Below are 57,671 nucleotides of genomic sequence, written 5' to 3'. Positions count from 1 at the left end.
GCCGACCTCGTGCGCCCGATGCTCCCCGCGCTTCGACGAGCGGTTCCTGTTCTCGTGGACCCGGCGGGAGATCAGTGCCGCCACGCGCCGCGCCGCCCTGACCCCTCGCTGAGCCCGCGGCCCGGCCGGCACCGAGACTACAGCGCGCAGAAGGCGCCGTCTCGCAGCACCGGCACCGTCGGCGACCCATCGATCTCGGCCGCCCGCCGCACCTCTTCCGCCGCTCCGCGCTCGAGGAGCTCCTGTCCCGATCCGCTCGCGCTGAGGAGATGACGCACCGCGCTACGCAGACCCCGGAAGGCCTCTCCCGCCGCCGCAGCCTCGGGCGAGGTGTGATCGATGGCGCGGATCCCGAGCGCGTCGATCACGGCGCCCGCACCGAGGTGGTCCTCCACGGCGAATCGCACCGGGGCGTCGGCGGCGCCGGGCACGCGTTCCCCGGCGCAGATGACAGCGATGCTCGTGCGTCGGCCGCGGCGGCGCTGCTCGGCGGCGACGGCTTCCGCCACGGCGGATGCGTTGCGCAGGCACCCGAGGAGCACCAGGGCGCCACCACGGCCCGCCTCCTCGGCCACGGCCGCGCCGTTGCGGGACACCGCGTGCGCGCGCTCATCGAGGGCGACGGGTCCGTCGGCCACGGCCTCCGTGACGCTCGACGAGAACCGCAGCACGTCGACGACCACGACGACGTCGGCCGGCGCCAGTCGCCGCAACCCCTCCTGCCCCCATTCGCACCGCACCTGGTAGCGGGACTGGTCGAAGGGGGACACGGGCGCGGCGGAGGAGCTCACGGTTCCAGGCTAGAGGGCCCCGCGAACCGCTCAGCCCGCTCGCTCGTGATGGCGGGCGTCGATCACGGGACGCAGGGCGCGGACGAGTCCCAGCACGTTGCGGGCTCCCCGCTGCAGCTCCCCCACCGTCAGGCCGCCGGGCGCGGTGACCGACCGGACGATCGTGTCATCGGCGTACGCCTGGGGGCCGTCCTCCGTCTTGACCCCTCCGGGCATCAGCACGTCGACTTGGGCGCGCACTCGGTAGGCGTTGTTCGCCAGGGCCGGGAAGTCGGGATCGACGGCGTCCTCCATCCACCAGTCGGTGACCACGCAGCCCTCGTATCCCCACTCTCCGCGCAGGATGACGGTGACGAGATCGTGATGGTAGTGCGCCCACACCCCGTTGACCTGGTTGTAGGAGGTCATGAGCGCGAGCGGCCGAGCCTCGCGCACACAGATCTCGAACCCCCGCAGGTAGATCTCGCGCAGAGCACGTTCGGAGACGCGGGAGTCGTTGCGGGTGCGGTTGGTCTCCTGATTGTTGGCCGCGAAATGCTTCGGGCACGCGGCGACACCCTGCGACTGCACCCCGCGCACGACGGCAGCCGCCGTACGCCCGGTGACGAGGGGGTCTTCGGAGAAGTACTCGAAGTTTCGCCCACAGAGCGGATCGCGGTGGATGTTCATGCCGGGGCTGAGCAGCACATCGGATCCCTTGCGGATCATCTCCTGGCCGTGGAGCGCAGTCAGCTCGGTCACGAGCGGGAGATTCCACGTGGAGGCCAGAGCGATGCCGGAAGGAAGGAGCGACGCGTACGCCGAGAGCCGGATGCCGCTCGGTCCGTCGGTCGTGGTCACCGGCCGGATGCCCTTCTCGCGGAGCGAGGCGGTCACCCCACCCAGCACGCCGGCGTTGCCGGCGGCACCGAGCGGTGAGTGCATCGTGACGTCGCCTCGGGCGAGGTCGGCGAGCTCCGTCACGTCGAGTTGTGCCACGAACGCGTCGAGGGTCGCGGTGCCGTCATCGACGTCGTCGAGGCGGATCCCCACGTCGCCCGTGACGGTCGCGGCCGCCGGCAACTCGGACTCGATCCGTCGCTTCCGGTCCACCGTCGCGCGCGGCGCCGGCTCCCAGCCCACGCGGGCCCGACCCTGGTCATCCCGATCCACCCGCATGCGCGAGAAGTCCTGCACGGGGGCGGCAGCTTCGCTCACCTGCCGGACGACCCGCAGCGCATCGCGGGTCACCGTCGCGACGGTCGCGGCCGATCGCACGTCGGTGCCGACGTGGAAGAGGTAGTCCCCCGCCTCCAGCACCCAGGCGTGACGATGGCCGGTCGTTCCCGCGTCGTCGTAGGAGGCCAACTCGTCAAAGGTGACACGGAGGACGACCCGCTCGCTCTCGCCCGGCGCGAGCATCTGCGTCTTGTGGAAGGCGGCGAGCACGCGTGCGGGCTGAGAGAGGGCGACCCCTGGCGCGGTCGCGTAGACCTGGAGGGTCTCCTTTCCGGGGGCGGCACCGACGTTGCGCACACCGATGGAGAACTCGATCGCCACGTCGTCGGCCTGCACCACGCGGGGATCGATCTCGAAGTCGGTGTAGCCCAGCCCGAAGCCGAACGGGAACTGCACCCGATCCGGGGCGAAGGTCTCGAAGTAGCGGTAGCCGACGAAGACGTCCTCGGCGTAGACGTTGACGTCGCGTCCCCCGAAGTTCGCCGAGCTCGGGTAGTCGTCGTACGACCACGCGATCGTGTCGGTGAGCTTCCCACTGGCCGGGACCTCGCCCGCCAGGACCGCGGCGACCGCGCGGGCTCCCTCCATGCCGCCCTGCCAGGCATACAGGACACCGGCGATGCGATCGCCGTAGTCGGCGATCCAGGAGAGGTCCATGACGTTGCCCGCGTCGAGGACGACGACCGTGCGCAAGAAGGCGGCGGTCACGGTGTCGAGCATCGTCCGCTCGGCGCCGGTGAGCTCGAAGCTCCCGGGCTCCCGCAGGCTGTCACGCGCTTCGCCGGCGGCCCGGCCGATCACGACGACCGCCACGTCGGCGCGGCTCGCTGCGGCACCGGCCACCTCAGCCGACAGAGGCATCTCCGGGAAGTGGTGCGGCCACTGGCCCCACGTGCCCGTCAGCTCGGGGGGATGCTCAGTGCACCACCGCCGATAGAGCTCCGCGAGCTCGTCGTCGACGATCACACCCGCGTCGCGCAGCCCGGCGACGAGGTTCCAGACGTACGGGACCTTCACATCGCCGCCAGACCCGTAACCGACCGCGAACCAGTCGAGCTGGACGCGCCCGAACACAGCGACGGTGGCGCCCGTGAGCGGGAGGATTCGCCCTTCGTTCCGGAGGAGGACGACTCCCTCGGCAGCGGCCTGACGCGCGACGCGGCCGAGGGCGGGGTCGAGCGTCGGGTCGGTGTCCTCCAGGACGGTGGACAGCTGCGCGACCGACTCGACGGCCGTGACGCCGTGCGAGCGGTCACCGGATTCGGTGACGGGAGTGGTGGGCATGGTCGATCCTCGCTCGCCGCGGTGTGCGGCGCAAGTGTGTGGGAGCGCTCCCACGTTACCGGATGCGGGCGTATCCGAGAGACACTGGAGCATGCGGATCCTGCTCAAGCTCCGACTCGACTGCGATGCCGACGCGGCATGGCGCGCCCTCCACTCCCCGCGCGCCGTCGGCGAGCTCTATGGTCCCTTCGTCACGCTGACCCCGATGGCCGCCGAGGGGTTGCCCACGCGCTTCGAGCCCGGGATGGATGCGCCCGTGCGCATGGGAGTGGAGACCCGCGTCGCCGGGACGATCCACTTGGGGGCGCAGCTCATCCATGTGAGCGACCGATACGCGGAGGATCGGCACGGGCCCGTCCGCATCTTCCGCGACAGCGGCATCCCCCTCACCGGTCCGTTGGCCTCACTCGATGTCTGGGACCACCAGATGGCCGTCTCCCCCCTTCCCGGAGATCCGAGCCGCACCCTGTGGCGGGACCGCCTCGTGATCGGGGGGCCGACGGCAGCGGCCCTCTGGCCCGCGCTGTGGGCGACATGGCAGTGGCGCGGTGCGCGTCTGCGACGGCTGGCCCCGACCTGGGCGCACGAGCCGGAGTCCTCCGACGCCGACGACTGACTCCGGCGGCGGGTCGGCCGGCGCGGGAGTCAGTCGTGCGCGGGCCCGGATCTCCGGGCTCGCTGTCACTCGGCGAGCGCCTCCACGGGGGTGGCACGGGTGGCAAGCCGCGTGGGTACGACGGCCGCGATGAGGGTGAGGACCGCGGTCGCGACGGCCACGATCAGCGTCGGGACGACCGGAACCGCCGGCAGCACCAGGGTCGGAGACATCCACTGCGGCGGCATCGGCACCGAGCCCAGCACCGACTGCGCGGCGATCCACCCGTAGGCCGTTCCCAGCAGCAGTCCGAAGACGAGCGCCGTGAGCGTCACATGGGTCGCCTCCAGCAACACCATCCGCCGAACCTGCCCGGACGTGAGCCCGAGTGCACGGAGGAGCCCCAGCTCCCGGCGTCGCTGCACCACGCCGATCGTGAGCAGGTTGACCAGCCCCACGCCCGCGATGACGGCGCTGACGGCCACGAGGGCCATCATCACGGCGGCGAACGAGTCCACCATCTGGTTGAAGTACATGTCCGGCTCACCGCCGCTGGAGGCCGTGATGAGCGACTTGGCAGACTCGGCCGCCACCGCGAACATCGTCACGAGCGCGACGCCCATGACGACGCCGATCGCCATCCGGCTGGAGCGCTCGGGGTAGCGCAGGGCGTTCTCCGCCGCGAGCCGTGCGGTGGCCGACCGGCCGAAAAGACGCCCGGTGAGGCGCAGCAACGGCGGCATGACCACGACGGCGGCAAGGCTCAACGCCGTGAACGAGAAGAGACCACCGAGGAAGGCGACGATCACCCCGAGCGGAGTGATGAGGCCCAGCAGCAGACCGCCGACGAGGAAGAGCACCCCCACCGCTCCGAGGACGATCGTCGCGGCGTTGCGACCGCGCTGGCGCGTCGCGGCCTCGTGCGCCTGCTCGACAGACCCGCCGAGCGCCTGCAGCGGCGTCACCGTCAGGACGCGCCTCGACCCGGCCCACGCCGCCGCCCACGTGGTGAGAGTCACCACCACGACGGGAAGGAAGCTCGCGGGCTGCACTCCGGGGTATCCGACCGACACACCGATGAAGCGGTCGAGCATCGGGAGCCCGATCATCGCGATGGCGGTCCCGGCTCCCCAGCCGAGGACCGCTCCGATCGCGCCGACGATGAAGCCCTGCCGCGCGATCTCCGCCCGCTGCGACCGCGCCGAGGCACCGATAAGGCGCAGCAGCGCGATCCGTCGCGTGCGGCCGGCCACGATCGTCGCGAACGTGTTGGCGGTGACGATCGCGGCGACGTACACCGCGACCGCCAGGAGCAGCGCGCTGAGGAGGGCGGCGATCGCCGCGAGGGTGTCCGACGTGCCGTAAGTGGGGGTCGCGAGGAACACCCCGGACAGATACGCCGTCGCGCTGATCAGGAGGACGCCGAAGGCGACGGAGATCGCCGAGACGAGGATCGTCGCCCCCATCCCGCGCTCGCGCAGCCACGACCAGCGACCCCCGGGCGCCTGTGCGGCGGTGGCGGCGGGAACGGGAGCCGCGGCGACGGCGGTCATGCCGTCACCTCGGCGGCGAGCATGTGGGCGGAGATCTCCTGGGCGCTCTGGCGGGGCTTGTCGGAGACGATGCGGCCGTCGCCCAGGAAGACGACCCGGTCGGCGTGCGACGCGGCGATCGGGTCGTGGGTGACCATCGCGATCGACTGGCCGTGCTCACGGCTCGTCGCCGCGAGCAGCGCCAGCACCTCGCGACTGGTCTTGGAGTCGAGGTTGCCGGTGGGCTCGTCGGCGAACAGCAGGTCGGGTGCCGTGGCCAAGGCACGCGCGATGGCGACGCGCTGCTGCTGCCCCCCGGAGAGCTGGTGCGGGCGGTGTCGCAGGCGCTGAGTCAGGCCGAGGGTCTCCACGAGGCCGTCGATGCGCGCCTTCTCGAGCGCCGTCGGGCGCCGGCCGTCGAGGTCGAACGGCAGCAGGATGTTGCCGAGAGTGTCGAGGGTGGGCACGAGGTTGAAGGCCTGGAAGACGAATCCCACGCGGCGACGGCGGAGGATCGTCAGCTCGGTGTCGGACAGGCCTGAGATCTCGGTGTCGCCGATCCAGGCGCGGCCGGAGGTGGGGGCATCCAGCCCCGCCATGATGTGCATGAGCGTGGACTTCCCGGATCCGGACGGTCCCATGATGGCGGTGAACTCGCCGCGGCGGATGCCGATGCTGACGTCGTCGAGGGCGCGCACACCGCTCTCGCCCGAGCCGAAGGTCTTGGTCAGGTGCTGGACCCGGGCGGCGAGGCCCAGGTCGGTCGATGTGATCTCCACGCCTTCGACGCTAGGTGGGCCGCCTCGCCCGCGGCGTCGGTCGCCAGTCGCGAGCGCCTACATCTCAAGGATGATCCGGCGCCCGCTCAGGCCAGGCCGTGCTCGAAGGCGAACACGACCAGCTGCACCCGGTCGCGGAGGCCGAGCTTGGTGAGCACGCGACTGATGTGCGTCTTGACGGTCGCCTCGGAGAGGAACTCGCGCGCGGCGATCTCCGCATTGGAGAGGCCCCGCGCAGCGAGCGCGAAGATCTCCCGTTCACGCTCGGTCAGCGCGGCGAACGCGGGCGGCGGGGCCTGCGGGGCATCGACGAAATGAGCGAACAGGTCGCGCGTCGCGGCGGCCGCGATCACGGATGAGCCGGCGTGGACCGTGCGGATCGCCGCGAGGAGGAACTCCGGGTCGGCATCCTTGAGGAGGAATCCGCTCGCCCCTTGCCGGATCGCCCGGGCCGCCGCCTCGTCGAGGTCGAAGGTGGTGAGCATCACCACGCGCGGCGGATCGTCGTCGCGGAGCAACTGCTCGGTGGCGGTGAGCCCGTCCATCACCGGCATGCGGATGTCCATGAGCACGACGTCGGGACGCGTCTGACGCACGACCCGGAGTGCCTCCTGCCCGTCGCCCGCCTCACCCACCACTTCGAGGTCGGGCTGGGAGTCGACCACCATGCGGATACCGGCCCGGAAGAGGGCCTGATCATCCACGAGGACGACTCGCACCGTCTCACTCACGTCGTTCCTCCGATCGGCAGGCGGGCCGAGACCACGAACCAGTCCGGCCTTCCATTCTCGTCCGCCTGGGGTCCCGCACTGACCCGGCCGCCCACGAGAGCGGCGCGCTCGTTCATCCCCATGAGTCCGTGGCCGCCGCGGGGCGACTCGGCGACGCCCCGCCGGTTGCGCACCTCCAGCTCGACGGCATCGGGGTGCCAGGCCAGACGTACGTCGACGCGACCGCCGTCGCCGTGTCGCAGAGCATTGGTCAGGGCCTCCTGCAGGATCCGGTACACCGCCAACTGCACCGCCCCCGGGGGCTCGCTCCGCGGCACGGGATCGACGTCCACGCGCAGGTCGACGCCAGCGGCCCGCACCTGCGCATACAGCTGCTCGAGATCGGCGATCGTCGGCTGCGGACCATCGGCCTGACTGTGCCGCAGCTGCGTGAGCAGCATGCGGACGTCGGCCAGGGCGGACCGGGCGGTGCTGCCGATCGCCTCGAGCGACGCGGTGGCCGCCACCGGGTCGGCACTGGCGGCGTATCGCGCGCCGTCGGCCTGGGCGATCACGACGGCGAGGGAGTGCGCCACGACGTCGTGCATATCGCGGGCGATGCGGTTGCGCTCGGCCTCGACGGCGGTCTCGGCTTCGGCACGCTCCTGCGCCAGCCGATTGTCGCGCGCCCGAAAGGCCGTGCGCACGAGGGCGCCGATCGTCCACGACAGGAGGAGAGCGAGGGCAGCGCTGAAGAAGACCGTGATGCCGATGAGCAGATTCGTCTGGATGGCCCCTTCGAGGCTCCAGCCGCCGCGCACGAGGGGCGGCACGATCAGGTACACCGTGATCGCTGCGGCACCGAGCAGGCTCGAACCGAATCCGAGCCAGAAGAGCAGGCGTGAACCGTACGCCGCCGTCACGTAGAGGATGCCGAAGATCGCGACGTTCGCCGGCAACGGGGGCAGCCCGAACAGCATCTGCGCGATCGCCATCACCCATGCCAGGGCCAGCGCGAGAGGCGGCGACCAGCGGCGGATCCCCAGGGCGACCGAGAACCCGGCGCTGAGGATCGTGGCGATCAGCAGCGAACGGGTCGTGTCCACGCTCGTCCAATAGCCCAACGGCACCGCCGTGAAGAGCATCGAGACGAGGAAGAACATCGCCGCGCCGACCACGTCGACGACCTGCTGGTACGTCATCAGGGGCCGGAACACACAACGACGCTACGCGAGCGAGGGGCGCGGCGTCATCCACCGGAGGATGTATCCGGTACGGGCGAACCGTCCCGCCCGGTCAGTCGACGGCAGGCATCAGGGGGCGGTTCTCGAAGAAGGTCTGGAGGACCACGGTCGTGCGCGTGCGCACCGAGGCCGCCGCGCGGATCTCGCGGATGAGGGCCTCGAGGGCCCGAGGGGTGGCGACGCGCACGAAGAGCATGTACGCCGCGTCGCCGGCGATGGAGTGGCAGGCCTCGATCTCCTCGAGGTGCGCGAGCAGGTCGGGGGCGTCGTCGGGCTGCGCGGGATCCAGCGGTGTGATCTCGATGAACGCGGCGAGCGGCTTGCCGACCTCCTCCGGATCGATCGTCGCGCGATACCCCGTGATCGCACCCTCGGCCTCGAGACGCTTGAGCCGGCTCTGCACGGCCGAGACCGAGAGCCCCACGGCGGTCGAGAGCTGCGCGAGGGTCGCCCGACCGTCACGCGCCAAGACACGGACGATGCCGGCGTCCACCTCCGAGAGAGCCATGAGAAACAAGATACAGGAAAATTTCCTGCACCCACGGCCATGAGCCGGAAGCAATCCCGTAGAATCGCCGAGATCCGTTCACGCGACCCCGACAGGAGGTTCATCATGTCCCTGACCGCCGGCAGCAACCAAACCGTCATCGGCGAGCCCGAGGTCGTCGAGGACGGCCGCGCGCTCGCGCAGCAGCCCGCCTGGCTCGCGTTGAAGGATGCGGTGATCGGCCTGCAGGAGTTGCAGACGCAGGACGGCTCCCTCTCCGACGGCGCCGACCCCGCCGAGGCGCGGTCGTACGTCGCCGTCATCGTGGAGGCCATCCGCGCCTTGAGCCCCTTGTTCCCGCACGATGCCGAGTACCTCGCCGCGAGCGTCCACGACTTCCAGCGGTGGGCGGACGGCGGTTTCGGCGTGCCTGACTTCCTGGACTCGCTCACCGCGTTCCAGCCGCAGCAGCACCGTGTGGATGGGCTCACCCACCTCGTCGTCTTCCCGATGTACACGCAGAACGGGTCGCGCAACCGCTTCGTCGAAGCCGTGCTGGTCGAGGTGATCTGGCCGGAGTTCATCGCCGAACTGGAGACGACGTACACCAACGCCCTGTTCGTCTCGCTGCGCCTGCTCGATTTCACCCCCGGCTACGAGACCAACTCCGCCGTCCTCTTCCCGGAGACGGTGGCGATGCGCGAGATCCCCACGTTCACGTGGGGAGCGATCTTCCAGGATCGGGAGGCGGCGCGGTATCGCCGCGTCGTGCGCGCCGCCGCGTCCATCACGAAGCTCGATCTTCCCGAGGCCGCTGCGCGCATGCTCGATGACCAGGCGCTCACCGAGAAGACGTTCGTGATGTGGGATCTCATCCACGACCGCACCCACATGCGCGGAGACCTCCCGTTCGACCCGTTCATGATCAAGCAGCGGATGCCCTACTTCCTCTACTCGCTCGAGGAACTGCGGTGCGACCTCACCGCCTTCCGCGAGTGCGTGTCGATCGAGAAGACGCTGTCGGAACGCACCGACGCGCTGACCTCGGCCGAGGCGGAGATGCTCGAGCACGCACGACTCGTGCAGTATGCGGTGATCTTCGACCGCATCTTCCGATTCGCCATCACCGGCACCCGCGTCCGCAACTACGACGGGCTGGGCGGTCAGCTGTTGTTCGCGTGGCTGCACCAGCGCGGCGTCCTGCACTGGACGGACACGGCGCTCGCGTTCGATTGGGACGCGGTGCCGGCGGCCGTCGTCGCCCTCGGCGACGCGATCGACGAACTCTACTGGCGCTCGATCGACCGCCCCAAGGTCTCTCACTGGCTCGCCGCTTACGACCTCGTCCGGGCGACGCTGGAGCCGCACCCGGCGTCGCAGTGGGCACGGGGACTGACCGACGAAATCCTGGCCGGTCCGCCGAAGGGCTACACCGACGCCGTCCTGGATGACGAGTTCCCGCTCTCGATGTTCTTCGAGGCGCTGGAGAAGAAGATGCGTGACGTGATCGCCTCGACCGAGGGGATCCGCGGCACGGATGACTGAGACCGCGATCGCGAAGCGGACAGTGCTGGTCGCGGGGGCGACCGGTGCGAGCGGTCTCGCGGCGACGCGTGCGCTGGTGGGGGCCGGCGCACGCGTGGTCGCCGTCGGACGAGACGCGCGGCGGCTGACGCCGCTCGTCTCGCTCGGCGCGCGTGCCGAGGTCTGCGACCTCACCTCCGAACAGGCAGTGGGCACCCTCGCCGGCAGGCTCCACGACGACGGCATCCGCGTCGACGGGCTCCTCCACCTCGTGGGCGGGTGGCGCGGGGGCGGCGGGATACCGGGGCAGAGCGACGAGGACTATCGCTTCCTCGAGCAGTCGCTCACGGCATTGCGACACGTCACGCGGACGTTCTGGGAGGACCTCGTCACAGCCCCCGCCGGCCGAACCGCCATCGTCTCCTCGACCGCCGTCGCCCGGCCCCTTGCCGGAGGGGCGAACTACGCGGCGGTCAAGGCCGCGTCCGAGGCCTGGATCCACGCGCTGGCGCACGGCTTCGCCCGAGCGGCGCGCGACGCCGGCAGCCCTATGACCGCGGCGGCGGTCATCTACCGCGTGCGTGCCTTGGCGGAACGGGAAGATGATCTCGCCCGCGCCTACGTCTCGCTGTGGGACCGCCCGGCCGACACCGTCAACGACTCCGTCGTGGAGCTCGACGAGGCCTGAGCCGCCCTCGCGTCGGGCCCAGCGCCGGGGTCAGGGCTGATCGGCGACTCCGCCACGGGCCTGGGCGGCGGAGGCGGGCGGGACGACGGGCGGCTCCCCCGCACCCTCCACGATCCCCTCGACCGCCCCCGCGGGATCCGCCGCTTCCGGCGTCTCGGGAGCCGTCTCGTACTCCGCGGAGAGAATGCGGTAGGAGCGCGTCGCGAACGCGAGGAGTGCGAAGACGACCATCACGAGCCCCGACACCAGGAACACCAGTGCGATGCCGCGCGCCTCGCCCTCGCCGAGCAGCCAGCCCCACCTCTGACGCCCGGCATCGGAGTCCATGTAGGGGATGATGACGAACTCCGCGAGCGGTGCGACGAGGAACGAGGTGATCGGAGCGGCCGACACCTCGATCGCCGTCGCCGCACCGAACACCCGACCTTGGCTCTCGAAGGGCACGACCCGCTGCACGACGGTCTGCTCCGCGGCCTCGATCGCCGGAATCAGCATCATGTACAGCCAGATGCCGACGACGTAGAGCCACCACCACTCACGAATCGTGAACGCCGCACCGAGGACGCCCATCACCATCACGAGCAGGAGCATCGTGCGGATGGGGTTGCGTCCGAGTCCGCGGGCGGCCACCACGCCGCCTCCGATGAGGAAACCGGTGGCCGTGAAGCCCAGCACGACGCCCCACCATTCCACGCGGAAGAGCGTGAGGCCGTACGGGTCCATGAGGGCCATGTAGACGCCGCCGATGAGGTTGTTGAACGTCGAGAACAGAATGAGGGCGAACAGGCCGGGCACGGCCCGGATCGCGACGGCGGCTCCACGGACGTCGAGGATCTTCGCGCCGGGCGTGCGTTCGGGCTCGTCTTCGGGCACGCGCAGTGTGAACAGGTGCACGAGCGCGACGAGGGTGAGCACGATCGCGATCACGAGCGTCCAGCCCATGCCGAGCCGGCCGATCGCGAATCCCGAGAAGACGCTCGTCACGAGGAACGCGAGCCCCTGGACCGTGCCGACGAGCCCGTTCGCGTTGGCATGGCGCTCGGTGGGTACGAGGAGCGTGACGGTCGTCGACAGGGCGATGTTGCGCAGGTTCTCGATCACCGCCCCGGCGAGGATGATCCCGGAGAAGAGCCAGAACCACGGTCCGCCCAGATCGAGGAGCTCCGCCTCGGGGTGGGCCAGATACAGGAGACCCGCGACGACGAACGCGATCAAAGTGACGATGCCCGACAGGATCATGACCCGGTGCTTGCGGTGCCGGTCGACGAACGTGCCGAACACCATCCCGAAGACCGCCAGGAGCAGCATGTAGGCGCCGCCGATGATGCCGGTGGCCAGGACCGACCGCGTCTCGAGGTAGACCCAGAAGGTGAGCGCGAACCAGAGGAAGCTCGTCGTGATGTTGGCGAGGGCCGTGTTCACGAGCACATGGAGAAAGGTGCGCAAGCCTCCCGCGGGCACGTCCCGGGTGGGAGCGGCATCGGACAGGGTGGGCGGCATAGGGGGAGGGTAGCGGCCGGGTCGGACACGCGATAGACCCCCGCCCGGCTGCACACGCGGCGGTTGGCCGGGCGTTCGCCGCCGCGGCCGAACTAGGCTGGATCTCCGTGACCACCCTGCACGACACCCGCGTCCGCGGCTTCGCCAGCGACAACTATTCCGGCATCCACCCCGAGGTGCTCGCGGCGATCGCTGCGGCCAACGACGGACACCAGATCGCCTACGGCGAGGACGTCTATACCGCGCGTCTGCAGGAGGTGTTCACCGAGCACTTCGGCGACGGCGCGCAGGCCTTCCCGGTGTTCAACGGCACCGGAGCCAACGTCGTGGGGCTCCAGTCGATGCTGCCGCGCTGGGGAGCGGTCATCGCAGCCTCCACGGCGCACATCAACGTCGACGAGGGCGGCGCGCCCGAGCGCGTCGCGGGCATCAAGATCCTCACGGTTCCCACCGACGACGGCAAGCTGACGCCCGACCTCATCGACCGCGAGGCCTGGGGCTGGGGCGACGAGCACCGGGCCCAGCCGCTCGTGGTGTCACTGACCCAGTCCACGGAGCTCGGAACGCTCTATACGCCGGAGGAGATCGGCGTGCTCGCCGACCACGTGCATGCTCGCGGGATGAAGCTGCACGTCGACGGTGCGCGACTGTCCAACGCCGCCGCCGCCCTCGACCTGCCGCTGCGCGCCTTCACCCGCGACGTGGGCGTCGACGTGCTGAGCTTCGGGGGAACGAAGAACGGCGCGATGCTGGGCGAGGCGGTCGTCGTGCTCGACCCGAGCGCCTCCGAGGGGCTCCTCTATCTCCGCAAGCTCAACATGCAGCTCTCGAGCAAGATGCGCTTCGTCTCGGCCCAGCTGATCGCCCTTCTCGATGGTGACCTGTACCTGCGCAACGCACGGCACGCCAACGAGATGGCGGCACGGCTGCGCGCCGGGGTCGAGGCGGGGATCGCCGCCGGGACCATCCGCGGCGTGTCGTTCACGCAGCCCACCCAGGCCAACGGAGTCTTCGCGACGCTCCCCGACGGAGTGGCCGACGCCCTGCGCGAGCGGTTCCGGTTCTACGACTGGGACGCCGCCCGCCGCGAGGTGCGGTGGATGTGCTCGTTCGACACGACGGAGGACGACGTCGATGCCTTCGTCTCCGAACTGGCCCGGCTGACGTCCTGAATCCGGGTGTCGCCTGCCGCATTTCGCGCAGCACCCCGCGCAACACGCGCAGAGCACCGCTGAATCCGGTGAATCGCGTGATGAATCGGCCCATCGTTCGTCTCCTGTAGGAGCAGCCGTCTGGGGACGGTCCGCTCACGCCTCGGCGCCTCGCGCGCCTTCGTCAACGGCGCAGCGATGCGTCTTCATCTGGGGGATGAATTGGGTACTGCACTCTCGCGCGCTCTCTCGCGCGCTTTTCCGGCGGCGACACCGCCGGGCGACGGAGCGGAACGGGCATCGATCGCCCGGGTCCGCACCACCCGCGGCGTCGTCGCGGTGACGGTGGCCGCCCTGGCGGCGACGCTGGCCGTCGCGGGGCCGGTGAGCCCTGCTTCCGCCGCTGCCGGACCGGACACGGCTCCGCCGGAGCAGCGCAACTCCGCCACCGTCACCGCCGATCCGCTGCCCACCGTGCAGATCGACTCCGGGATCGTGTGGACGCAGGCGATCGCGGGCAACACGGTCTTCGCCGGCGGCTCGTTCAGCGCCGCACGGCCGGCCGGTGCTGCCCCCGGCGTGAACACGTTCGCGCGCAGCAACATCCTCGCCTACGACATCCGCACCGGCGAAGCGACGTCCTTCGCGCCCAAGATCAACGGAACGGTGAAGTCGCTCGCCGTCTCACCCGACGGCAAGACCCTCTACGTGGGCGGGTCGTTCGACAAGGTCGACGGCGAGACCCGCTTCAACCTCGCGGCGTTCGACGTGGCGACCGGCGCGCTCACGAACTTCAAGGCGGCGATCGGCGGGAGCTACGTCAACGCCATCGTCGCGACCGACAGCACCGTCTATGTAGGCGGCCTCATCGGCGCCGCCAAGGGCGTCACCCGCCAGAACCTGGCGGCCGTCACGACCAAGGGTGAGCTTCTCTCCTGGGCGCCCACCACCGACCTGCAGGTCGATGCCCTGACGCTGACCCCGGCCAAGGACAAGCTCATCGTCGGAGGACGCTTCCGGCTGGTCAACGGCGCGGTGCAGCCGGGCCTCGCGGCGCTGGACCCCACGTCGGGGACCAAGGTCGCCTGGACCGCCCAGACCCTCATCAGCAACGGCAAATCGACCACCTACCCGGGCAAGGGCGGGATCTGGGGTCTCACCACCGACGGGTCGGCCGTGTACGGCACGGGCTGGACGTTGTACGGCAAGACCGTCGGCAACCTCGAGGGGGCGTTCTCCGCCGACCCCGGCTCCGGAGCGATCAACTGGGTCGCCGACTGTCACGGCGACCATTACGGCGTCTACTCCGACGGCACGAACGTGTACACCGCCAACCACGCGCACGACTGCTCCACGCTCGGGGGCTTCCCCGAGGGAGGAAAGAACAACCAACGTCACGCGACGGTCTACACCGCCGCCACGAAGGGCAAGCTCGGCCCCGCGCTCAAGTCGGACTACTACCAGACCTGGGAGGGCACGAACGCCCCGGCATTCGTCGACTGGTCGCCCGAGTGGGTCACGGGAACGGCGTCCGGCATGGGCCAGGCCACCTGGTCAGTCACGGGCAACGGTGAGTACGTCGTCTACGGCGGGGAGTTCCCGTTCGTCAACAAGAAGCGCAGTCAGGGCATCGCACGATTCGCGGTGAACCCGCCCGGCGGGGCGAAGGAAGGCCCGCAGAAGTCGGGCACCGACTGGACTCCCACCGCGTCGTCCGCGGGCGGCTCCGGCATGGTGCGCGTCACGGTTCCCTTCAACTGGGATCGCGATGACCTCTCGCTCGCCTACGACCTCTACGTCGACGGCATCGACACCCCGATCGGCTCGGCGACGGTCGACTCCCCGTTCTGGGAGCGCAGCAAGACGGTGACCGTGATCGGCTCGGGACTCACTCCGGGTCAGAGCTACACGGCACGCGTGGTCGCCCGCGACGGTGACGGCAACAGCGCGACGAGCGCCACCATCGCCGTCACCGCGGGTGTGAAATCCGCCTCGGCGTACGCCGACCAGGTGCGCGCCGACGGGGCCAACCTGCTGTGGCGCCTGGGGACCACCGGCACAGCGGCCAACGGGGGCAACGGCGGCACCGACTGGGTGGGCAGCAACGACGCGGTCTTCGGCTCGGGCGTCGGGAGCAAGGCGACCGACGGTGCGATCGCGAACGACGACAAGACCTCGGCCACGGTGAATGGCACCGCGTCGGCGTGGGCCCGCGCGAAGACCGCCACTCCGCTGGGCGCGGGGTTCGCGACGGAGATCTGGGTCAAGACCAACACCACCAAGGGCGGCTGGCTCAGCGGGTACCGCACGCCGGCGTCGGGAACGGTCGAACTCAGTGACCGCATGGTCTACATGCGCAACGACGGCAAACTGACGTTCGGTCTGCGAACCGGCGTCTACACGACCATCAGCACGGCCAAGGCGTACAACGACAACAAGTGGCATCACGTCGTCGCCCAGCTCAGCACGCAAGGCGGGATGGAGCTGTATGTCGACGGCACTCGTGTGGCCAGCAACAGCGCCATCACGTCGGCGCGCGCCTACACGGGCTTCTGGCAGGTGGGCGGCGACACGATCACCAGCGGCTGGCCGACCCGCCCCTCCTCGTCGTTCCTCAGCGGCCAGATCGACGAGTTCGCGGTCTACCCGCAGGCGCTCACGGCGGCGCAGATCAAGACCCACCACGCGATCGGGACGGGAGCGAAGGCTCCGAGCGCCGTCATGACCAGCAGCGGGAAGGACCTCACCTGGGCCTTCGACGGATCGGGGTCGAAGGCCGCCACGGGCGACATCGCGGGCTATGCGTGGAACTTCGGCGACGGAACGACCGGGACGGGGCGCACGGCGTCGCACGAGTATGCGAAGCCCGGCACCTACACGGTGACGCTCACGGTGACCGACGCGGTCGGACTGTCGAGCGCGGTCCGCGCGACCGTCACGGCCGCGGCGCCGACCATCGCTCCGACGGCGGCGTTCTCCTCGAAGACCCGCGACCTCGCGGTCTCCTTCGACGGCGGAGCGTCCACCGCGGAGTCCGGCACCTCGGTGGCGGCCTACCGGTGGGACTTCGGCGACGGCACGTCCGGCACCGGCAGCGCGCCGACCCACGAGTACACCGAGGCGGGAACCTATGCGGTCAGCCTGGTCGTCACCGACGCCCGCGGGATCGACAGCGAGCCCGTGACACAAGAGGTGACGGTCTCGGCACCCGAGGCGGGGCTGATCGCTCGCGACACGTTCGAGCGCTCCCTTTCGTCGGGGTGGGGCGAGGCGACGAGCGGAGCGACGTGGGTCACCCCGGCCGGCTTCGCCGTGACCGACGGCGTCGGCACGATCGAGGTCGGGCGCAGCCAGACCAAGACGGCCGTGCTGACGGGCGCCGAGGCGCGTGACGTCGACGCCCGAGCGGTGTTCGGCACCGAGGCCGTCTCGGACGGCGGCGGAGTCCACCTCAACCTGGCCGTTCGCGCGTCGGACGCGGGTGCCTACCGCCTGAAGCTGCGCATCGCGTCGACCGGCGTGGTCACCGCGAGCACGGCCAAGCTCCTCGGCTCCACCGAGACACTGCTGACCTCGCGCGCCGTGCCGGACTACATCCATAGCGCGGGCGGACGCCTTCACACGCGTCTGCAGGCCGTGAGCGACGGAGGGACGACCACCCTTCGCGCGAAGGTCTGGGCCGTGGGAACCGACGAGCCCGACGCGTGGCTCCTCGTCTCGACCGACGCGGAGGCAGAGCTGCAGGATGCCGGGTCGCTCCGCATCAGCGCCTACCTGACCGGCACGAGCACGAACGGGCCGGCGAGGATCTCGGTCGACGACATCGAGGCACAGCAGCCGTCGCTGTAGGAGCTTCATCACAAGAGGCGGTGTCCCCGCGCACGATATGTGTTCGGGGACACCGCCTCTCGCCGTCGGTGGCGTCGGGCTAGCGAGCGTCGCTCCGCTCGGACTCAGTGATGTCCTCAGAGTCCGTGATGTCCTCAGAGTCCGTGACGTCCTCAGAGTCCGTGACGTCCTCAGAGTCCGTGACGTCCTCCGACTCCGCGACGATCTCGTCCCCGGACACGTCCTCAGCCTCGACCTCCGCGAACTCGCCCGCGGCGGCCTCGGTCGCGCTCGACGCGTCGCCGGTCGGGATCGCGGACGCATCCGCGTCGGACTCCTCCGCCGCGTCAGCGCCACCGGCCGCCTCGCCGCGCATGAGCTCGCGAACCTCGGACATGAAGCTCGTGAGCTGGTGCTGCTGCCATCGCAACTGGCGGGTGCGGTCCTCGGCGTCGCGCAGGACCGATTCGGAGTGCGTCGTGACCGTGTCGATGATCTGCTGCGCGCGGACGCGGGCGCGGTCGAGCTGCTCCCGGGCCTTGAGATGGGCATCCGCTTCGATCTGCTGCGCCTGGGCGCGCATGAGGCGGTCGAAGTCGTCGGCCTTGGCCGTGATGCGCTGCGCGTGCTCGAGCGACGAGGCGACCTGCTCGTTCGCGTCCTTCGTGATGCGCTCCGCGTGAGCGACGGCCTGATTGTGGAGCATGAGGAACTCCTGCTGGGCATCGTCCTGCCGTCGGGTGAGGGACTCCTCGAACTCCAGGGCGCGCATGCGGAGCTCGCGCACGGCTTCCTCGGCCTCGGCGCGCGCCTGCTCGGTCTCGCGGGCCACGAGTGAGCGCAGGGCAGCGGCGCCCTTCTCCGACTCGGTGCGGATGGCGGCGGCCTCCTGCTCGGCCTGCGAGACCTTCTCGGCGGCGTGGGCGCGTTCGCGCTCCAGCTGCGCCTCGTGGGCCGTCCGTTCGGTCTCTGTGGCCAGACGCACTTGCTGCGCGTCGTGCTCGGCGCGCGCCACGATCGCGTCGGCGTCGGCCTGGGCCTCCTGGCGGCGGGTCTGGATCTCGGCGTGCGCGGCCTCGAGGAGCCGGTCGGCCTGAATGCTCGCGTTCTTGATGAGGAGGCTCGCCTGCTCTTCCGCAACGTGCAGCACCTCCTCAAAACGGCGCCGATTCGCGGACTCGCCGGAGGCTCCGAGGAGCTCTTCGGTGAGGGTCTGCACCTGCTCCTCCGCGTTGGCCGCTTGCGCGTTGGCGACGGCGAGCTCCGCCTCGAGCTCCTCGACGCGTCTGCTGCTCTGCGCCTGTGCCGAGTCGATCGCCCGTCGGTGGCGGTCCTTCAGCTGGGCCAGCTCCTCGCCCTGGATCCGCAGCCGGGTGGTGAGCTCGGAGAGCGCGGCGTCGACCTCGCCCTTGTCGTACCCGCGGAAGGCCGTCGTGAAGTGCGCCTCCGCCGCCCCCTCCTGCCCACGCAACAGGTCGTCGAAGGGCGAGGACTCATCGGAAGGCGCGGGCAGGTGCTGATCGGGCATGGGGGACTCCACGGGACGAGAGGCGGTCGAGTCGGCATCGGCAGTACCGGCACTCCGAAGGTTACCGCTCCGCGCTGTCCGGCCGCTCGGGCAAGTCGCTCAGTTTCCGCTCAACCACTGCCGATACGCGTCGAAGGTGTAGGGCCGCCCCAAGAATCGCTGCACGAGGTCGGCCCCGTCGCGGCTTCCCCCGGGCTCCAGGATCTCGCGGCGGTAACGTTCGGCCACCGCGGGATTCATGAGGTCGTCACCGAAGGCCGCCCGGAGATCACGCGCGATGACGAGGCTCCACTGATACGTGTAGTAGCACGACCCATAGCCCGTGAGGTGGCCGAAGCCGGCATAGGAGTGACCGCCCGGCAGCGGCTGCACGGGCGAGGTCTCGCGGTACCAGCGTTCGGTCGCGGCGGCGATGTCGCCGGGCGTCTCGACGTGCAGCCGATACGACACCTCGGCGTGCCCCAGCTGGCGCCGCACCTCGAGCGCGCGACCGAACCCGTCGGCCACCTGCATCCGTTCGACGAGCGCGGCGGGAATCGGCTCCCCGTCGGCACCGGCGGTGAAGGTCGCCAGGACCGAAGGGTCCCACGCCCATTCCTCCAGCAGCTGGCTGGGCGCTTCCACGAAGTCCCACTCGGTTGCCACGCCGCTGAACCGCACGAAGCGCTGCCGACCACCCAGGATGTCGTGCACGAGGTGCCCGAACTCGTGGAAGAAGGTGACCACTTCGTCGTGCGTCATGAGCCCGCGGGAGAAGTTGCACAGGAGCACGGCCTCGGGAAGCACCCGTCCCGCCACACCGGGTACCAGGCCGAAGCAGGCGGCGTGGCTGTACTTTCCCTCTCGCGGGTGGAGATCGAGGTGCACGCGCCCGAGCCGGTCGTCGTTTCGGAACACGTCGTAGGTGCGGACGTCCTCGTGCCACGCAGGGATCTCGACCGGCACGAAGCGGAGATCCAAGAGCCGCGCGGCCGTCTCCAGGACTCCGGGAAGCACTCGCGAAAAGGAGAAGTACGACCGGACGAGCTGCGCATCCACGTCGTGACGCTCCTGCCGCAGCTGGCTCAGGAGATAGAACAGGTCGGCGACGGTGACCTCGTCCGCGTCGGGATCATCGCGGCGCAGGCGATCGAGGAGAAGCGGGTACTCGGCGTCCGCCGCGGCGGCCGAGGCCTCGTCGAGACAGTCGAGGAAGGTTCGCACGGCGGCGGCGGAACCGATCATGCGGGGCTCGGTCTCGTAGTCCGCCCAGGTCGCGTACCCCAGGAGCTGCGCGCGCTCAGCCCGCACGGCGAGCAGTTCGGAGAGGATCTCGTCGTTCTCCGGCCACGCGAGATCGTTGTAGGCCGACACGAGCGCCACGCGGGTGTCACGCACCCGTGCGTACTCCCTCACCGGCATCAGATCGATGTAGTCGGTCGTCAGCGTCACGAAGCCCTCGCCGTCGGCGGGGCGGGCATCGAGGAAGTCCTGCGGGAGGCCGACGAGGTCTTCCGCCGGCACGCGGATCTCACGCCGACCCTCGCGGATGTTCCGCGAGAAGGCGAGGCTGAGCTCCGTGTCGCGATCGGCGAGTTCGCGCACGCGCTCGCGTTCCTCCGCCGGAAGGTCGACTCCGCCCCGCCGGAAGTCCCGCAGCACGTGGGCGAGAAAGCGCGCCGACTCGTCGTCGAGGTCGGCTCCCTCGTGGGCACGGAGCGCGTCGAAGAGGGAGGAATCGCGCACGCGAGCGGAGGCGACGGCGTCGAGCTTCTGTACCGCCGCCTCGGCCGCCGCGCGCACGGCGGCGTCGGGGTGGGCTTCGCTGAGGAGATACGCCTCGTTCATCGCCCCCGTCAGGGCGAGGTCGGCGTTGTTCCAGAGGCCGAGCGCGGCTTCCGCGGTCGCCGCGGTGGCCAGGCGAGCGTCGAACTCGCGGACCAGGGCGATCGCCGCATCGGCGTTCCCTTCCGCGGCGGTCAGCCAGCCCTCGAGGTCGGTGGGGAAGACGAACGGCTCCAGTGGCTCCATGCGTTCGAGCCTAGAGGGGCCCCCGAGCCGCGCGGATTGCGGGACCGCGTCAGCGGCGACCCAGCAGGAACGTGGCCAGCGTCGGCCGCCAGTGCTGCGCCACGTAGGCGAGGGCCTCGTCGACGCCGAAGGCGCGCGTGGAGTTGCCGACCCGCACCCACAGCTCGGCATTCCCGCCCTGCGTCAGGAACACCGGCTCGGGTGCGCGCGGACACCGCACGGCGCACACCGTCGCCCCGTCGACGTCGGCGAAGCGGATCCGCGGCAGGGCTGCCGCGTTCTTCCCGAGCGTCGTAGTGAGGAGGTCGCGCAACCAGAGCTCGAATCGATCGGCGTCGGGAGTGCGCAGCGTCGCGAAGTCGCGATCGAGGCCGACTGCCCGCCCCTCATCGTCGGCGCCGATGACCAGCGTGCCGCCGCGGCTGTTGAGGAACGCCGCCACCGTCTTGGCGACCACGGCCTCCATTCGGGCGTCCTTCTTGTCCTCCCGCACGTTCCAGCGGGCCGTCTCCTTGAACTCCACCCGTTCGGACTCGCCGGCGTGGAGGAGCGCGCGGATGTCGATCCCGGAGCCGTCGCGCCGAAGGAGGACGGCGGCGCCGGCCACGAGGAGCGACAGACCCAGGCTGCATCCCGCGGCGATGAGAAGCGTCATCGGCATCCAGATGCGAAGCCCCGCGAACAGCCAACCGGAGACGAACAGACCGGCACTGAGTCCCAGCACCGAGACGATCGTCATGACCGACAGCGGCAGCGAGAGGCGGCGCCCGAAGAGAGCCCGCAGCGCCCACGCGATGAGGAACGAGACGGCCAGGGCGACCGGGAGGGCGAGCGCGAAGTCGACGAGGAGGGCGCTGCGCGGCATGGTCAGCGCAACGCCCCGACCGACGCGAGGGCGTGCCGGACGAGCGTGCCCCGGCCGCCCTCCATCTCGGCGGCGAGGTTGTCGGAGGCCGCTTCCTGCGGCGACATCCAGGTGACCTCGAGCGCATCCTGCCGCGGCTCACACGTGCCGGTGACCGGCACGACGAACGCGAGCGACACGGCGTGCTGGCGGTCGTCGTGATAGGCGCTGATCCCGGGGAGCGGGAAGTACTCCGCCACGGTGAACGGCACCGGCTGCGGCGGGAGCAGCGGGAACGCCATCGGGCCGAGGTCGTTCTCGAGATGACGGAAGAGGGCATCACGCACCGTCTCGCCATAGCGCACCCGTCCGGAGACGATCGTGCGGGTGATCTCGCCGAGCGGCGTCGCGCGGAGCAGAATCCCGACCTCGGTCACCGCCCCGGTGCCGTCGGTGCGCACCGGGACCGCCTCGACGTAGAGGATGGGAAGCCGCCGCCGGGCCTCGGCGAGCTCGATGTCACTCAACCAGCCGGGATTGGCCGCGGAGCCGGGCGCGGGCGAGCCGAAGGAGCCCCCCTGGCCGTCGCGACCGAAGCCGCGCAGCGGGTCGCGCGGGGTCTCGTCGTCGCGGTCGCTCGGGTCGGGGTCGGGAGTGCGGACGGCCATGACTCCATGTATACCTCGTCCGCGTCGGTGCGGTCGGAGAGAATGGTCGCATGAGTCCGATCCCCCGGCTGGATGCCGACGCGGTGCTGTGGAGCGTCCCGCCGTCGGAGCGCGAGGGCCGCCCCGTCCTCGTGCTGCTGCACGGCTACGGCTCGGAAGAGCACGACCTCTTCGCCCTCGTCCCGCACCTGCCGTCGGAGTACGTCGTCGCCGCCGTCCGCGCGCCGCTCGCGCCTCCGTTCCCGACGCCAGGGTGGTCCTGGTTCCCGATCGAGGGACTGCGCGGCCGGGATCCGGAGGGCACGACCGCCGCCGCCGAGGCGTTCTTGGAGTGGCTCGACGGTGCGGTCGATGCGCCCACGGTCGGGTTGCTCGGCTTCTCACAGGGAGCCGTCGTGGCACTGCAGGCACTGCGTCTGCGCCCGCAGAGGTTCGCCTTCGCGGTGGTCCTCGCCGGCTACGTCGATGCGGCGGCCCTCCCCGGTGACGCCGAGCTGGCGGAGCGACGGCCGCCGGTCTTCTGGGGGCGCGGCTCGCACGACGAGGTCATTCCCGCCGACCGCGTCGCCCATACGGTGCAGTGGCTTCCCGCGCACGTCGACCTCAGCGGACGCGTCTACGAAGGTCTGGCGCACAGTGTGTCTCAGCAGGAGCTCGACGACGTCCGCGTCTTCCTCGACAAGCGCCGGGACCCGTGAGGCGGCGGCCTGTCGGGTATAGTCGTGGAGTTCCCCGTCCCGAGTGTGAGGAAGACCGTTGAAGGGTTTCGACGCCGCGCTGTGATCCCGCGCTAGCCGTCGCCCTCCGTTCTCCCATCCCGGACCGGACTCGATGCGACGTCTGCGCACCATTCCCGCGCTGACGTCGACTCCCTCCCGCCTCCTCCGGCCTCGGCCGTCGAGCGCGCACCGGTGTCCGCGGCGTCTGCGCACCCCCGATCCGCGATCGGGGCCACCGACACCTGGGAGGCACTCATGCCTGCGAACTCCACCGCGGTCACCCTCGACCGCATCTCCTTCACCTGGCCCGACGGCACCGTCGCCCTCGACGGCGTCAGCGGCGCCTTCGACACCGGACGCACGGGCCTGGTCGGCCGCAACGGCGCCGGGAAGTCGACGCTCCTCTCCCTCATCGCGGGAGAGCGTGCGCCGTCAGCCGGCCAGATCCTCGTCGCGGGGGCCGTGGACCGGCTGCCGCAGCACCTGACGCTGGACGTCGACCGCCCGGTCGCAGACCTGCTCGGCGTCGGCGAGGCCGTGCGCGCCGTGCGGGCGATCACCGACGGCGACGTCGACCCCGCACACTTCGATGCCGTCGGCGACGACTGGGACGTCGAAGCCCGCGCCGAGGCCGCGCTCGCCGAGGCAGGGCTGCCTGCCGGCGCGCTCGACCGCCGCGTGGGAACCCTCTCCGGAGGCGAGGCGATGCTGGCGGCGCTCGTCGGCGTGCGCCTGCGCGGCGCGCCCATCGTGCTGCTGGATGAACCGACGAACAACCTCGACCGCGACGCCCGTGCGCGGGTGTACGACCTGGTCCGCTCGTGGCGCGGAACGCTCATCGTCGTCAGTCACGACACTCGGCTGCTGGATCTCATGGACGACACCGCCGAGCTCTACCACGGCGGACTGTCGGTGTTCGGCGGCGGGTACTCCGCATGGCGAGAGGCCCTCGAGGCCGAACAGGCCGCGGCACGCCAGGCCGAGACGGCGGCGCGTCAGGCGGTCCGCCGCGAGAAGCGCGACCGCCTCCAGACGGAGACGAAGATCTCCCACCGGCAGGCGGTCGGACGCAAGGCCGAGGTCGAGAAGCGCGTACCCGGGATCCTTGCGGGGGCCCGCAAGCGCTCCGCGCAAGTGACAGCGGGAAAGCTGCGCACCGAGGCGGCCGAGAAGGTGGCGGCGGCCCGGGCGACTCTCGATGCGGCCGAACGCCGCGTCCGCGACGACGAATCGGTCCACATCGATCTCCCCGACCCCGGCGTCGCGACGGGCAGGCGCATCGCGACGCTCGGCGACGCCGACCGGGAGTGGGTCGTGCAAGGCCCCGAGCGCGTCGCTCTCATCGGCCCCAATGGGGCCGGCAAGACGACCCTCCTGGAGAGACTGGTCGCGCACACGGACCGAGACAGGGACCGGGATCCCCGACTCGGGGGCCTGCGCGCCCTGGCTCACACCGACCGGATCGGCTACCTCTCCCAGCGCGTCGACGGCCTCGACGACACCCGATCCGTGCTGGAGAACCTCCGCACTCCCGGGATGGGCGACGTGGAGCTGCGCAACCGTCTGGCTCGGTTCCTCCTGCGTGGCGATGCCGTCCTCCGCCCGGTATCCGCGTTGTCGGGTGGCGAACGGTTCCGGGCCGCTCTGGCTCGCCTCCTGTTCGCCGACCCGCCTCCGCAGCTGCTCGTGCTCGACGAGCCGACGAATAACCTCGATCTGGACACGGTCGACCAGCTCGTCGACGCCCTCGCGGTCTACCGCGGCGCCGTGGTCGTCGTCAGCCACGACGACGGCTTCCTGCACCGGGTCGGTCCGGATCTCGTGCTCGAACTGCGAGACGGAGAGCTCATGGAGAGGCGGTGAGCGATTTTCACGGGAGGGCGCCTTCGAGGGCACCCTAGGATCACCAGAGGAGGGCACATGAGCAACGACGCCACTGGTTCCGGAGAACGACTGCGTGACGAGCGCACAGGTCGAGGCGGGATCCGGCGTCGCTGGGTTCCGTGGGCGGCCGTCGGCGCGGTCGTCGCCCTCGGAGGCGCCGCAGCGCTGGCAGTTCCTTTGCTCACCCGGTCGGGAGAACCCGCCACGGCGCCGACCTCGATCAGTCCGACGGCCGCCTCGCCAGAGGCCAGCGCCGAGTCTCCGTCGCCTGCGGCGTGCGTCGTGACGGCACCTGAGGTGACCTGGCGCGACCCCAGCTCCCTCTCGCTTCCCACAGACGGGAACCTGGAGAGCACCGTCGTTCAGGAGGTGCCGTGGATCGACGTCGAGGGCGGCCTGTGGCCCGAGGTGTTCGCCGGCGATGACGAGACGTTCGGGGTGATCTCCACCAACGGCACGCTCGCGCGCAGCTCTCTGGCCCTGGTCGACCGCGCCGGTCGTGTGCAGTGGAACGTCGAGCTCGACGGTCGCGCCACCGTCCTGTCCACTCCGGCCAGGACCGGCGTGGAGGGGCGCATCGTCGTCCTCGTTTCTCGCGACGAGGAAGCCCCGCTGATGCAGGCCTGGGATCTGGACACCGGAAAACTGGCATCTCAGGAGGAGGCGTCCGGAGAGGTCTACCCCGTCTCGACAAGCGCATCGGTCGCTGCGAGCGCCGACATCGCTCCGCGTGACGCCGACGCGTTCTACGTTGCGGACCGGGGCGCCCTCACGCGCGTCGACGCGACGACTTTGCAGCCGCAATGGAGCTTCGATGCCGCGGCCTACGGCGTGGGCGAGCTCGAGGGCGGAGTACCCCTCTCGGTGCTGAACGACATCGCCTTCGCGGGAGGCCACGCGCTCGATGTCGACAGCGGTCGGCCACTGGGCTGGGAGACCGCCGGCACCGCGTTCGTCGCCGGCGGGGTGACCCTGGAGGCCCCCCTGCGGTACGACGCGGTAGGACCCTACACGGTGTCCGGTCTGGACACGAGGACGGGCGACACCTGCTGGTCGCGCGACGTGCTCGATATCGCCGCGACCGCCGACGCGTTGTGGTTGCTCACACCCGACGGAGCCATCGAGCGGGTCGATCCGCACTCCGGGACCACCACCCGGACCCTCGCCGATGTCAGCGCCGACCACCTCGACGTCGCGGGGCACTTCCTCCTCGCCGTGGACTCCGGGGAGGAGGGCTCCGCCGTGGCGCTGGCAACCGTGTTCGACCAAGACGAGCAGATCGGCGCGATGGAGATCGATAGCGGGGCCAGCGTCCACATGTCGGGTGACCAGATCGTCATCGCGACGCCGGGCAACGTGACGGTCGAGCCGACCCTCAGCGCGTATCGACTTCCCGCCATCGACCCGGTGTGGCTGATCGACGTGGATGCCGTCGTCGCCGGCGGAGTCGTCTTGCAGACCGTGATCGACGGCGACGCAGGCGCGGCGCGCGTCGTTCTGCTCCACTGACCCGGCCTGAGCAAGCCCTGGTGCCGATGTCGGTGCACGGGGTGAAGATGTACTGATGGCCGACGTGCTCGAACGGTTCGGTCCTGCGACGCAGGACTGGTTTCGTGGCGCCTTCCACCGGCCGACCGACGCCCAGGCCGGCGCATGGCAGACCATCTCGGCCGGAGCACACGCGCTCGTGGTCGCCCCCACGGGCTCCGGAAAGACACTGTCGGCGTTCCTGTGGTCGATCGACCGGATCTTCCATGACAAGCAAGTGGTCGTGCCGTCGCCCGAGCGGGCGGGGAAGAAGGACCCCCACCCGCCGCGCACCCGCGTGCTCTACATCTCGCCCCTGAAGGCCCTCGGCGTCGACGTCGAGAGGAACCTCCGGTCACCGCTCGTCGGAATCGGGCAGTCGGCGCGGCGCCTGGGGATCGCGGTCCCCGAGATCACGGTCGGCGTGCGCTCCGGAGACACGGCATCCGCCGACCGGCGAAAGCTCGTCTCCGACCCGCCTGACATCCTCATCACGACTCCGGAATCGCTGTACCTCATGCTGACCTCGCAGGCGGGGCAGACCCTCCGCGGCGTGCACACCGTGATCGTCGACGAAGTGCACGCGGTCGCGGCGACCAAACGGGGTGCGCATCTGGCCGTGAGCCTGGAACGCCTCGATGCTCTGCGGCGCGACAGCGATCCCGACGCCGTTCCGGTCCAGCGCATCGGCCTCTCGGCGACGGTGCGGCCGATCGACGAGGTCGCACGATTCCTCGGCGGCTCTCAGCCCGTGGAGATCGTGGCTCCCCGAGCAAGCAAGTCGTTCGACCTGTCGGTCATCGTGCCGATGGACGACATGCGCAATCCTCCTCCGCCGCCGGGGAGCGAGCCGGCGAATCCGTCCGATGCCGGTCCCGGGGGCGACGCCGCCGACGCCGAGACGAGCGCCCCGGGGCCCGCGTGGTACGACGCAGCACCGGGGGCCTCCCCCGCTGGCGGAGCCGGGTCGGCAGAGATGACGGGGTCGGTGTGGCCCCACGTCGAGGAAGCCATCGTCGACCGCATCCTGGCCCATCGCTCCACGATCGTCTTCGCGAACTCTCGTCGGCTGGCCGAGCGCCTCACCGGCCGGCTGAATGAGATCTACGCCGAGCGGCTCGGGATCGAGCTCCCCGACGCCGCCGTCCCCGCCGCGATGATGGCGCAGGCGGGATCCTCTGCCGGCGTCGACCCGGTGCTGGCCAAGGCCCATCACGGCTCCGTGTCCAAGGAGCAGCGAGCGCAGGTCGAAGACGAGCTGAAGTCGGGGGCACTGCGGTGCGTCGTCGCGACGAGCAGTCTCGAGCTCGGGATCGATATGGGCGCCGTCGACCTCGTCATCCAGGTCGAGGCGCCGCCTTCCGCGGCCTCGGGCCTGCAACGCGTCGGCCGCGCGGGGCACCAGGTGGGCGAGGTCAGCCGCGCCGCGCTGTTCCCCAAGCACCGCGGCGACGTCCTTCACACCGCCGTGGTGACCGAGCGCATGCTGGCGGGGAAGATCGAGGCGATTGCCGTTCCTCAGAATCCACTCGACATCCTCGCGCAGCAGACGGTGGCCGCATGCGCGACGGGACCGGTCGATGTCGAGGGGTGGTTCGACACCGTCAAGCGCTCGGCTCCGTTTCGCTCGCTGCCGCGCTCGGCCTACGAGGCGACGCTCGATCTCCTCGCGGGCCGATTTCCCTCCGACGAGTTCGCCGAACTCCGCCCGCGCCTGGTGTGGGATCGCGACCACGGCGTGCTGACGGGCCGCCCCGGGTCGCAGCGCATCGCGGTGACCAGCGGCGGCACGATCCCCGACCGCGGGCTGTTCGGGGTGTTCGTCGCCGGCGAGACGCGCAATGCGCGCGTCGGCGAGCTCGATGAGGAGATGGTCTACGAGTCACGCGTCGGCGACGTCTTCACGCTCGGAACGACGAGCTGGCGGATCGTGGAGATCACCCACGACCGCGTCAATGTGCTCCCGGCGTTCGGACAGCCCGGCAAGCTCCCGTTCTGGCACGGCGACGGCCTGGGCCGGCCGGCCGAGCTGGGCGAGGCCCTCGGCGCCTTCTCACGGGAGATCTCGAGCGCACCGCCCGAGAAGGCGACCGCCCGCCTGCGCGAATCCGGACTCGACGACAACGCCATCGGCAACCTCTTGTCGTACCTGGGCGAGCAACGCGAAGCGACCGGCACGCTTCCCACCGACAAGACGCTCACGGTCGAGCGCTCTCGTGACGAGGTGGGCGACTGGCGCATCATCCTGCATTCCCCCTACGGCATGCACGTGCATGCGCCGTGGGCGCTCGCCGTGAACGCGCGCATCCGCGAGCGACTGGGCGTGGAGGGATCGGCCGTCGCGAGCGACGACGGGATCATCGCCCGTGTGCCCGACGCCGAGTCGGAGCCTCCGGATGCCGAGCTGTTCGTCTTCGACCCCGACGAGCTGGAGCAGATCGTCACCGATGAGGTGGGCGGGTCGGCGCTGTTCGCCTCCCGATTCCGGGAGTGCGCGGCCCGCGCCCTGCTCCTTCCGCGACTGAACCCGCAGAAGCGCTCCCCGTTGTGGCAGCAGCGGCAGAAGTCGGCGCAGCTGCTCGAGGTCGCCCGCAAGCACCCCACCTTCCCGATCATCCTCGAGACGCTCCGCGAAGTCCTTCAGGACGTCTACGACGTGCCGGCTCTGCTCCGGATCGCCCGGGCGATCGGCGACCGCCGCATCCGGCTGATCGAGACCACCACGTCGCAGCCCTCTCCCTACGCACGCGACCTGCTGTTCGGTTACGTCGGCGCGTTCATGTACGAGGGCGACTCGCCGCTCGCGGAGCGGCGCGCCGCCGCGCTCTCGGTCGACCCGGCGCTCCTGGGCGAACTGCTCGGCAAGGTCGAGATGCGCGAGCTGCTCGATCCGGGGATCATCGCGCAGTTCGAACGCGAGGTGCAGCGGCTCGATCCCGCCCGGCGCGTGCATGGTCTGGAGGGTGTCGCGGATCTGCTGCGACTGCTCGGCCCCCTCGACGCCGTGGAAGTGGCCGAGCGACTCACCCCCGACGGCGCCGCGGCGGACGAGGAGAGCACCGCGGCGGCCTCGACGGACCAGGCGACGGCCCACCTCGACGCCCTCGTCTCGGCGAGGCGCGCGATCCGCGTGACGGTCGCGGGAGTGCCACAGGTGGCTGCGATCGAAGACGCCGGACGACTGCGCGATGCCCTCGGCGCGGCGCTTCCCGTGGGCATCCCGACGGCCTTCCTGGAACCGGTCACGGACCCCCTCGCCGACCTCGTCGCCCGCTTCGCCCGCACCCACGCCCCCTTCCGCACCTCCGAGGTGGCGCGGCGGCTCGGCATCGGCGGTGCCGTCGCCCGACAGGCTCTCCAGCGCCTGGAATCGCAGGGCCGGATATCCAGCGGCTACTTCCTCCCCGAACGGGCCGCTGATCCCGCTGCCGACAACGATCTGGAGTGGTGCGATGCCGAAGTGCTGCGCCGCCTGCGCATGCGGTCGCTCGCGGCCCTCCGCGGCGCGGTCGAACCGGTGGAGCCCACGGCGTTCGCACGCTTCCTCCCCGCCTGGCAGCACGTCGGGTCCGCGAGCGCCGGGCGAGGGCTGGACGGGATCGACGGCGTCCTCGCCGTGATCGAGCAGTTGGCGGGTGTGCCGCTTCCGGCCAGCGCCTGGGAATCGCTCATCCTGCCCGCGCGGGTCAGCGATTACGCCCCGGCGATGCTCGACGAGCTCACCGCCACCGGAGAGGTGCTCTGGTCCGGGCACGGCTCACTTCCGGGGCGCGACGGGTGGATCGCCCTCCATCCTGCCGACACGGCCGCCTTCACACTCCGCACGGACGACCGGACGCCCGAGTCTGCCCTGGAGGAGCGCGTGCGGGAGGTGCTCGCGGGAGGCGGTGCCTACTTCGCGTCGCAACTGGTCGCCCTGGTCGGCGCCGAGAACGAGCAGTCGGTCGTCGAGGCTCTGTGGAACCTCGCCTGGAGCGCCCGCGTGACCAATGACACGTTCTCGCCCGTGCGGATGCTCTTGGCGGGAGGCTCGCAGGCCCATCGGGCCGTGCGGAGGACCCCGCGCGCCCGGATGTTCCGGGGCACCCCCATCGCCCGCCCGACCAGCGCACCTCACCGCCCGCCCCTCGTGGGCGGACGCTGGTCGCTCCTCCCCGCGGCCGAGACCGACGGGGCGCTGCGGGCGGCAGCGGCCGCGAGTCTGCTGCTGGAGCGGTACGGCGTCGTCACGCGTGGTTCCGTTCAGGCCGAGGAGCTCCCGGGAGGTTTCGCGCAGGCCTACCGCACCCTCGCCGGATTCGAAGAAGCCGGGCACTGCCGACGCGGCTACTTCATCGAAAAACTGGGCGCAGCGCAGTTCGCCACCTCGGCGACGGTCGATCGCCTGCGTACCTTCGGCGGCGCATCCGACGAGGACACACCCGCCCTGGAAGCGGTCACCCTGGCCGCCACCGACCCGGCCAACGCCTACGGAGCCGCGCTGCCCTGGCCCGCACAGGACGGCGGACACCGCCCGGGTCGGAAGGCCGGTGGTCTGGTCGTGCTGGTCGATGGCCGTCTCGTGCTGTATCTGGAGCGCGGAGGCCGATCGGCGCTTGCGTTCACCGATGAGGAGCCGGTGCTGGATGCGGCGTCGCGCAGCCTCGTCGAGACGGCGCGGATCCGACGGCTCGACACCCTCACGATCGAGAAGGTGAACGGCGTGTTCGTCTACGGCACTTCCGTCGGCCGCGCGCTCCGCGACGCCGGGTTCGTGGAGTCGGCCCGCGGCGTCACCTTGCGCAGGGCACGATGATCCGCGGGGTGCCGAGGAGGGCAAGCCGTGCCCGAGGGTGACACCGTCTTCCGTACGGCGCGGCGTCTGCACGACGCCCTCGCCGGACGGATCGCCACGCGGTTCGATGTCCGCGTGCCGGGAAGCGCCACGGCCGACCTGACCGGGGAGCGCATCCACGAGGTCGTTCCCCGGGGAAAGCACCTGCTCCTGCGGATCGGCGAGGCCACCCTGCACTCGCATCTGAAGATGGAGGGGCACTGGGACCTCTACCGCGCGGGCGAACGGTGGCGTGCCCCCGCCTTCCGGGCACGGGCGATCGTCGGGACCGCCGCCGTGGACGCCGTCGGATTCGACCTCGCCATGGTCGAGGTGCTCCCCACCGCCGACGAGGATCGCGTGGTCGGGCATCTCGGCCCCGATCCCCTCAGCCCCGAGTGGAACGCAGCCGAGGCGGCACGCAACCTCGCCTCCGACGACCGAGCCATCCACGTGGCCGTGCTCGATCAGCGCCACGTCGCGGGATTCGGGAACGAGTACGCGAACGAGCTGCTGTTCGTTCGTGGCGTCCTTCCGACCACCCCCGCATCGGAGGTCGACACCCTGGCCCTCATGGAGACGGGCGCCCGCATGATCCGCGCCAACCGTGACCGGCTCGGTCGCACCTTCACGGGCGACACTCGTCCCGGCCGACAGACCTGGGTGTATCGGCGGGAGGGGAAGCCGTGCCGGCGCTGCGGGACGCTCATCCTCGGTACGGAGCTGGGGGCGGATCCGACGGCGGAGCGCATCGTCTTCTGGTGCCCGCGCTGTCAGATCTGACGCAGGGACTCAGTGCCCGAGGTAGCGTCCCGGGCGATGGTTCAGCGCGAGGACCAGGTTCAGCACCACCGCTCCCCCCGCACTCAGCACGACGCTCTGCCACGACACCACGAGGAGAGCCGAGAGGATCACGACGACGTCGAACGCCATGAGCGTCCACCCCGCCCGGATGCCGGTGCGGTCTTGCAGGAGCAGCGCGATGATGTGGACTCCGCCGACGCTGGATCGATGACGGAAGAGGATCAGCACCCCCACGCCGGCGAGGAGATTGCCCGCCAGTGTGCCGTAGATCGGCTCGATCGCCCCCAGCGGAAGGAAGTGCTGATGGACGAGCGCGAATCCCGAGACGAGGCCGATGGAGGCGATGGTGCGGAGGGTGAAGTCCCACCCCCGCTTCCAGACGGCCAACACGGCGAAGGGGAGGTTGATGACGGCGAACAGGAGCCAGAAGGGCCACGGGGTGGCGTAGCCGAGAAGGAGGGACAGGCCCGCGGTGCCGCCGGTCACCGAACCCGCCGCGTGCAGGAGGTGGAGACCGAGGGAGGTGATGAACGTCCCGGTGAGGAGCCCGAGCACGTCCTCGACGACGCCGTGCTCGGTGGCCTTCGCATCGAACACGAGCGAGGGTCCCGTCGTGGAATCCTCACCCTCTGCGGGAGCGGTGGGGTGGGCGGTCACCACCCCATTCTGCCGCGCCACGCCATAGCCGATCCTCATGCGCGACACACCTCGCGCATGTGCTCGGCACGCAGACTGTCCGCCATGAGAAGACGCGTGAAGCAGGGCATCCTCGCCGCCACGGTGTCGGTGGCCCTGGTCACCGCCGGGGGAGCGACCTGGGCGCTGAACCGGTTCGTGATCCCCCACGTGTCGGTCGCCGACGTCGCAGCCTACGAAGCGGCACACGGCGAGGACTCGACGCCGGTGGCCTCCGCGTCGGCCGAGGCCAGCCTCACCGAGGACTCGTACACCTCGGGGTCGACGTCGGTGACCATCACGACGCGCACGACCGGCACCGGGGACGACACGGTGACCGCCTACATCGCCGAGGTGACCTTGAGTGATGCCACGGTGCTGCGCAGCGCGTTCGCGAACAACCAGTTCGGCGAGAACATCACCGCTCTGGTCTCGGAGACCGCCGAGGCCAACAACGCCGTCTTCGCCGTCAACGGCGACTACTACGGCTTCCGCGACAGCGGCATCGTCATCCGCAACGGTGTCGTCTACCGCGACGACGGAGCCCGCGAGGGTCTGGTGATCTATCGCGACGGCACGGCGGCCGTGTACGACGAGACGCAGACCACGGCGCAGGCGCTCCTCGACGACGGGGCGTGGAACACCCTGAGCTTCGGTCCGGCGATCGTCGAGGACGGAGCGGTCGTCGCAGGCATCGATGACGTGGAGATCGACACGAACTTCGGCAATCACTCGATCCAGGGAGAGCAGCCGCGGACGGCCATCGGCATCATCGATGCGAACCACATCGTGTTCGTCGTCGTCGACGGCCGTGACGCGGGCTACAGCCGCGGAGTGACGATGACCGAGCTGGCCGACATCATGGTCTCGCTCGGCGTCTCGACGGCGTACAACCTCGACGGCGGCGGGTCCAGCGAGATGTGGTTCAACGGCGAGGTCGTCAACCGCCCCTCCAACGGCGGAGAGCGCGCGACCAGCGACATCCTCTACATCGCGAAGTGACCACCTCATGTACGTCCTCCTCATCCCCGCCTACGAACCGGACGACCGTCTGCTCGACGTGATCGACGCGATGTCCCGGGCCGTCCCGGCCGGGGATGCCCCGGCAGCCGTGGTCGTGGTGGACGACGGATCCGGACGCGCCTTCACCGACGTGTTCGACCGCGCCCGTACACGCGGCGCATGGGTTCTCACCCATCCCCGCAATAGAGGAAAGGGGGCGGCCCTGAAGACGGGGTTCCGGGAGATCGCCGGACGCTGGCCCACCGCCGACATCGTCACCGCCGATGCCGACGGCCAACACCGTCCCGACGATGTGGCCGCCGTGGCCCGACGCCTCCGAGAGGCGGGGCGGGGCCTGGTCCTCGGCGTGCGCACGTTCGAGGGACCCGTTCCCGCGCGCAGCCGCTGGGGGAACGGGATCACTCGGGTCGTCTTCCGAGCGGCCAGCGGCCAGGATCTGCGCGACACGCAGACGGGCCTCCGTGGCTATCCGGCGGCCGCACTACCGTGGCTCGCCTCAGTGCCGGGCGATCGTTTCGAGTACGAGTTCTCGATGCTCCTGCGGGCACGCGGCGCCGGGTGGGACCTGATCGAGGTGCCCATCGCGACCGTATACCTGCAGGGCAACGCCTCCAGCCATTTCCGGCCCGTCGCCGATGCCGCGCGCATCTACGCACCGTTCCTGCGCTTCGTCCTGTCGGCGATGGCGGCTTTCGTGCTCGACATGGGGCTCCTGCTGCTGGTGCAAGCCCTCACCGGGTGGCTGTTGCTGTCGGTCGTCCTGGCTCGGGTGGTCAGCGCCGGGGTGAACTTCGCCGTCAACCGGTCCTTCGTCTTCGGAACCGTCCGCTCGCTGCCGCTGCGCACGGCCGCCGCCCGGTACTTCTCCCTGGCTGCCCTCCTCCTGATCGCCAGCTATGGTTCGCTGACCGCCCTCCTCGACCTCGGCATGTCCCTGGCGATCGCGAAGCCGGTCACCGATATCGCACTCTTCGCCGTCAGCTTCGCCGTCCAGCGCGCGGTCGTCTTCGCTCCCGTCCCGGGAAGCGCACCTCCCCTCGTCGCCCCTCCCCGACAGCGGAGCGAGACGGTGTCGCCGAGGATGCTTGCGCGGGAATGAAACAGGGCGCCGCCGCGTTGTCGTCTGTGTCAGGAGGTCAAGTGGGCAAGAACTACGTCGACATCGAGAACGACCGGGGCGAGACGCTGCGTTACCGCAAGCACGCCAATGGCCGTGGCCTGATCGCGAACGGGGCCAAGGTGCACCCGACGGCGCTGGTCGAGGCCGGCGCGTATGTGGAGCCCGGGGCGCAGGTCGCTGCGGGTGCGCACATCGGGCGAGGCGTGTGGATCGAACCGGACGCCGTCATCGGCCCCGAAGTGGAGATCGCGCCGCACGCGCACATCGGTCCCGGCGCGGCCATCGGACCGCGCGCCAGGATCGGGGTGCGGGCCTTCGTCGGAGCGGGCGCGCGCGTGGCCGGAGGATCCCTCATCGGCGACGATCAGTCGATCGGCGATGGCGAGGCGGTCGCGACCGATCGCCGCGGGCTGCACTTGGCGGCCTGACCATCATCCGGCGGCCGGAGCGGGAGCCGGACGCCTCGGAAAGCCTCAGGGCCGACCGGCTCGGTTAGCCTCGGGACGTGAGACGACGACCGCGCACCGTGAGCATGGGTTCCCTGCTCACCGGGGTCGCGGTCGTCGCCGTCGTGGCGGGCGTCGCGTGGTGGGCCTCAGGTCCGCTCATCGCGCAACCCCCCGCGCACGAGGGGCCCGAGCGCGCGGCCACCTCACCCGCGTCCGTCTCCCTGCCGGGCCGACCGCCCGACGCCTTCCCGCTCAGGGTCGAGTACGTCTACGACGGTGACACTCTTCGTGCCGAGCCGATCTCTCGCGACACCCCCTTCCCGCGCGGCGTCGCCGTCCGTGTGCGCCTGATCGGCATCGACGCCCCCGAAGGTGCCCCGACCGCCGAATGCGGCGCCGACGAGGCACACGACCGATTGCGCGCACTTCTGCCCGAGGGGAGCACGGTGTGGGCGGCGGCCGACCGAGACCTCCGCGACCGCTACGATCGCGCGCTGCTGTATCTCTGGACCGACGACGACGTGTTCGTAAACCACGCGCTCGTCTCCGCGGGCGATGCGGTCGCGATCCGCGTCGGGCGCAACGACACCCACTTCGCGCTGCTCTCACGCGCCGCGGCGGTCGCCGAAGCCGAGAAACGCGGGCAGTGGGGAGTCTGCTGACCGCGACGAGACGAATCCCGCCGTCCTCGTGTCAGGCGAGGAAGAAGAGGACGAAGCCGATCAGGGGCAGCGTGCCCTGGATGAGGGCCGGGCGCAGGTACTTCGCACCCGACGTGGTCAGTACGAGGGCCGCCCCCAGCATCGATCCGAGCGAGAACAGCGTCAGGGTGCGTCCGGCGACCTCGGCGGCGCTGTCGGCGCCCCCGGTCCAGAACAGCACGAGACCGATCACGACCCCGATCGCGAGGAACAGGTTGTAGAAACCCTGGTTGTACGCCATCGGCTTCGTCACATCGGCGGCGGCCTGATCGGCCACCCCGAAGCGCTGCCACACTTTCGGCTGCGTCCACTGGATGCTCTCCATGACGAAGATGTAGACGTGGAGCAGGGCGGCCAGCGCCGCGGCGACCGTCGCGATGAGAGGGATCATGCACCGAAGATAGCGCGACTACGCTGGCTGCATGGCGGGCGGGGGCGGATCGGCGAGACGGGGCGGTCGCCCGCGTCGCGCGACGGGAACCCCACAACACCGCCCGCAGGGCGCTGAGCGTGCGGCCGGACGCAACACGCGTCGCGTCCCGACGCCCGTCGAGTCCGCCCCGCCGCTGCCTCCCGGCCCGTTCCGCCTGGGGGCTGTCCCCGGCACGACGCCGGGCAAGTGGATCGACGCCTGGCGCTCCCGCATGCCGGGAGTCGAGCTGGAGCTCGTCCCCCTCGCCGTCGCCGATCAGCGCGAGCGGCTGTCGTCGGCCGAGCTCGATGCCGCCCTCGTGCGGCTGCCGCTCCGCCGCGACGATCTCCATGTGATCGCCCTGTACGACGAAGTGCCCGTCGTCGTGTGCGCGGCCGATTCCCACCTGACTGCCGCCGACGAGCTCACGGTCGCCGACCTCACCGGCGAAGTCATCATCCGTCCTGTCGACGCGGTGATCGAGGTCGAGGTGTCCGGTGCCGTCCCCGCGGTCTTCGCACCGCCGGAGACCACCGAAGAGGCCATCGCGACGGTCGCGACGGGCGTCGGCGTCACGATCGTGCCGATGTCGCTGGCGCGCCTCCACCACCGTAAGGACGTGGAGTATCGGCCGCTCCGGGAAGGACCTGTCTCGACGGTGGCCCTGGCGTGGCCGAGCGAGGCGCCCTCGGCGCTCGTCGACGTGTTCGTCGGGATCGTCCGAGGGCGCACGGCCAACTCCTCGCGCGGCTGACCTCGAACGCGTGGCCCCGCCGGGCCCTCCCCCGGCCCGGCGAGCCACCCGCCTGAAGGGAGATCCGTCCCCCACGGACTCCCCGAGGGGCCGGCGGTGCCCCCCGACCCCGCCGGCCCGAAGATCCGGTGTCCCCCAGGTGTCCCGGTCTTCATGAACGACGGAGCTCTGATCCCCACGGGGATGACGACTGCATCCCCATGCAGGGCGTCACGTTGTCGTTCATGGATGAGGAGGGCGTCGGGGCTGCGGTGATACATCCGACGCAGGCTTTTTCTGACGGACTCTCGTGACACGGACCGGCAGAAGCCCCTCGGCCAGCGCCACGGGTGATCAGAAGCCCGCGCCGTGGCACTGGAAGGGTGCGACGATGCCCGTCTCCCGCTGCGCCGCGGCCAACGCTTCGGCGGGGCGCGCGCCGCCCGCGAGATGAGTGTGCAGCGCGGCGAGCAGGTCGCAGGCGTCGTCGTCGGCGACGACCACGGGCGCCGCGATCACGCAGTCGGCGCCGGCGTGCAGCCAGGCGCGCGTCATCCCCACCGCTTCCTCGCCCCACCGCACCGACGATCGACCCACCTCGCACGCCGACAGCACCACGACGCGCGGGACGCGCGCGACGCGGTCGATGTCGTATCCGAACAGCACGCCGTCGCCGAGCTCGAGACCGGAGAAGAGCGGGTTGTCGGCCGCGTGGCGACCGTGCGCGGCGATGTGCAGCACGTCGACGTCGGCGGCGAGCGCGGTCGCCGCCGCCACGGTCGCCTCCGTCCCGGTGCGGACGCGGGGCGATGTCCACGAGCCGGCGGCCGCCGTGACCTCCTCGATGCCGCGCGCGACACGCGGCCCCGCAACGAACGCCGCGGTCTGCACCGGGGTGCTGACGGCGCGCGCCCAGCGCGACACCGAACCGGGGAGCGTGAATGCGCGGCCTCGCAGCGCAGGGAACATGCTCCACGGCACCCCGGCGAGGACACCGGGCGAGGAGATGACCAGCCGCCGCGCCGTGGTGCGCCGGAGGGGCTCCTCCACGAGGGCGCGCGACAATTCGCGCAGTCGGCCGTCGAGGGAGCGGCGGATGACATCGGCCATGGGGCCGGTGCGCACCGAGGCCGTCATGTCGAGGTCGGCGCGGAGCCCCGGGAGCGCGGCACGGGCCGACTCCCATGCCGTGAGCTCGACGAGCACGGCGGTCGTCGCGGTCGCGACGACGCAGAACAGTCCGCCACTGCTGTACACGTAGGAGAGCACCGCGGTGTCGTCGTCGAGGCGGGCGCGGAGCTCGTCGAGGTCCATCCGTGACTCGACGTCGGCGGCTCCCGTGCTCATCCACTGCTTCTGCCGTACCCGGTCGCCGAGCTCGACCGCCCGCGGGTCGGACAGCCAGTCGGCCCCGGGAAGGTCGGCGCGGAGCATACGGAGCTCGGCGAGGTCGGCGGCCAGGTCCGCATCGGGGGGCGGACGCAGCGGCACCACCTGCTGACTGAGCTGACGCGCGCGCTCCGACCATTCGAAGACCAGTGCGGGATCCGCCGTCTGCAACGCCGCGTCGATCCCGATGAGGAGGAGGTTCTGCCCGTGCATCGCCAAGGAGGCCTGCAGGTCCAGGCTGCCGTACGACGACCGCCACGCGGTGAGCTCCTCCAGGCCCTCGGCGGCGAGCCGCAACGCCGCACGGCGCCGCGCCGGAACTGCCGCGCGGAGCGCGCGCGTGGCCCGCACCTCGTGCGCCAGCAAACGAACCTCCAGCGACGCCGACGACGCCAGCCGCGGAAGACGCCCCGGAGGCCGGTCGTGGCGCGCTCGCCAGAGCTCGCGCGTCAGCCGGAGGGCGTCGGCCTCGTTGTGCAGCTTCGCCCGCGACAATCCGCGGGACACCCGATCGATCTCCCCGTCGTCGCCCGGGGGTGAGAGCTCGACGAGGCGACCGGATCGATCCATGTCGCCTGCGGCCAGCCGCGCGCGCAGGCGGATTCCGTCGGCCCGGAGCGCCCACGACGCCGCGCCCAGTTCCGCGAACCGTGCGGCGGCGACGGCGGCCACCTGCTCGGCACGCGCCGGATCGTGACGCAGGAGCGACTTGGCGAGGTGATGCTCCGCCTCGCCGCGGGCCTGCGGCATCCCATCGGCACCGAACGCCTCCGCCGCCGCGGCCAGGAGCCGCTCCGCTTCGGTCACCAGACCCGCGTCGCGCAGGACCTCGGCGCGGTCGGAGTCGCTGATGGCCGCGTTGGCCGCAGACTCCCCCGCGAGGATCGGCCGCGCCGCCGCCATCTCGCGCATCGCCCGGACGAGGTCGCCCTCCAGCAGCGCAACGTAGCCGAGGTTGTGTCGTGCTTCGGCCAGTTCGACCGGTGTGCCCTGCGAGGCGAACACATCCAGCGTTGCTTCCAGGTCGGCGGCGCTGGCGGCCAGATCACGCCGCTGCATGTGGATGAGGCTGCGGTTCACGCGGAGATTCGCCACCGCGATCGCGTCGTCAGGGATCGTGTCGATCGCGAGCTGGAGCCATTCGAGCGCCTCGTCGAGACGGCCCTGGTTCATGAGGAGCGTCCCGAGCTGCCCGGCCAGCACCCCCCTCGTGTGCGGTGAGAGCGCCGGGTCGTCGATGGTCTCACGGCACAGCCGCTCTCCCTCGACCGGGTCGCCGGTCTGAACGAGCACGTAGGAGAGCGTCCCCGCGATCCGGGCGCGCAGATCAACGCCCTCGGCGATCTCCGCAGCGGCGGCCAGCGTCTCCTTCGCCTCGGCGTAGCGACGCTGGTTCGTCAGTGAGAGACCCTGCTCGTACAGGTCATCCGCGGCCGCTGCCATACCCCCCAGCATGCCCTGTGCGGCGGCGGCACGCGCGCGCACAGGCGGAGGGAGAGCACGCTCACTCCTCGGACAGGGCCGCCTCGCAGGCCGCGCGCACGGCGTTCACCGCCCCCTCCGGCCGGTCGCCCGCCGCAGAAGGGGCGCCGAGAACGTGTGCGATCCGGCCGGCGATCAGCGGCGCCGCGAACGACGTGCCGCTCCACACAGCGAACCCCCCGCGGAAGTCCTCGGGGCCGATCGTGAGGCGCTCGCGCCCGTAGACGTCGTCGCGGGCGGATGCCTGGATGCCGCCGTAGAAGTCGGGGAGCGTGCTGACGATGGCGGCTCCCGGGGCGTAGATGCGCACCCACGGCCCCACGTTGGAGAAGAGCGCCGTCGTCCGGCGATCGGGGTTGAGCGCTCCGACGGAGACATGGGGCGCACCCGCGTCGGGAAGGATCCCGTTGTCGGCACCGGGCCAGGGCCACAGCGAGGCCGGAAAGGTCGGCCGGTCGATCGCGTCGTTTCCGGCCGAAGCCACGACCGCCGTCCCCATCGAGCGCAGCAGGGAGAGGAGGTCGTAGAGGTCGCGCGTATAGAGACCGTCCTGGGGCGTCTCGTGGTAGTAGCCGAGCGACAGATTGACGACGTCGATCGGCCGGCCACCCTTCTTGCCGTGCCGGTGGCGGTAGACGAGGACGGCGAGGTCTTCCAGGACGGCGAGGAGGTTCGACTCCTCCACCATGCCGAGGGCGTCGGCCACCCGCACCGCGAGGATGTCGGCGTCCGGAGCGGCCTGGCGCACGATCCCGGCGATGAAGGTGCCGTGGCCGGCCACCGGGTCGAGTTCGCCGTCGAGCGGACCGTAGAGGTCGGGGTAGATCTCGGGGTTGGCCTCGTCGTCAAGGCCGATGACGCGTCCGTCGAGCGTCACGCGACGATCGACGATGTCGTCGGGAAGCCAGCTGTGCGCGCCCGCCCCGGTGTCGAGCACCGCGACGACCGCGCGCCGGCGACCGCGCGGCAGCTTCGACCGGATCGGCGCCGCGCCCACCCAGGCGACCGGCTGCCGCCCGCCCGAGCCGCAGTCGTCGTACTCGCCCACCGGATTCGACTTCGTGAAGGGATTGGACTTCGTGAACGGGTTCGACTTGGTGAAGGGATTGGACTTCGTGAACGGGTTCGACTTCGTGAAGGGGTTGACCCCGATCGGATCGACGGTGAGGACGTGATCGAGCCCGACCCGGTCGGCACCCACCTTTCGCAGGGCCGCCGCCGCGTTCCCGCCGGCTCGGTCGCTGCTGGCACCCGCGAACGCGTCACGGCGCACCTGCTGCAGCACGCGCCAGGCGTCGGGAAGGGCGGGGGAGATCCCCCCGGCTCCTTCTTGCGGCGTGGTCAGCCGCACCCGCAGCACGCGCGGCGCACCCGGCACGCGCTCTTCGGGACTCTCCCCGTGGCCGAGCTCGGTGCCGTCGAGGCGCTCCGGGACGACGCCCCAGCCGAAGGCGCGCGCCGCCTCCCGCACCCTGCTGTACGGGCCGTCCCCGGTCTCGAGGTCGCCGTCGCCCGGCGCGAGGCTGATCAGCAGCCGGTCCGGCACGTACGCGGTCTGGAAGGCCTCGATTCCGTCGAGCGGCTCGGTCCCGGGGTCGAGCACCGTTGCGGAGATCACGGAGCCGCGGGCGCGATCGCGCCAGGACCAGCCCTTCGGCTGCGGCGTGCGGCCGTCTCGTTCGTCGTCGACCATGCGTCATCCTCTCGTCGGCGCCGCCGGACGGGCACCGGCGGCGATGGGGGTGCGAGGCGGTGGGTCTCGCGGGTGGAGCTAGACCTCGAAGCGGGGAGTGCGGAGCTCTGCGGGTGTGCCGGCCTCCGTCGCCTCCTCCAGCACGATGCGCAAACGCGTCATGCCGCTGGGCACGTCGTCGAAGGCGAAGCGCCCGTGCTCGGGAACGGCACTCCAGGTGCGCTCGTCCTGCTCGAGCTCGATCGAGACGGTGGCTGCGTCGATCCAGCCGTCCACGCGTCGTCGGCCGTCGGCGGCAGCGACGACGTGGACGAGGACGCTCGCCGTCCCGTCGCTGAACTGCAGCGTGAGGGCATCGGCGTCGCCGCGGACGGCCGCCAACTCGGTCTGCGAGACCAGGGTCAGCAGCGCGTACTCGCGCGACAGGTCGGCGGTGGCCACCGAGGCCACCATCCGGTCGACGAGATCGGCCGGCATCGGGTCGATCTCCTCCCACGTGCGCCGGAGCGCGTGGAACAGCACAGCGTCGTCGTCAGCGCCCATGGGCGTCTCCCGTCCATCCGTCGGCGGCGAGCGCCGCGCGTAGCTTGTCCAGACAGCGGCGCCGCGTGGGGCCGATCGATCCGACCGGCATCGACAGGTCGGCGGCGATGCTCGCGTAGTCGGGGCGCTCCTCGAAGGCGACGACGCGCAGCAACCGGCCGCAGCGTTCGTCGAGGGTGCGGACCGCCCGCCACAGGCGATGGTCGCTGTCAGCGGCCTGGGCGTGCGTCTCCGCCGACTCGGCCACGGCCAGGAGCGGTTCGATCTCCGCGTCCTCGGTGGGGCGGACGCGTTGCTGAGCCCGCGCGGTGCGCCAGGCCTCGCGGCGCGCGCACGTGGTGAGCCAGCCCGCCACGGCCCGCTCGTCGGCGATGCCGTCGTGGCGGCGCACGAGAGTCAGCCACGTCGTCTGGACGACGTCCTCCGCGAGCGCGCGCTCGAGCCCGTATGCGCGAACGACGTGCCAGAGCACGGGCGTCATGAGGCGGACGAGGTCGTCCATCGCGCGAGCGTCGCCGCGGCGCCACCGCCCGAAGGCGGCAGATGCGCGTTCCCAGATGGAGCCGTCGCCGACCTCCCGCCCGTCGTCGTCCGGATCTTCCCGCACGTGCGACGGGTCGGTTGCAGTCATACCGCCCATTGTGGCCATATGAGGAGGAGTGGGACCAGAGTCGGTCTGATACATGCGGCGCGGAAATCTCCGGAAACGGATCCGACGCCCCGCCTAGACTCGGTCCATGCGTCCCCTCGTCTATCTGTGCGCGCGTCCGCAACAGGGTGCAGCGGCCGCCGAATACGAGTCCTTCCGCACCGCGATGCGCGCGAAGGAGTCGGAGCTGGAGCGGTGGGATCTGGTGGCCGCGCCGCTTCCTGCCGACGCCCTGGATCGCTGGCGGGGTTTCGTCGTCGGCGGCAGCCCGTTCAATGTGACCGATCCCGAGTCGACGAAGACCGACATCCAGCGGCGGGTCGAGGCGGATCTGGCGCGCCTGGCGCACGAGGCGGCAGACGGGCGGGTCGCGGGACTGTTCACGTGCTACGGCATCGGCGTCGCGACCCGGGCCCTCGGCGGAGAGGTCACCCGCGCTCACCCCGAGGACACCGGCCCGACGGTGGTCTCGCTGAGGCCCGAAGCCGCCACCGATCGGCTGTTCGGCGGACTCGCCGACCGGTTCGAAGCCCTGACCGCCCACAAGGAGGGCGTGGAGACGCTCCCCGCGGGGGCGGTGCTCCTGGCCACGGGCGACGCGTGCCCGGTGCAGGCATACCGCGTGGGTGAGCGACTGTACGCGACGCAGTTCCATCCGGAGCCCACGGGTCGGGCCTTCACGGAGCGCATGGCGGTCTACCGCGACGACGGCTACTTCGCCGCGAGCGACTACGACGCGATCGCCGCCCGGGTGCTGGCCGCGTCGCTCAGTGAGCCGCCGCGCGTCCTCCGCGCCTTCGCGCAGACGTTCTGACCGCGGATCGGTCGCCGGAGGCGGTGCGGGGTCGCCCGTCCCGTCGTGTCGTCAGAGCACCGATGCGGCCTGGCGTGCGGCGCCGAGAGCAACGTACTCCCCCGGCTCGGGGACCTCGACGGGAACGCCGAACACGTCCGGTGCGATCCGGCGGACGGCCTCGGACTGCGCTCCCCCACCGATCAGGAGCGCCCGCTCGATCGGCACGCCGAGTTCGCGGAGGGCGGCAAGACCCGCGCCGAGCCCCCCGAGCATGCCCTCCACGGCGGCGCGGGCGAGGTTCTCGCGCGTCGTCGAGGCGAGGGTCATGCCGGTCAACGACGCCGTGGCGTCGGGGAGGTTGGGGGTGCGTTCGCCCTCGAAGTAGGGCAGGAGGGTGAGACCTCCTGCCCCGGGTTCGGCCGCCAGCGCGAGACGGGAGAGCTCGTCGTGGTCGACGCCGAGCAGACGAGCGATCGCGTCGAGGACGCGTGCCGCGTTGAGGGTGACGACGATGGGGAGGAAATGACCGTCGGCGTCGGCGAAGCCCGCGACGGTTCCCGACGCATCCCGCACCGGCTTGTCGCTGATCGCGAAGACCGTGCCGCTCGTTCCGATGGAGACGACCACGTCGCCCACGCGCGCTCCGACCCCGAGGCCCGCGCCGGCATTGTCGCCCGCACCCGGACCCACCCGGCGTCCGGCCGCGTCGGTCACCCACTCCCGAGGCCCGAGGACGCGCGGCAGGACAGCGTCGTGGCCGAGCGCCGCGACGAGCAGCTCACGGTCATACCCGTCGTCATCGGGGTTCCAGTAGCCGGTTCCCGAGGCGTCGGAGCGGTCGGTCACGAGCTCCGCCAGATCGGGACTCTCGCCCGCGCGGGGCCCGTAGCCCCGAAGTCGCCAGGTGAGCCAGTCGTGCGGCAGGGCGACCGCAGCGACGCGCTCGGCGTTCTCGGGCTCGTGGTCGCGCAGCCACCGCAGCTTGGTGATCGTGAACGACGCGACGGGGACGAGGCCGGTGCGGCGCACCAGTTCCTCGGCGCCGAACTCGGCGATGAGGTCACTGGCCGCTCCGGCCGACCGGGTGTCGTTCCACAGCAACGCATCGCGGACCACGGCACCCGCGCCGTCGAGTGCCACCATGCCGTGCTGCTGCCCACCGATCGCCCACGCGGAGACGTCGTCCATGCCGCCGGCGGCGGCGATCGCCTGCTGCAGCGCGGTCCACCACGCTTCGGGATCGACACTCGTGCCGTCGGGGTGCGACGCGCGCCCCTGGCGCACGATCCGCCCGCTGTCGGTGTCGACGATCACGACCTTGCACGATTGCGTCGAGGAGTCGACGCCCATCACCAGTGCCATTGCGGCTTCCTTCTGCCGATCGAGGGAACCGGCCGCCCGCAGTGCGGACGACCGGTTCACGAGGGGTGGGTCAGCGGGCGCCGAGCAGGTGCTCGGTTGCGAGCTGCTGCAGTCGCACGAAACCGAAGCCCTTGCCGCCGAGGTACGCGTCGGTGTCGAAGTCCTCGTAGGCCGAGCGGTCGGCGACGAACTCGTCGTAGGTCTCCCCCTCGGCGAAGGTCGGCTGCGCGAGCTCCGGAACCCGCGCGGTGGCGAGCGCCTCCTGCACCTCGGGGTCGGCGCGGAACGCAGCTGCCCGCTCCTTGAGGAGGAGGTAGGTGCGCATGTTCGCCGCGGCGGAATCCCACACGCCCGTCTCGTCCTCGGTCCGACTCGGCTTGTAGTCGAAGTGGCGCGGTCCGGTGTAGGCGGGGCCGCCGTTCGGGCCACCGTTCTCGAGCAGGTCGACCAGGGCGAAGGCGTTGTGCAGATCACCGTGACCGAACACGAGGTCCTGGTCGTACTTGATCCCGCGCTGGCCGTTGAGGTCGATGTGGAAGAGCTTCCCGTGGTACAGCGCCTGCGCGATGCCGGCGGCGAAGTTGAGGCCCGCCATCTGCTCGTGACCGACCTCGGGGTTCAGGCCCACGAGCTCGGGCCGCTCGAGCGACTCGATGAAGGCGAGAGCGTGGCCCACGGTGGGAAGGAGGATGTCGCCTCGGGGCTCGTTGGGCTTGGGCTCGATCGCGAACCGCAGGTCGTACCCCTTGCTCACGACATAGTCGCCGAGGAAGTTGACCGCCTCGCGGTAGCGCTCCAGCGCCTGACGGATGTCCTTCGCGGAGTCGTACTCGGCACCCTCGCGACCACCCCACATGACGAAGGTCTGCGCGCCGAGCTCGGCACCGAGGTCGATCTGACGAAGGACCTTGCGGATCGCGAACCGGCGGACATCGCGGTCGTTCGAGGTGAACCCGCCGTCCTTGAACACGGGGGCGCTGAAGAGGTTGGTGGTGACCATCGGCACCGTCAGGCCGGTGGCGCTGAGTGCACCCTTGAGGCGGTCGATCTGGTTCTGCCGCTCCGCCTCGCTGGAGCCGAAGGCGAACAGGTCGTCGTCGTGGAAGGTGAGTCCGTACGCGCCGAGCTCGGCGAGCTTCTCGACGGCGTGGACGACGTCGAGCGCGGGACGGGTGGGGCCGCCGAAGGGGTCGGTTCCGTTGTAGCCGATGGTCCAGAGTCCGAAAGTGAACTTGTCGGCGGGAGTTGGGGTGGGCATGACGCTCCTTTGCGCGACGTGCGAGTGATTGTTGTCAACGACAACCTATACCACCAAACGCTCGTGCGCCAGCCCGCGCGCCGGGTCCCGCCCACGCCCTACAGTGGACGGATGCGCGACACCGTGGGAGTCAGACAGGCAAATCTCGCCCGTCTGGTGCAGTTGGTCCATCGACAGGGACCCCTCTCCCGAGCAGCGCTCACCGAGGCGACGGGGCTGAACCGCTCCACCATCGCCGACCTCGTCGCCGACCTCGTCGCCTGCGGCCTGGTCGTGGAGCGCGCTCCCGATCCGGTCGGACGCGTGGGGCGCCCGTCCCCCGTCGTCGCAGCCGACCCGCGCGTGATGGCCCTCGCCGTGAACCCCGAGATCGATGCCGTCACGATCGCCGCGGTGGGCCTTGACCGCACGATCGCCGCACGCAGCCGCATCGAGGTGAGCGCCCCGCCCTCTCCCGAAGAGACCGCGGAGCTGGTCGCGACCGAACTCGCCCGGTGGCGACGGGGCGAACTGCCCACGGCGCGGTTCGTGGCCGCCGGCGTGGCGGTGCCCGGCCTCGTGCGCACCGAGGACGCCATCGTGCGCGAAGCACCGCACCTGCACTGGATCGACGCGGCGCTCGGTCCGCTCCTGCGCACCGCGACGGGACTCGACACGGTCGTCGCCAACGACGCCAGCGCAGGCGTGCTGGCCGAGCACCTGTTCGGAGCCGCCCACGGCGTCGACGATGTGGTCTACCTCAACGGTGGCGCGAGCGGTATCGGCGGCGGCCTCATCGTCCACGGGATCCCGGTCACCGGCGCCGGAGGCTATGCCGGCGAGTTCGGCCAGAACCGGCCCGGCATCGCCTCGCCCGACGACCGCCGCGCCGAGGGCGGAGTGCTGGAAGACGAGGTCAGCCGCGCACGGCTGCTCGCCGCCGTGGGACTCTCCGCGGCCGACGAGCCGACCCTGGCCGCTGCGCTCGCGGGAGGCGACGCCGCCGCGCACGACGAGGTCGCTCGCCAGCGTCGCATCCTCGCCACCGCGCTCGCGAACGTCGTCAACGTCCTCAACCCGCGCGTCATCGTCCTGGGCGGATTCCTCGCCACCTTGGCCGCGGCAGGGGTGGAGGAGCTCACCGATGCCGTGCGCGCGCAGGCCATGCCCGCCAACGGCGAGGACCTGACGATCCGCCTGGCCGCGCTCGGCGAGGACCGCCTGCTGATCGGCGCCGCCGAGGTCGCCTTCGCCGATCTGCTGCGCGATCCCGTCAGCGCGGTGGAGCCGTCGTCGCGCGAGGGATGAGCTTGGTCGGCAGACGCAAGTGGGTCGAGGGCGGCTCCTCGCCCCGCATGAACGCCAGGAGCATCCCCGCCGCTTCCGCGCCGAGGCGCCCCATCGGCTGACGCACCGTCGTCAGGGGCACAGGGAGTCGTGTCGCCTCGGGGATGTCGTCGAAGCCGATGATCGACAGGTCGCCCGGCACGTCGATTCCGAGCTCCGAGGCGACCTGCAGGATGGCGAGCGCGGAGATGTCGTTGGCCGCGAAGACCGCCGTGGGGCGCGACCGCGCCGAGAGCATCTCGATCGCGACCTCGCGCACGGTCTCCTCGCGATAGCGGCCGGAGGCGACGAAGGCCGGCTCGAAACGGAGCCCGGCGTCGGCGAGCGCACTGCGGTACCCCGCGTCTCGGGCGATCGAGGAGCGGAGATCGGCGCGACCGGCGATGAATCCGATCCGGCGGTGGCCGAGCTCGATCAGGTAGCGCGTGGCCTCCCGGGCGCCTCCGAAGCTGTCGCACTCCACGATGGGGAGATCGGCGCGACCGGTGTGGGGGTCGATCGCGACGACGGGGACATCGGTGCTCACGTTCACGACCGTGGGGGTCACCATGATGGCGCCGTCGATGAGCGTGCCGCTCAGACGCGACAGCGACCGACGCTCCCACCCCTCCTCGTCGCCACGCGAGCCCGTGTAGGCGAGCAGGTCGTAGGGTGTGTCGCGCAGCGCCTCGCCGACACCCTTGAGCACCTCGGCGCTGAACGGCTCGAAGTCGGCGACGAGCACGCCGATGACGCCGGTGCGTCGCGCCCGCATACTGCTGGCGATCAGACTGGACTCGTAGCCGAGTTCGGCCACCGCTTCGAGCACGCGATCCACCGTGTCCCGCGCTACGCCGTAGCGACCGTTGACGGCCTTCGACACCGTTGCCACCGAGACGCCGGCGCGCGCGGCGACGTCGTGGATCGTCGGACGATGGCCGCTCATACCGAGAGGATAACGGAATGGAAAACGGTTTCGAAAACGTTTGACACGTGTTTGTTGTGCTTAGAAACTTATGGCGGCCGGACAGCCCGGACACGGATCCCCGCCCGGGAGTACCCGCTCCCGCACGGCGGAGAACCGCCCGTCCTCGCAGCATCGCGAGGGACGCCGACTCGACGAAGAGAACAGGAATCACATGAAAGCCAAGAAGATCCTGGCCGGAGCGACGCTCCTGGTCGCGAGCTCGCTTGCTCTGAGCGCGTGTACCGGCGGGGGTGACAACCCGAACACCGGCGACGGCCCCGTGGAGATGACGCTCTGGCAGAACTCCACCACTGGAGCGGGCCAGCAGTTCTGGAAGGACGCGATCGCCGCGTTCGAGAAGGAGAACAAGAACGTCACCATCAAGATGCAGTCCGTCCAGAACGAGGACATGGACGGCAAGCTTCAGACGGCGCTGAACGCCGGCGACCCGCCGGACATCTTCCTCCAGCGCGGCGGTGGCAAGATGACCGCGATGGTCCAGGCGGGCCAGCTGATGGACCTGACGGACCTCATCAGCGACACCGCTCGCAAGGAGATCTCCGACGGATCCTTCAAGGCGGAGACCTACCAGGACAAGGTGTGGGCCATGCCCCTCGCCGTGCTCCCGAGCGGATTCTGGTACAGCTCCGACCTGTTCAAGGACGCCGGGGTCTCGGCGACCCCGACCACGATCGACGAGCTCAAGACCATCGTCGGTCAGCTCAAGGACGCCGACATCGCCCCGATCGCGCTCGGCGCGAAGGACGCGTGGCCGGCCGCCCACTGGTACTACAACTTCGCTCTGCGCGAGTGCAGCCCGAAGACCATCGAAGCCACCGGCGACTCGAAGGACTTCAGCGACCCGTGCTGGCTGAAGGCCGCTCAGGACCTCGCCGACTTCGCGGCGGTCCAGCCCTTCAACGAGGGCTTCCTCACCACCTCGGCACAGCAGGGCGCGGGAAGCTCCGCGGGCCTCGTCGCCAACCACAAGGCCGCGATGGAGCTCATGGGCGCGTGGGACCCGGGCGTGATCGCCTCGCTCACCCCCGACGAGAAGCCCCTCCCCGACCTCGCCTGGTTCCCCTTCCCGGAGATCAGCGGCGGCCAGGGTGAGCCCGGCTCGATGATGGGTGGCGTGGACGGGTACTCCTGCTCCGCGAAGGCTCCCAAGGAGTGCGCCGACTTCCTGAACTTCGTGGCCTCGGCCGAGCAGCAGGAGGCGTACTACAAGGCCTACAACGCCCCGCCGGTGAACACCGTGGCCCAGAAGGCCGTGACGGAGGAGTACCTGAAGCAGGTCCTCGAGGCCTACAACAAGGCGCCGTTCGTCTCGCAGTGGCTCGACACCGTCCTCGGTCAGAACGTCGGCAACGCGCTGAACGTCGCCGTGGTGGATCTGCTGGCGGGCAAGAGCACGCCGGAGCAGATGATCACCTCCGTCGCCGACGCGGCGAAGAAGGGCTGACCGGCATCATGTCACTCAGCGAGACATCTGTGACGAACACGCCGCAGACGGATCTCGCGCAGCACGGCGGGGGCGGTCACACGCCGCCCCCGCCCTCGCCGCGCCGCCGTCCGCGAGGGATCGGCTGGTCGGGACGGCTCGAGATCCTGCTCCTGGTGGGGCCGGCTCTGGTCATCTTCCTCGGCTTCGTCATCTTCCCCGTCGTGATGGCGGCCTACTACGGCTTCTTCCGGTGGCAGGGTTACGGCGCTCCCACCGACTTCGTGGGGCTCCAGAACTACCTCGTGATCCTGACCGACCCCACCTTCATCGAGGCGCTCGGTCACAACGGGTTCATCGTCATCGCCTCGATCGTGCTGCAGGGCCCGGTCGCGGTTCTGCTGGCCCTGCTCCTGAACCGCAGGATGCGCGGACAGTCGATCATCCGCGTGCTGATCTTCGTGCCCTACGTCATCGCCGAGGTCGTCGTGGGTACGGGCTTCGGCCTCATGCTCCAGACTCAGGGCGCCCTCAACGGCATGCTCGAGAGCATCGGGCTGGGCGACTGGGCACAGGACTGGATCTCCGACCCCTCGATCGCGATCTGGACGCTCATGGCGATCCTCACCTGGAAGTACGTCGGGTTCGCCGTGATCCTCTTCCTCGCCGGGCTCCAGGGCATCCCCGAAGAGCTCTACGAGGCGGCCGCCCTCGACGGCGCCGGCTATTGGCAGGCGCACTGGCGGATCACCCTGCCGCTGCTGGCTCCGACGCTCCGAATCTGGGCCTTCCTGTCGATCATCGGCGCCCTGCAGCTGTTCGACCTCGTCTACATCATCTGGGGCCAGTACGTGGCCTCCACGGCCGGCACCTCGACGATGGCGACCTACATGGTCGTCAACGGACGAAACGCCGGGAACTTCGGCTTCGGTAATGCCGTCGCCGTCGTGATCTTCGTCATCTCGCTCATCGTCGCGCTGATCTACCAGCGCTTCGTGCTCCGGCGCGATACCGAGGGCGCCCTCACGGAAGGGAAGAAGGGCCGATGACCACCCTCACCGCACCCGCCACCGCCGCCGTCTCCACGAGCGAACCCGGCCGCTCCCGGCGCCGCAAGGAGAAGCTCCCCTGGGGCAACCCCCTGGTGTACTTCGTCGCGCTCATCGTGATCGCGCTGATGCTGGCCCCCGTGCTCTACATCATCATCGGCGGGTTCCGCAGCAACTCCCAGATCACGGTGGACCCGGCGGGATGGCCGGACCCGTGGAACTTCGAGAACTACCTCACGGTGCTCACGGGTCCCCAGTTCTGGGGCCAGGTGCTCAACTCCGTGATCGCGGCCACCGCCACGACGGCCGGTGTCGTCGTGCTGGGGCTCATGGCCAGCTATGTCATCGCGCGCTATCGCTTCCGCGGTCGCGGCGTGCTGTACGCACTGTTCGCCGCGGGGCTCATGTTCCCCATCACCGTCGCGATCACGCCGCTGTACATCGTCATCCGCGACCTCGGGCTCATGAACTCGCTCGCCGGCATCATCCTGCCCCAGATCGCGTTCGCCCTGCCGACGACGATCATCATCCTGGTGCCCTTCCTGCGCGCGATTCCCGACGAGATCCAGGAGGCGGCGTTCATCGACGGCTGCGGCCGGCTGGGCTTCTTCTGGCGCATGGTGCTGCCGCTGTCGATCCCGGGCGTCATCACGGTGGGCATCCTCGCCTTCATCGGCAGCTGGAACAGCTACCTGCTTCCGCTGTTCATCCTGAACAACGAAGCCACCTACACCCTGCCGCTGGGCGTCCAGGCGTTCTCGTCGCAGTACTCGGTCGACACGGCCAAGGTCCTCGCCTTCACCTCTCTGTCGATGATCCCCGCACTCGTGTTCTTCAGCCTCTTCGAGCGGCGCATCGTCGGTGGACTCACCGGCGCCGTCAAGGGCTGAGACCACCCCCATTGAAGGAGCTACGGCAGTGACACTGACCGACCCCGCCCTCTCCACGCGCGTCTCCGACCTGCTCGCGCGGATGACCCTCGACGAGAAGCTCGCCCAACTGGTCGGCTTCTGGGTCGACCAGGGAGACGAGGTCGTCGCGCCGATGGCCGGCGAGATGGCGACCTCGACGCGCTATGAGGACGCGACCGTCCACGGCCTCGGCCACCTCACCCGCGTGTACGGCACCCGACCCGTCGACCCCGTCGAACGCGCGGCGTGGCTGTGGGCCGAACAGCGCCGCCTGGTCACCGAGACCCGGCTCGGGATCCCCGCCCTCGTCCACGAGGAGTGCTTGACGGGGCTGGCCGCGTGGAAGGCGGCCACCTTCCCGACCCCGCTCGCGTGGGGCGCGTCGTTCGATCCCGCCCTCGTGGAAGAGATGGCCGAGCTCATCGGCGGATCGATGCGGGATCTGGGGATCCACCAGGGACTCGCCCCCGTGCTCGACGTGATCCGCGACCCGCGCTGGGGACGGGTGGACGAGTGCATCGCGGAAGACCCCTATGTCGTGGGAGTGATCGGCACCGCTTACGTGCGAGGGCTGCAGGAGGCGGGCGTGCACGCGACGCTCAAGCACTTCGTCGGGTACTCGGCCTCGCAAGCCGGGCGCAACCACGCCCCCGTGCACGCCGGCCCGCGTGAGCTGGCCGATGTGTTCCTGCCGCCCTTCGAGATGGCGGTGCGCGACGGCGGCGTGCGGTCGGTCATGAACTCCTACGCCGAGATCGACGGCGTCCCGGTCGCCGCGACCACCGAGTACCTCAACGACCTCCTCCGCGAAACGTGGGGATTCGACGGCATCGTGGTCTCCGACTACTTCGCCGTGGCCTTCCTCCACACGATGCATGCCGTCGCCCGCGATCGCGGCGAGGCGGCGCGACTGGCGCTGGAAGCCGGGATCGACGTGGAACTGCCGACCGGGGACGCCTACACGGAGCCGCTCGCGGCGATGGTGCAGGCCGGACTCGTCGACGAGGCGCTGATCGACCGGGCGGTCGCGCGGGCGCTGGCCCAGAAGGACGAGCTGGGTCTGCTGGACGCGACGTTCGACTCTCCGCCGACCGAGATCGACCTCGACTCCCCCGCCCATCGCGCCGTCGCCGCGCGCCTGGCGGAGGAATCGGTGGTGCTTCTCGCCAACGACGGCGTGCTGCCGCTGGCCCGCCCCGCGCGGGTCGCGGTCGTAGGCCCCAACGCCGACAGCTCCGAGGCCCTGATGGGCTGTTACTCGTTTGCCAACCACGTGCTGGCGCACCACCCCGACGTGCCGCTGGGCTTTGAGATCCCGACGCTCGCCGCCTCCCTGGCGGCGACGCTTCCCGATGCCCAGATCGACGTCGCGCTCGGGTGCGCGGCGGAGGGAACCGACCGCTCCGGCTTCGTCGAGGCGGAGCTGCTCGTCCGCGACGCCGATGTGGCGATCGTCGCGGTGGGCGACCGGGCAGGCCTGTTCGGCCGCGGCACGGTGGGTGAAGGAAACGACGTCGACTCCCTCGAGCTTCCGGGCGTCCAGCGCGAGCTCGTGCAGCGGCTCATCGCGACGGGGACCCCGGTGGTGCTCGTCGTGCTCTCCGGCCGCCCGTACGCGATCGACTGGGCACTGGACGGGGAGCACGCCGCATCGGCCGTCGTGCAGGCCTTCTTCCCGGGCGAGGAAGGCGGCGCCGCGATCGCACGGATCCTCACCGGTGCGGCCAGCCCCTCGGGACGACTCCCTGTCACGCTCCCCCGCTCCGCCGGCGCGCAGCCCTACTCGTACCTGCACCCGTTCCTGGGCGGGCCGAACGAGATCACGAGCGCCGACAACACCCCCGTCCGCCCGTTCGGGTTCGGACTGTCCTACACGACGTTCGAGCGCACCGAGTTGAGCGCGCCCGCCGAGGTCGACGCGTCGGGCCGGTTCGCCGCCACGGTGCGCGTGCGCAACACCGGTACCCGAGCCGGAACCGACGTCGTGCAGCTCTACGCGCGCGATGTCGTGGCCAGCGTCACGCGGCCCGTCGCGCAGCTGGTGGGGTTCGCGCGGGTCTCGCTCGAGCCGGGCGAGAGTGCGACCGTCCGCTTCGACGTTCCGACCGCGCGGTTCGCGTTCACGGGGCGACAGGGCGAGCGGATCGTGGAGCCCGGATCGATCGAGCTGTGGGTGGGAGGGTCGTGCGCCGACCGCGAGACCCAGACCGGGGTGGAGCTGACCGGCGAGGTGCACACCGTGACGGCCGCCGACGCCCGGATCGTCGACGTCGAGATCCTGCGATGAGCGAGGCGGTGACGGTCACCGACCGGTTGGCGCGCCTCATCGAGGAGCACGACGACGTCCGCGCCCTGTTCGCCGGCGAGTGGATCCAGTACCGCACCTCGGCGAAGCTCCCCGACCTCACGTGGGAGGCGCAGTCGGTCTGCGCACGGATCAACCGCGTGTACTTCGACGACCCCGGGGAGGCGATGCGGCTCTTCCACGAACTGATCCCGGGGGCCGGCTCCGGCATCGACTTCCGACCGCCGATCAACCTCGACTACGGCGTCGGCCTGACGATCGGCGACGGGACGTTCATCAACAAGGACTTCCTCATCGTCGGCGGCGGCTACGTGACGATCGGGCGCGACTGCCTCATCGGACCGCGCTGCAGCATCTACACCCCGAACCACGCGGAGGATCGTGAGCGCCGGCGCGCAGGGTGGGAGCGCGCGAGCGCCGTCACCATCGGCGACAACGTGTGGCTGGGCGGGTCGGTCACGGTCACCCCGGGAGTGACGATCGGCGACGACGCGATCATCGGCGCCGGCTCGGTGGTCACCCGTGACATCCCCGCCGGAGTCGTCGCGGTGGGCAACCCCTGCCGGGTGCTCCGGCCGATCGCGGATGACTCACCGCGGAAGGACTGACCGGCCCCGCGGCGAGACCCGCACCGCGACGGCGGCGATCAGCACGACGGCCGCGACGACGAACGCCGTGATCCCGACGGGAGCCGACGCCGGCTCGCCGGTCGTCCGGGCCACCCCGATCCACACGAGTCCCCAGGCCATGGCGAGCGCCGGGGCGATGCGGCCCCCGGTCCGCCACGCCAGTGCGACGCCCACGAGGGCGACGACGACGAGCACCGCAATGCCCGCGACGTCCTGATACGCCTCCCAGGAGGCGGGCGCGACCTCGGCGGTGAGCCAGGCCGTGATGTTCGCGACGGTCGCCAGAGACACCCACCCGAGGTGCAGCCCGACCGTCCCGTCCAGGAGCACGACGTCGACCGCGGAGTCGGCGCGGTGCCGCGAGAGCACCCGGAGCGTGGCGCCGAGCGCAACGAGAAGGACGATGATCGCGACGACGGTGGCCACGAGGTTCAGGAACTGCGACGCGAGCAGCCAGCCGCCGTTGAGCACGGCGGTCGCCGCGATCCACCCGCCGGCCGCCCGCTGCCGCTCGCGCGTGCGTTGCCCGGGGAGCGCCTGCCAGACGGTGTAGGCGATCATGAGCAGGTAGATGACGGTCCAGATCCCGAAGGCGGGTCGGTCGGGAGCGAGCACCGTCGCGTCGGAGTCGAGTGCGCCGCCCTGGAGGTCGCGCACGTTCGTGCCGCCGAACAGCCCCGTGCCGACCATCGCGGCGGCGAGCATGAAGCACGTGGCCGAGATCACCCCGATCTGGCGGACGAGATCGGATCGGAACCCGGTGCGGGCGCGGGAAGCGGTGTCGGGGGAGGCGGCCATGCCCCGACGCTAACGCGTGGGGGCCTGGGCCCACAGAGCCTTGACAACGGAGGACGGTCCCACGATCACCGCCGCGTCGACGGGGACGACCACGGTGTCGCCGTCCTGCTCGACCTCGCGCGTGGAAAGCCACACGCTCTCGCCCGAGCCCAGCGACACGCGCCACGGGACCTCGGAGAGGTTCACGAGCACCCGGGCGTCTCCCCGCTCGAGCTCGTAGACCCGTCCCCCGATCGCCTCGGCGCTGGTGGCGCCGCGAGACGGCCGCCGCGGGTCGGTGAGATCCGGCACGGCGCGCCGCAGTCCTGCGAGCCGCCGATAGAGGTCGAGAAGGCGGCCGTGGTCTCCGCTGTCACGCTCGGACCAGTCCAGTCGCGAGCGATCGAACGTCGCCGGGTCGTTCGGATCGGGGACGAGCGACTCGTCCCATCCCATCTGCGCGAACTCAGCCTTCCGCCCCCGGGCAGTCGCCTCCGCGAGCTCCGGCTCCGGATGCGACGTGAAGAACTGCCACGGCGTGGAGGCCCCCCACTCCTCACCCATGAACAGCATCGGCGTGCCGGGAGCGGTGAGGGTGAGGACGGCGGCGACGGCCAGCCGATCGGTCGAGAGGGTCGCCGAGAGGCGGTCGCCCGCAGCGCGGTTGCCGATCTGATCGTGATCCTGCGCGAAGGTCACCAGGCGCGACGACGGGACCTCGTCGGGGATCGGGACGCCGTGGGGACGACCGCGGAACGACGAGAGTGTGCCGTCGTGGAAGAAGCCCTGCGACCAAGTCTTGGGCACGGCCTCCAGCGCGGCGAAGTCGGCGTAGTAGCCGTCCGTCTCCCCCGTGAGCGCGACGTGCACCGCGTGGTGCCAGTCGTCCGACCACTGCGCCGTCAGGCCGTGGCCTCCCGACTCTCGCGGCAGGATCATGACCGGGTCGTTGAGGTCGCTCTCGGCGATGAGCGTGAGGGGACGGCCGAGGTGAGTACTCAGCGCGTCGGTGCGCTCCGACAGCTCCCGCAGGATGTGGACGGGGCTCCCCGGCGACTCGTGGAGCGCATGGACGGCGTCCAGCCGCAGACCGTCGACGTGGAAGTCGCGCATCCACGACAGCGCGTTCTCGAGGATGTACGCGCGGACCTCGGGCTGATCGAGATCGATGCTCGACCCCCACGTGGTGCTCTGGCCGTCGCGCAGGTACGGGCCGAACTCCGGCAGGTAATTGCCGCTCGGCCCGAGGTGGTTGTAGACCACGTCCTGCAGCACCGCGATGCCTGCGGCGTGAGCGGCATCGACGAAGCGCTGGTAGGCCGAGGGACCGCCGTATTCCTCCTGCACCGTGTACCAGAGCACACCGTCGTAGCCCCAGTTGTGGGTGCCGTTGAAGCCGTTCACGGGGAGCAGCTCGACGTGCGTGACGCCGAGGTCCGTGAGGTGGTCGAGCCGTGTCGCGGCGGCATCAAGGGTTCCCTCGGGGGTGAACGTGCCGACGTGGAGCTCGTAGATCAGGCCGCCGGCAAGGGGCCGACCGGTCCACGCCGCATCGGTCCAGGCGAACGCGTCGAGATCGACCCAGGCGGACGGCCCGTGGACGCCGCGCGGTTGACGCCGCGAGCGCGGATCGGGGCGCAGGTCGTCGGAGTCCCCCAGGACGAATCCGTACTCATCGCCCGGCGCGAGGGCGACCTCGCCTCGCCACCATCCGGCATCGCGACTCAACTCGACGTCGGGCGCTCCCGGTCGCCGCAGTCGCACTCGTTCGGCCCGGGGAGCCCACACCTCGATCGTCATGGCTCCATCCTGCCCCGCCCCTCGGGGCCGAGGGCACCGGGTTGCGGGGTCAGTCCTCCCAGCGGTAACGC

General features: G+C 70.8%; 46 protein-coding genes and 1 pseudogene (1 of these 47 running past the window's edge). 24 read left to right on the top strand and 23 right to left on the bottom strand.

All coding sequences use genetic code 11. The features are described 5' to 3' along the window. Positions 1-112: the final stretch of a SprT-like domain-containing protein gene (locus tag QM591_RS11870; RefSeq protein WP_415132605.1), read on the top strand. The gene continues 377 nt to the left of window position 1, outside the view; the window shows 112 of its 489 coding nt (coding positions 378-489); the start codon falls outside the window, past its left edge; its stop codon occupies positions 110-112. A 25-nt stretch (positions 113-137) separates the two neighbouring features. On the opposite strand, the gene QM591_RS11865 is transcribed toward QM591_RS11870, so the two are convergent. After that, entirely contained in the window at positions 138-791 is a 654-nt protein-coding gene (locus tag QM591_RS11865) for a 2-phosphosulfolactate phosphatase (protein ID WP_415132604.1), read from the bottom strand. A gap of 30 nt (positions 792-821) precedes the next feature. Beyond that, positions 822-3,293: a glycoside hydrolase family 3 protein gene (locus QM591_RS11860; protein ID WP_415132603.1), complete on the bottom strand. Its 2,472-nt coding sequence runs from the start codon at positions 3,291-3,293 to the stop codon at positions 822-824. A 91-nt stretch (positions 3,294-3,384) separates the two neighbouring features. On the opposite strand from QM591_RS11860, the gene QM591_RS11855 reads away from it, so the two are divergent. Beyond that, complete coding sequence (locus QM591_RS11855; RefSeq protein WP_415132602.1) at positions 3,385-3,909, top strand: hypothetical protein; 525 nt, start codon at positions 3,385-3,387, stop codon at positions 3,907-3,909. 65 nt (positions 3,910-3,974) lie between these two features. Here QM591_RS11855 and QM591_RS11850 read toward each other — a convergent pair whose 3' ends face one another. The 5 genes from QM591_RS11850 to QM591_RS11830 all read right to left on the bottom strand — a co-directional run bounded on the left by QM591_RS11850 (position 3,975) and on the right by QM591_RS11830 (position 8,661). Further along, positions 3,975-5,441 carry an FtsX-like permease family protein gene (locus QM591_RS11850; RefSeq protein WP_415132601.1) on the bottom strand — a complete coding sequence of 489 codons (1,467 nt, stop codon included), beginning with the start codon at positions 5,439-5,441 and terminating at the stop codon, positions 3,975-3,977. Further along, entirely contained in the window at positions 5,438-6,199 is a 762-nt protein-coding gene (locus tag QM591_RS11845; protein ID WP_415132600.1) for an ABC transporter ATP-binding protein, read from the bottom strand. The genes QM591_RS11850 and QM591_RS11845 overlap by 4 nt, the downstream gene beginning before the upstream one ends. A gap of 86 nt (positions 6,200-6,285) precedes the next feature. After that, on the bottom strand, positions 6,286-6,930 hold the full coding sequence (locus QM591_RS11840; RefSeq protein ID WP_415132599.1) for a response regulator: 645 nt from the start codon (positions 6,928-6,930) through the stop codon (positions 6,286-6,288). Further along, positions 6,927-8,126 carry a sensor histidine kinase gene (locus QM591_RS11835; RefSeq protein WP_415132598.1) on the bottom strand — a complete coding sequence of 400 codons (1,200 nt, stop codon included), beginning with the start codon at positions 8,124-8,126 and terminating at the stop codon, positions 6,927-6,929. Before QM591_RS11835 ends, QM591_RS11840 begins: the two co-directional genes overlap by 4 nt. 79 nt (positions 8,127-8,205) lie before the next feature. After that, a complete protein-coding gene (locus QM591_RS11830) occupies positions 8,206-8,661 on the bottom strand; it encodes an Lrp/AsnC family transcriptional regulator (RefSeq protein ID WP_415132597.1) in 456 nt (151 codons plus the stop codon). Positions 8,662-8,766: 105 nt separating this feature from the next. Here QM591_RS11830 and QM591_RS11825 point away from each other — a divergent pair, with 105 nt between their 5' ends. Both QM591_RS11825 and QM591_RS11820 read left to right on the top strand, forming a co-directional pair. Then, the gene (locus tag QM591_RS11825) at positions 8,767-10,185 is read left to right on the top strand and encodes a DUF6421 family protein (protein ID WP_415132596.1); all 1,419 of its coding nucleotides are present in this window, start codon (positions 8,767-8,769) and stop codon (positions 10,183-10,185) included. Further along, positions 10,178-10,852, top strand: coding sequence for an SDR family NAD(P)-dependent oxidoreductase (locus QM591_RS11820; protein ID WP_415132595.1), 675 nt, complete (start codon positions 10,178-10,180; stop codon positions 10,850-10,852). The genes QM591_RS11825 and QM591_RS11820 overlap by 8 nt, the downstream gene beginning before the upstream one ends. Positions 10,853-10,882: 30 nt before the next feature. Here QM591_RS11820 and QM591_RS11815 read toward each other — a convergent pair whose 3' ends face one another. After that, positions 10,883-12,352, bottom strand: coding sequence for an MFS transporter (locus QM591_RS11815; RefSeq protein ID WP_415132594.1), 1,470 nt, complete (start codon positions 12,350-12,352; stop codon positions 10,883-10,885). A gap of 107 nt (positions 12,353-12,459) precedes the next feature. Between QM591_RS11815 and QM591_RS11810 the strand changes: the two genes are divergently transcribed. Next, complete coding sequence (locus tag QM591_RS11810) at positions 12,460-13,524, top strand: threonine aldolase family protein (protein ID WP_415132593.1); 1,065 nt, start codon at positions 12,460-12,462, stop codon at positions 13,522-13,524. 201 nt (positions 13,525-13,725) lie between these two features. Continuing rightward, positions 13,726-17,352, top strand: a complete 3,627-nt coding sequence (locus QM591_RS11805; protein ID WP_415132592.1) for a PKD domain-containing protein — start codon at positions 13,726-13,728, stop codon at positions 17,350-17,352. 79 nt (positions 17,353-17,431) lie between these two features. Here the strand turns inward: QM591_RS11805 and QM591_RS11800 are convergent, their stop codons facing one another. From QM591_RS11800 to QM591_RS11785, 4 genes are all read right to left on the bottom strand, one after another. Further along, entirely contained in the window at positions 17,432-18,859 is a 1,428-nt protein-coding gene (locus tag QM591_RS11800; RefSeq protein WP_415132591.1) for a DivIVA domain-containing protein, read from the bottom strand. 99 nt (positions 18,860-18,958) lie between these two features. After that, entirely contained in the window at positions 18,959-20,869 is a 1,911-nt protein-coding gene (locus tag QM591_RS11795; RefSeq protein WP_415132590.1) for a M3 family metallopeptidase, read from the bottom strand. Between the two features lie 49 nt (positions 20,870-20,918). Next, a complete protein-coding gene (locus QM591_RS11790; RefSeq protein ID WP_415132589.1) occupies positions 20,919-21,734 on the bottom strand; it encodes a helix-turn-helix domain-containing protein in 816 nt (271 codons plus the stop codon). Between the two features lie 2 nt (positions 21,735-21,736). Then, on the bottom strand, positions 21,737-22,381 hold the full coding sequence (locus QM591_RS11785) for an NUDIX hydrolase family protein (protein WP_415132588.1): 645 nt from the start codon (positions 22,379-22,381) through the stop codon (positions 21,737-21,739). A 50-nt stretch (positions 22,382-22,431) separates the two neighbouring features. Between QM591_RS11785 and QM591_RS11780 the strand changes: the two genes are divergently transcribed. From QM591_RS11780 to QM591_RS11755, 6 genes and pseudogenes are all read left to right on the top strand, one after another. After that, positions 22,432-23,079 (top strand): alpha/beta hydrolase, encoded by a 648-nt coding sequence (locus tag QM591_RS11780; RefSeq protein ID WP_415132587.1) that lies wholly within the window; start codon positions 22,432-22,434, stop codon positions 23,077-23,079. 381 nt (positions 23,080-23,460) lie between these two features. After that, positions 23,461-23,814: pseudogene (locus tag QM591_RS11775) on the top strand (ATP-binding cassette domain-containing protein); the annotation flags it as partial. Continuing rightward, on the top strand, positions 23,806-24,963 hold the full coding sequence (locus tag QM591_RS11770) for an AAA family ATPase (RefSeq protein WP_415132619.1): 1,158 nt from the start codon (positions 23,806-23,808) through the stop codon (positions 24,961-24,963). The pseudogene QM591_RS11775 and the gene QM591_RS11770, both read left to right, overlap by 9 nt. Positions 24,964-25,020: 57 nt before the next feature. After that, positions 25,021-26,493, top strand: coding sequence for a hypothetical protein (locus QM591_RS11765; protein WP_415132586.1), 1,473 nt, complete (start codon positions 25,021-25,023; stop codon positions 26,491-26,493). Between the two features lie 55 nt (positions 26,494-26,548). Continuing rightward, on the top strand, positions 26,549-31,306 hold the full coding sequence (locus QM591_RS11760; protein ID WP_415132585.1) for a DEAD/DEAH box helicase: 4,758 nt from the start codon (positions 26,549-26,551) through the stop codon (positions 31,304-31,306). A gap of 27 nt (positions 31,307-31,333) precedes the next feature. Beyond that, positions 31,334-32,107 (top strand): DNA-formamidopyrimidine glycosylase family protein, encoded by a 774-nt coding sequence (locus QM591_RS11755; RefSeq protein WP_415132584.1) that lies wholly within the window; start codon positions 31,334-31,336, stop codon positions 32,105-32,107. A gap of 9 nt (positions 32,108-32,116) precedes the next feature. On the opposite strand, the gene QM591_RS11750 is transcribed toward QM591_RS11755, so the two are convergent. Further along, positions 32,117-32,824: a YitT family protein gene (locus QM591_RS11750; protein WP_415132583.1), complete on the bottom strand. Its 708-nt coding sequence runs from the start codon at positions 32,822-32,824 to the stop codon at positions 32,117-32,119. Positions 32,825-32,869: 45 nt separating this feature from the next. Between QM591_RS11750 and QM591_RS11745 the strand changes: the two genes are divergently transcribed. From QM591_RS11745 to QM591_RS11730, 4 genes are all read left to right on the top strand, one after another. Beyond that, a complete protein-coding gene (locus QM591_RS11745; RefSeq protein WP_415132582.1) occupies positions 32,870-33,805 on the top strand; it encodes a phosphodiester glycosidase family protein in 936 nt (311 codons plus the stop codon). 7 nt (positions 33,806-33,812) lie between these two features. After that, positions 33,813-34,925 carry a glycosyltransferase gene (locus tag QM591_RS11740; protein WP_415132581.1) on the top strand — a complete coding sequence of 371 codons (1,113 nt, stop codon included), beginning with the start codon at positions 33,813-33,815 and terminating at the stop codon, positions 34,923-34,925. A gap of 41 nt (positions 34,926-34,966) precedes the next feature. Beyond that, on the top strand, positions 34,967-35,374 hold the full coding sequence (locus QM591_RS11735) for a transferase (RefSeq protein ID WP_067164153.1): 408 nt from the start codon (positions 34,967-34,969) through the stop codon (positions 35,372-35,374). 77 nt (positions 35,375-35,451) lie between these two features. Beyond that, positions 35,452-36,057, top strand: coding sequence for a thermonuclease family protein (locus QM591_RS11730; protein WP_415132580.1), 606 nt, complete (start codon positions 35,452-35,454; stop codon positions 36,055-36,057). A gap of 31 nt (positions 36,058-36,088) precedes the next feature. Here QM591_RS11730 and QM591_RS11725 read toward each other — a convergent pair whose 3' ends face one another. After that, on the bottom strand, positions 36,089-36,487 hold the full coding sequence (locus QM591_RS11725; RefSeq protein WP_197464314.1) for a DUF1304 domain-containing protein: 399 nt from the start codon (positions 36,485-36,487) through the stop codon (positions 36,089-36,091). 31 nt (positions 36,488-36,518) lie between these two features. On the opposite strand from QM591_RS11725, the gene QM591_RS11720 reads away from it, so the two are divergent. After that, positions 36,519-37,262 (top strand): LysR family substrate-binding domain-containing protein, encoded by a 744-nt coding sequence (locus tag QM591_RS11720; RefSeq protein WP_415132579.1) that lies wholly within the window; start codon positions 36,519-36,521, stop codon positions 37,260-37,262. A 333-nt stretch (positions 37,263-37,595) separates the two neighbouring features. Here the strand turns inward: QM591_RS11720 and QM591_RS11715 are convergent, their stop codons facing one another. The 4 genes from QM591_RS11715 to QM591_RS11700 form a co-directional block, all read right to left on the bottom strand. Next, positions 37,596-40,073, bottom strand: a complete 2,478-nt coding sequence (locus tag QM591_RS11715; protein ID WP_415132578.1) for a CHAT domain-containing protein — start codon at positions 40,071-40,073, stop codon at positions 37,596-37,598. A 61-nt stretch (positions 40,074-40,134) separates the two neighbouring features. Further along, complete coding sequence (locus QM591_RS11710; protein ID WP_415132577.1) at positions 40,135-41,805, bottom strand: S8/S53 family peptidase; 1,671 nt, start codon at positions 41,803-41,805, stop codon at positions 40,135-40,137. Between the two features lie 78 nt (positions 41,806-41,883). After that, on the bottom strand, positions 41,884-42,348 hold the full coding sequence (locus QM591_RS11705) for a hypothetical protein (protein WP_415132576.1): 465 nt from the start codon (positions 42,346-42,348) through the stop codon (positions 41,884-41,886). After that, positions 42,338-42,979 (bottom strand): RNA polymerase sigma factor, encoded by a 642-nt coding sequence (locus QM591_RS11700; RefSeq protein ID WP_415132575.1) that lies wholly within the window; start codon positions 42,977-42,979, stop codon positions 42,338-42,340. Before QM591_RS11700 ends, QM591_RS11705 begins: the two co-directional genes overlap by 11 nt. Before the next feature lie 106 nt (positions 42,980-43,085). Between QM591_RS11700 and QM591_RS11695 the strand changes: the two genes are divergently transcribed. After that, the gene (locus QM591_RS11695) at positions 43,086-43,811 is read left to right on the top strand and encodes a glutamine amidotransferase-related protein (RefSeq protein WP_415132574.1); all 726 of its coding nucleotides are present in this window, start codon (positions 43,086-43,088) and stop codon (positions 43,809-43,811) included. A 51-nt stretch (positions 43,812-43,862) separates the two neighbouring features. Here QM591_RS11695 and xylB read toward each other — a convergent pair whose 3' ends face one another. Together xylB and xylA are read right to left on the bottom strand one after the other, a co-directional pair. After that, the gene (gene xylB, locus QM591_RS11690; RefSeq protein WP_415132573.1) at positions 43,863-45,155 is read right to left on the bottom strand and encodes a xylulokinase; all 1,293 of its coding nucleotides are present in this window, start codon (positions 45,153-45,155) and stop codon (positions 43,863-43,865) included. 70 nt (positions 45,156-45,225) lie between these two features. Further along, positions 45,226-46,413, bottom strand: coding sequence for a xylose isomerase (gene xylA / locus QM591_RS11685; protein WP_415132572.1), 1,188 nt, complete (start codon positions 46,411-46,413; stop codon positions 45,226-45,228). A 111-nt stretch (positions 46,414-46,524) separates the two neighbouring features. On the opposite strand from xylA, the gene QM591_RS11680 reads away from it, so the two are divergent. Next, positions 46,525-47,700, top strand: coding sequence for an ROK family protein (locus QM591_RS11680; RefSeq protein ID WP_415132571.1), 1,176 nt, complete (start codon positions 46,525-46,527; stop codon positions 47,698-47,700). On the opposite strand, the gene QM591_RS11675 is transcribed toward QM591_RS11680, so the two are convergent. Next, a complete protein-coding gene (locus QM591_RS11675; RefSeq protein WP_415132570.1) occupies positions 47,666-48,664 on the bottom strand; it encodes a LacI family DNA-binding transcriptional regulator in 999 nt (332 codons plus the stop codon). The two genes, QM591_RS11680 and QM591_RS11675, sit on opposite strands and share 35 nt — an antisense overlap. Positions 48,665-48,857: 193 nt before the next feature. Here QM591_RS11675 and QM591_RS11670 point away from each other — a divergent pair, with 193 nt between their 5' ends. From QM591_RS11670 to QM591_RS11650, 5 genes are all read left to right on the top strand, one after another. Next, positions 48,858-50,150, top strand: a complete 1,293-nt coding sequence (locus QM591_RS11670) for an ABC transporter substrate-binding protein (protein ID WP_415132569.1) — start codon at positions 48,858-48,860, stop codon at positions 50,148-50,150. Positions 50,151-50,158: 8 nt separating this feature from the next. Next, positions 50,159-51,178, top strand: a complete 1,020-nt coding sequence (locus tag QM591_RS11665; protein WP_415132568.1) for a carbohydrate ABC transporter permease — start codon at positions 50,159-50,161, stop codon at positions 51,176-51,178. Then, complete coding sequence (locus tag QM591_RS11660; RefSeq protein WP_415132567.1) at positions 51,175-52,068, top strand: carbohydrate ABC transporter permease; 894 nt, start codon at positions 51,175-51,177, stop codon at positions 52,066-52,068. Before QM591_RS11665 ends, QM591_RS11660 begins: the two co-directional genes overlap by 4 nt. An 82-nt stretch (positions 52,069-52,150) precedes the next feature. Next, positions 52,151-54,376 (top strand): glycoside hydrolase family 3 N-terminal domain-containing protein, encoded by a 2,226-nt coding sequence (locus QM591_RS11655; RefSeq protein WP_415132618.1) that lies wholly within the window; start codon positions 52,151-52,153, stop codon positions 54,374-54,376. Further along, the gene (locus QM591_RS11650) at positions 54,373-55,002 is read left to right on the top strand and encodes a sugar O-acetyltransferase (RefSeq protein WP_415132566.1); all 630 of its coding nucleotides are present in this window, start codon (positions 54,373-54,375) and stop codon (positions 55,000-55,002) included. The genes QM591_RS11655 and QM591_RS11650 overlap by 4 nt, the downstream gene beginning before the upstream one ends. On the opposite strand, the gene QM591_RS11645 is transcribed toward QM591_RS11650, so the two are convergent. Further along, entirely contained in the window at positions 54,985-55,821 is an 837-nt protein-coding gene (locus tag QM591_RS11645) for a TspO/MBR family protein (protein ID WP_415132565.1), read from the bottom strand. The genes QM591_RS11650 and QM591_RS11645 overlap by 18 nt on opposite strands. Before the next feature lie 9 nt (positions 55,822-55,830). Then, positions 55,831-57,600, bottom strand: coding sequence for a malto-oligosyltrehalose trehalohydrolase (gene treZ, locus QM591_RS11640; RefSeq protein ID WP_415132564.1), 1,770 nt, complete (start codon positions 57,598-57,600; stop codon positions 55,831-55,833). Between the last annotated feature and the right edge of the window lie 71 nt (positions 57,601-57,671).

Source organism: Microbacterium sp., from assembly GCF_047607225.1.
Lineage (GTDB): Bacteria > Actinomycetota > Actinomycetes > Actinomycetales > Microbacteriaceae > Microbacterium.
The sequence above is the reverse complement of the archived record's forward strand: the minus strand, read 5'-3'. Positions and strand labels throughout refer to the sequence as shown.

Bases quoted from the DNA above. Each gene is read 5' to 3' on its own strand.
- QM591_RS11695 (WP_415132574.1), top strand. From the start codon at position 43,086: ATGCGTCCCCTCGTCTATCTGTGCGCGCGTCCGCAACAGGGTGCAGCG.
- QM591_RS11670 (WP_415132569.1), top strand. From the start codon at position 48,858: ATGAAAGCCAAGAAGATCCTGGCCGGAGCGACGCTCCTGGTCGCGAGC.
- QM591_RS11830 (WP_415132597.1), bottom strand. From the start codon at position 8,661: ATGGCTCTCTCGGAGGTGGACGCCGGCATCGTCCGTGTCTTGGCGCGT.
- QM591_RS11750 (WP_415132583.1), bottom strand. From the start codon at position 32,824: ATGAGGATCGGCTATGGCGTGGCGCGGCAGAATGGGGTGGTGACCGCC.
- xylB (WP_415132573.1), bottom strand. From the start codon at position 45,155: ATGGCACTGGTGATGGGCGTCGACTCCTCGACGCAATCGTGCAAGGTC.
- QM591_RS11770 (WP_415132619.1), top strand. From the start codon at position 23,806: ATGCTGGCGGCGCTCGTCGGCGTGCGCCTGCGCGGCGCGCCCATCGTG.
- QM591_RS11720 (WP_415132579.1), top strand. From the start codon at position 36,519: ATGGCGGGCGGGGGCGGATCGGCGAGACGGGGCGGTCGCCCGCGTCGC.
- QM591_RS11790 (WP_415132589.1), bottom strand. From the start codon at position 21,734: ATGCCGCGCAGCGCCCTCCTCGTCGACTTCGCGCTCGCCCTCCCGGTC.
- QM591_RS11765 (WP_415132586.1), top strand. From the start codon at position 25,021: ATGAGCAACGACGCCACTGGTTCCGGAGAACGACTGCGTGACGAGCGC.
- QM591_RS11655 (WP_415132618.1), top strand. From the start codon at position 52,151: ATGACCCTCGACGAGAAGCTCGCCCAACTGGTCGGCTTCTGGGTCGAC.
- QM591_RS11745 (WP_415132582.1), top strand. From the start codon at position 32,870: ATGAGAAGACGCGTGAAGCAGGGCATCCTCGCCGCCACGGTGTCGGTG.
- QM591_RS11645 (WP_415132565.1), bottom strand. From the start codon at position 55,821: ATGGCCGCCTCCCCCGACACCGCTTCCCGCGCCCGCACCGGGTTCCGA.
- QM591_RS11825 (WP_415132596.1), top strand. From the start codon at position 8,767: ATGTCCCTGACCGCCGGCAGCAACCAAACCGTCATCGGCGAGCCCGAG.
- QM591_RS11740 (WP_415132581.1), top strand. From the start codon at position 33,813: ATGTACGTCCTCCTCATCCCCGCCTACGAACCGGACGACCGTCTGCTC.
- QM591_RS11850 (WP_415132601.1), bottom strand. From the start codon at position 5,441: ATGACCGCCGTCGCCGCGGCTCCCGTTCCCGCCGCCACCGCCGCACAG.
- QM591_RS11820 (WP_415132595.1), top strand. From the start codon at position 10,178: ATGACTGAGACCGCGATCGCGAAGCGGACAGTGCTGGTCGCGGGGGCG.
- QM591_RS11705 (WP_415132576.1), bottom strand. From the start codon at position 42,348: ATGGGCGCTGACGACGACGCTGTGCTGTTCCACGCGCTCCGGCGCACG.
- treZ (WP_415132564.1), bottom strand. From the start codon at position 57,600: ATGACGATCGAGGTGTGGGCTCCCCGGGCCGAACGAGTGCGACTGCGG.
- QM591_RS11710 (WP_415132577.1), bottom strand. From the start codon at position 41,805: ATGGTCGACGACGAACGAGACGGCCGCACGCCGCAGCCGAAGGGCTGG.
- QM591_RS11700 (WP_415132575.1), bottom strand. From the start codon at position 42,979: ATGACTGCAACCGACCCGTCGCACGTGCGGGAAGATCCGGACGACGAC.
- QM591_RS11815 (WP_415132594.1), bottom strand. From the start codon at position 12,352: ATGCCGCCCACCCTGTCCGATGCCGCTCCCACCCGGGACGTGCCCGCG.
- QM591_RS11680 (WP_415132571.1), top strand. From the start codon at position 46,525: ATGCGCGACACCGTGGGAGTCAGACAGGCAAATCTCGCCCGTCTGGTG.
- QM591_RS11650 (WP_415132566.1), top strand. From the start codon at position 54,373: ATGAGCGAGGCGGTGACGGTCACCGACCGGTTGGCGCGCCTCATCGAG.
- QM591_RS11780 (WP_415132587.1), top strand. From the start codon at position 22,432: ATGAGTCCGATCCCCCGGCTGGATGCCGACGCGGTGCTGTGGAGCGTC.
- QM591_RS11785 (WP_415132588.1), bottom strand. From the start codon at position 22,381: ATGGCCGTCCGCACTCCCGACCCCGACCCGAGCGACCGCGACGACGAG.
- QM591_RS11760 (WP_415132585.1), top strand. From the start codon at position 26,549: ATGGCCGACGTGCTCGAACGGTTCGGTCCTGCGACGCAGGACTGGTTT.
- QM591_RS11725 (WP_197464314.1), bottom strand. From the start codon at position 36,487: ATGATCCCTCTCATCGCGACGGTCGCCGCGGCGCTGGCCGCCCTGCTC.
- QM591_RS11660 (WP_415132567.1), top strand. From the start codon at position 51,175: ATGACCACCCTCACCGCACCCGCCACCGCCGCCGTCTCCACGAGCGAA.
- QM591_RS11675 (WP_415132570.1), bottom strand. From the start codon at position 48,664: ATGAGCGGCCATCGTCCGACGATCCACGACGTCGCCGCGCGCGCCGGC.
- QM591_RS11855 (WP_415132602.1), top strand. From the start codon at position 3,385: ATGCGGATCCTGCTCAAGCTCCGACTCGACTGCGATGCCGACGCGGCA.
- QM591_RS11715 (WP_415132578.1), bottom strand. From the start codon at position 40,073: ATGGCAGCGGCCGCGGATGACCTGTACGAGCAGGGTCTCTCACTGACG.
- QM591_RS11860 (WP_415132603.1), bottom strand. From the start codon at position 3,293: ATGCCCACCACTCCCGTCACCGAATCCGGTGACCGCTCGCACGGCGTC.
- QM591_RS11795 (WP_415132590.1), bottom strand. From the start codon at position 20,869: ATGGAGCCACTGGAGCCGTTCGTCTTCCCCACCGACCTCGAGGGCTGG.
- QM591_RS11800 (WP_415132591.1), bottom strand. From the start codon at position 18,859: ATGCCCGATCAGCACCTGCCCGCGCCTTCCGATGAGTCCTCGCCCTTC.
- xylA (WP_415132572.1), bottom strand. From the start codon at position 46,413: ATGCCCACCCCAACTCCCGCCGACAAGTTCACTTTCGGACTCTGGACC.
- QM591_RS11665 (WP_415132568.1), top strand. From the start codon at position 50,159: ATGTCACTCAGCGAGACATCTGTGACGAACACGCCGCAGACGGATCTC.